Consider the following 56759-nt stretch of genomic DNA (forward strand, 5'->3'; position numbering starts at 1 on the left):
CGAGCAGCGGTTCGCGGACGACCGCGACGCGCATGCGCTCGGGCAGCGCCGCTATGGGCACCCACTGTGCTGCGACGACGTGGTCGTGGCTGGAGGGAACGCTCGGCTCGCCGGTCGTCTCGAGGAGAAACGTTAGATTCATCACATGCGTCGCGCCGTCGTAGCTTTCGCTCACATACGCGAAGTCGACGACGCGACCTTGCAATCCCGTCTCTTCCCGCAGCTCGCGGACGACGGTCTCACGAGCAAGCTCTGCGCCTTCCTGGCGACCGCCCGGCAGGGTCCAGAGTGGCTCCGGGTGATTAGCGTACGTGGAGGCGACGAGGAGCACGCAGTCGCCCCGGCGTGCGATGCCGGTAGCGATGCGGACGTTCATTGCAGGATGCCTTCGAAGACGTCGAGCGTTGCGGCGGCGGTTCTCTCCCAGGTCATCGTCGCCGCGCGTGCCAGGCCGCGGCGGCGCAGCTCGGCCGCGTACGCGGCATCATCGACGACGCGCCGGATGCCTTCGGCGAGCGCCTGCGGATCCTCCGGCTCCACGTAGTGCGCCGCATCGCCGCCCGCTTCCGGGAGCGAAGACGCTGTGCAGGTGACGACCGGCGTCCCGTAACTCATCGCCTCCAAGATCGGAAGGCCGAAACCTTCGTACCGTGACGGAAAGGCGAAGAGCGCGCAGGCCCGGTAGAGCGCGGCTAGCGTTTGCTCGTCGACGTATCCCAACGCGCGCACGGCGACCGCTATCCCCTCGATGCTTTTCGGGTCGGATTCGCCGGCGACGACGAGCGTGAGATCGGGACGCTCCCGCTGGACGAGCGACATCGCGCGAGCGAGCACGTCGATGCCCTTACGCCGCTCCATCGTGCCGACGAAGAGCACGAAACGCCCGAGTGAAGCGACGCCGGCGTCTTCGCGTGGCGGCAGCGGCGCAGAGACGCCAAGCGGTATCGGAACGAGCCGCTCCGGTGGAATTCGTAGCTCGCGAGCGAGCTCGGTTTGCGAGAAGCGCGAGAGCGTGAGGAGCGCAGCACATCGCGCCGCAGCGTCGCGAAAGATACGCTGCGCTTCGGGCGCATAACCCGGGACGACGAAGTTCGACGCGTCGCAGAGCGTCGCGACGGCCGGCAGGGAGAACCTGGTCCAGCTGCAGCCGTTGAACGGAAACCAGAGTGCATCGAGGCCGGCGCGGCCGTGAAAGCGCCGCGAGACGACGGGATACGAGCGATCGACCTCGCGCCGGTAACGTTGCGCGACGGTCCAGGCGTGCCATTCGGGAACGACGAGCGTGACGTCGACGCGGTCGCGAAACCGCTCACTCCACGCGCGCAGAACGGCGCGAAGGTAGCGCCCGATGCCGCGACGATCGCCGGGGAGATTCCACGCGTCGACGCCGATGCGGATCATCGCGCAGCAGCGTCGCGAAAGACGGCGACGTGCTGCTCGGCACTGCGATTCCATTGAAATGCTGCCGCGCGTTCGAAACCGCGCGCGATCAGTCGCGCGCGCTCGTCGCCGTCTTCTGTGATGCGACGCAGCGCCGCGCTCCAGGCCGCAACGTCGCGCGGCGGCGCGAAGAGTACCGCGTCGTCCCCGATCTCCGGTAAGGAGCTTGCCGCCGACGCGAGGACAGGTGTCCCGCACGCCATCGCTTCGACGAGCGGCATGCCGAACGTTTCGTGATAAGAGGGCACGACGACTGCCAGCGCTCCGCGATAGAGGTTGCGCAAACCGGCGCTCGTCTCGGAGGCAAGGTCGTCGGCGAAGTGTCCGGCGTGGACGACGCCTTCGCGCTGCGGCGCGTGTGTGCCGGCAACCGCGATGGGTGGTCCGTCTCCCTGCGGCCATGCGGCGCGGTGCGCTTCGTACAGCAGATCGAAGTTTTTGCGCGGCTCGGCCTGCGGATCGCCGACGAAGAGCAGGTACCCGCCGATTTCGAGCGGAGCGTGCGGCAGCGCTTCACCCGGCGTGAACGAGGGTGAGACGCCGTGATAGATGACGGCGATGCGCTCGCGCGGCACCCCGAAGACCGCATGAATCTCGTCCGCGCCGAAACGGGAGACGGCGATGACCCGTACGGCTCGCTCGACCGATCGAAGAAACGGCAGTTGATCGCGGCGCCGGTGGCGGCGGTCTTCGTGCGGAAAGCGGAACGGTACCGCGTCGTGAATCGTCGCGACCGACGGACCGCGCCAGCGGAGAAAGGTGCCGTTCGCGGGATTCCAGAGCACGTCGGCGTTACGCGGCACGCGCGCGCAGACGCGGAAGCGATGGCTCCCGACGGCGCGCTCGAGCGCCACGCGCATGCCCCAGCGCGATAAGCCCCCAACGACGAGCGTGAGGGCGACGTCGTCGCGCGGAGCGAGACGGCGCAGAATGGCGCGCAGGTAGCGCCCGATGCCGCGCGTGTCCTCGACTGCGGCGCGTGCGTCGACGGCGACGTGAAGAGCCACGAGGCGCTTTTCGGAGATGGAGCTGCCGAATACTCTGCGAAGGACCGAGGATGGGCGTAGCCGCGCATCTCATCCTCGGCGCACGCGAGGAGCCGTTCTTGCCGGCATTGCTCGCGTCGCTCGACGGCGTTGCCGGTATGCTTCTCGTAAACGACAACGCGCCGGGTGCGTCACCGCACGCGGAGGCGCTTTCGCAGAGTGCCTTCGGACGGATGGGGAAGCTGGTCGTCGATCGCACCGCATTCTCCGGCTTTGCCGACGCGAGAAACGTCTGTCTGCGTCTGCACGCACGGGCCGCGGCGGGCGACTGGGTCGCGTTCGTCGACGCCGACGAGGTACACGGCGAAGCTGCGTCTCGTATCGCCTCGCACCTCGACGACGTGCCGCCGGAGATCGCGTTCGTCGACGGCTACACGTGGCATTTCTTCCAATCGTTCGCGTGGTACACGGCGATCGAGCGGCGGATGATGTTCTTCCGCTTCCGCCCGGGGGCGCGGTGGGAGGGGCTCGTCCACGAGCGGCTGGTCGGCCTGGACGGCGGCCGGATCGCTCTTCCGTACGTTTACGCGCATTACGGCCACACGCTCGAGCCACGCCGCCACGCCGAGAAGGGCCGTCACTACTCCGCGCTCGGGGCGCCGGGGAACGTGCTCGGCGAGGAGGAGCTGCTTAGCTTCGACGTCACGCGGTACTTCGCGCCCGTCTACCACCTGCTGATGCGTTTCCACGGCAAGCATCCGGCCGCCGCCGCCCCGACCCTCGCACGGCTGCGCGCGCCTCTCGAGCCCTTTCATACCGTAACGGAGGGGGTGGCTCGGCGTCAGTCGCCCGTCGTCAAGGCCCTCAATGCAGTCCGGCGTCTAAACTACGAGCTGCGCTGGCGCGGGCGGGCACTGAACCCGCTCGCTCGGCGTTTGCTCCAGGGGCCGAGGGCCCCCAAGCGGCGAAACTGAGAGCGGGGCCCGCTGCCCTAATGGAGGACCCATGATTCATATTTTCCGGTTCATCGTCGGCGCGGTCGTGCTGTACTGCATCGCGCGGTTCGGCTCGGCTCTCGGCTTCGATCCGGGCGTCACGGTACGGGACGCGGCCATCGTCGCGTTGATCTTCGGAGTGGTCAACGCACTGATCGGCCCCGTGCTGCGACTCATCGCCTGGCCGATCAACTTCCTGACCCACGGGCTGTTCAGCATCGTCATCAACTACGTGCTCTTCATCATCACCGTAGACGTGGCGCCGCACTTCGCGCCGACGTTCCGGCTTTCAGGGACGGTCAACTGGTGGCTCGCCGACCTCTGGGGTGCGCTCATCCTGATGGTCGTGGGCACCCTCGTCCAGCAGCTCTGGCGCCATCCCTCGGAGCGAGGGGCAACGCAAGCTACCCCCTAGCCTCGTTTCGAGTCCCCGTTGCAGTGGACGCAGGGCGGTGATACAATACCGCTCTGTGCCCCGCGCGGCCGTTCTCAGTGCGTAGTTGCCCTGAGCCGAGTCGAAGGGGCCCTGCCGAGGCGACGGTGGGACCGCTTACGTGACCACGTGAGTCGTGCTCCCTGCGTAGGTGAAGGCAGGTGACCCGCTCGGGGAAGCCCTTGAATCTGATCGACGTCAACAACTTCGACGCCATGCGCATCGGCCTCGCGTCGCCGGAACAAATTCGCGCGTGGTCTTTTGGCGAAGTAAAGAAACCCGAAACGATCAACTACCGCACGCTCAAGCCCGAGCGCGACGGTCTTTTCTGTGAAAAGATCTTCGGCCCGACCAAAGACTGGGAATGCCATTGCGGCAAGTATAAACGGATTCGGTTCAAGGGAATGATCTGCGATCGCTGCGGCGTCGAGATCACGCGGGCGAAGGTTCGCCGCGAGCGCATGGGCCACATCGAGCTCGCCACGCCGGTAAGCCACATCTGGTACCTCAAAGGCGTTCCGAGCCGCATCGGTATCTTGCTCGACATGTCGCCGCGCCAGCTCGAGAAGGTGATCTACTTCGCGTCCTACGTCGTCATCGATCCGGGCGATACGACGCTGGCAAAGCGCGAGGTGCTCTCCGAGCAGAAGTATCGCGAAGCGCGCGACAAGTTCGGCAATCGTTTCAAGGCCGGCATGGGAGCCGAAGCAATTCGCGAGCTCCTACGCGACCTGAACCTGAAACGGCTTCAGGAAGACCTGCGCAAAGATTTCAAGGAAACGTCGGGTCAAAAGCGGCTCAAGGTCATCAAGCGGCTCGAGGTGGTCGAGGCGTTTCTCGCGAGCGGAAACCGTCCCGAGTGGATGGTTCTCGCCGCCGTTCCGGTTATCGCACCGGAGCTGCGCCCGATGGTGCAGCTCGACGGCGGGCGCTTTGCGACGTCGGACCTCAACGATCTGTACCGGCGCGTCATCAACCGCAACAACCGCCTGAAGCGGCTGCTCGAACTCAACGCACCCGAGATCATCATCAAGAACGAAAAGCGCATGCTGCAGGAGGCCGTCGATGCGCTGATCGACAACGGCCGCCGCGGGCGCCCGGTGACCGGGCCGAACAATCGTCCGCTCAAGTCGCTCTCGGATATTCTCAAAGGTAAGCAGGGACGCTTCCGGCAGAACCTGCTGGGCAAGCGCGTCGACTACTCGGGCCGGTCAGTCATCGTCGTCGGTCCGACGCTCAAGCTGCATCAGTGCGGCCTGCCCAAAGAGATGGCGCTCGAGCTTTTCAAGCCGTTCGTGATGAAGAAGCTCGTCGACCGCACGCTCGCGCACAACATCAAGAGCGCGAAGCGCATGGTCGAGCGCGTGCGCCCCGAGGTGTGGGACGTACTCGAAGAGGTCATCAAGGAGCATCCGGTGTTGCTCAACCGCGCGCCGACGCTCCATCGCTTGGGCATCCAGGCCTTTGAGCCCGTGCTCGTCGAGGGCAAGGCGATCCACCTGCACCCGCTCGTGTGCACGCCATACAATGCCGACTTCGACGGCGACCAGATGGCCGTGCATCTGCCGCTCTCCGCGGGCGCGCAGGCGGAGGCGCGCATTCTGATGCTCTCGAGCAACAATATCTTGCTTCCCGCATACGGCAACCCCGTGTCGATTCCGACGCAAGACATGGTGCTCGGGCTCTACTACCTGACCTTCCAGCGCGAGGAGTACAGGGGACCGGCGAAGGCCGCGGTCTCCGAGGACTTCGACGGCGTCGCGCGCGACGGTGCGATGCCGGCGTTCTCGGATTCCAAGGAGGCGGTGCTCGCCTATGAGACGCACGGAATCAAGCTGCAAGAGTGGATCAACGTTCGGCGCAACGGCGAGCTCGTCAAGACCACGGTTGGGCGCGTGATCTTCAATCAGGCGTTTCCCGAAGCGTGGAACCATCGATTCGTCAATGGCATCGTCGACAAGGGCGAGCTGAAGAAGATCATCACGGACTGCTATCGTACGTACGGCAATGCAGAGACGGCAGGCTTCCTGGACGCGATCAAGGATCTCGGCTTCCACTACGCGACGCTCTCGGGGACGACGGTTTCGATTAGCGACATCATCGTGCCGGAGAAGAAGCACGAGATCGTCGCGGACGCCCAAAAAGAAGTCGACGATCTGCACCGGCTCTTCGAGCAAGGCTTCATTTCGGACGACGAGCAGTACAACAAGACGATCGAGATCTGGTCGCGAGCGAGCGAAGAGGTGACGAGCGCGATGCAAGCCGCGCAGAATCCGCTCAACCCGGTCTTCATGATGGCGACGTCCGGCGCCCGCGGCTCCATCGCGCAGGTCAAGCAGCTCGGCGGCATGCGCGGCTTGATGTCGGATCCCTCCGGTCGCATCTTGGAGATTCCGGTCAAAGCGTCACTCAAAGAGGGCCTGACGGTTCTCGAGTACTTCATCTCGACGCACGGCGCGCGCAAAGGCCTCGCCGACACGGCGCTGCGTACGGCGGACTCCGGCTATCTCACGCGCCGGCTCGTGGACGTCGCGCAAGACGTCATCGTGCGCGAAGAGGATTGCGGAACGACGAGTGGCATCACGGTGCACGACATCCGCTCAGGCAAGGAGATCATCGAGCCGCTCGGCGACCGAATCGTTGGGCGGCGCGCGGCCGAAGAGCTGCGCACCGACCCGCGCCGGCCCACGACGGCGATCGTCAAGCGCAACGACGAGATCACCGAAGAGAAGGCGAAGGCCATCGTCGAGGCCGGCATCGAGGACGTGAAGATCCGCTCGGTGCTGACGTGCCGCTCGAAGTACGGCGTGTGTGCGGTGTGCTACGGTCGCGATCTCGCGACCAGCGGCCGGGCCGACATCGGCACGGCGGTCGGCATTATCGCCGCGCAATCGATCGGCGAGCCGGGCACCCAGCTCACGCTGCGAACGTTCCACACCGGCGGCGTCGCAACCGAGGACATCATCACCGGTCTGCCGCGCGTGGAGGAGATCTTCGAGGCGCGTAAACCCAAGGGTCAAGCAATCGTTACGGAACAGTCGGGAACCGTTCGTCTCGCCGAAGAGAAGAATCGGCGCGTCGTCTACGTGACTGACGAGGCCGGCGAAGAGCACGAGTACGACGTTCCGTACGGCATGCACCTCACGGTGCGCGACGGCGACCGGGCCGAGGCGGGCGATCCGCTCAACGAAGGCTCGCTCAACCCGCACGACATCCTGCGCATCAAGGGGCAGACCGCACTACAAAACTACCTCGTCGAAGAAGTACAGAAGGTCTATCGCTCGCAAGGCGTCGACATCAACGACAAGCACATCGAGGTGATCGTTCGCTCGATGCTGCGCAAGGTGAAGATCGTCGACGGCGGCGATACGAACTTCCTCCCCGGGCAGCTCGTGGAGTCGGCGAACTTCAACGAGACGAACGAACGCATCACGCAAGGCGGCGGCGCGGCGGCGACGGCGTCGCCGGTGCTGCTCGGCGTGACGAAGGCCTCGCTTGCGACCGACTCGTTCCTCTCGGCAGCATCGTTCCAAGAGACGACGCGCGTCCTAACGGATGCGGCGATCAAGGGCAAGTACGATCCGTTGCTCGGCCTCAAGGAGAACGTGATCATCGGTAAGCTCATCCCGGCGGGAACGGGCATGACCCGCTACCGGCAGATCGAAATCGTACCCCAGGGTCAAGACGTCGACGAGGAAGGGCGCTCGCGTACGCAAATCGACTTCAGCTTCGGCGGCATGACCGCGGACGAAGCCGCATTCGCCGAAGTCATGGGCGGCGCGGGAGACGGCGTCAGCCGGTTGATGAGCGCGTACGAGCGCAACCGCGAGCCTCAGACGGTGCAGTACGAAGGCGAATACGAAGACCACGCCAACGTGCAAGCGCCGCCGAAGAAGACGCAGTACGACCGCATAAAGGGCATCAACCCCGAGGAACTGTAAAGAGCCCGCGCACATGTCGCCCGCTCGGCTCCTAAGCCTGATCGAAGCTGCGCGCTCTTCAGATTTCCAATGCCCGATAGAGTTCGAACTTTAGCCACGGGACTGCAGGGTGCGAGAACTCCTCGCACCCTGCGTATTTTCTGAGCCCTTCGGGAGCGTGCGCGACGATACTGCGCGATGCTGGAGCGACGTCGAGCACGAGCACGCTGCCGTGGCTGAGATAGAGCGCGATCTTCTCCAGAATATCTCGTTCGCGATCTCCCGGTGAGCGAATATCAACGGCAACGTGTCTCCCTTGCAGGCCATCTTGGCCGGAAACCCACAATTCTCATTGGACTAGATTCCGGGGCTCAAACCCCGGGTAGTCGCGGCGTACGAAGCCACAAGACGCTGTGCTGTGAGTTCAGGGAAAGGGTTCGGAGGTGACCTCTGCGGAGGGCCCTACGAGATTGCCGAAGCCACTTCTGCATATCTGCAAAGCAGGTTTACGAGCGCCATCTGTTCCGGCGTAGAACAGCGCGTGTCGAGTAGACGCGGCGAGCAAACCAATACGCTCATGCATTGTGCGCGCGAGATCGCAACGTTGAAGCGGTTCTTTTCGAAGAGAAAGCCGATGTCACGTGGGATATCGTCGCCGCTGGAAGTCGCCATCGAGTAGAAGACGACCGGCGCCTCCTGGCCCTGAAACTTGTCGACGGTTCCGACCGCTACGCCGTGCAGTCCGGCGTCGGTCAAACGCTGCGCTATGAGCCGGCGCTGCGCGTTGTACGGTGAGACGACGAGCACGTCGCGCGGCGTGAAGGCTCTTGGCTTCGGCGTCGGATCGTCGGGCGCCGCGACCGTAACGGTTCCGTCGAGGAGCCGCGTTATCTGGCCGACGACGGCGTCGGCTTCCTCCCGCGATTCGCGGCGATTACCTTCGTGCTCGACGGCGAGATACCGCAGCCCGCTGCCGGTAAGGCCTTGTGATTCGACGCGGTTGGCGTACGTCGCTTCACTCGCCTGCAGGCGGCCTGCGTAGACGCTCTCCGAGATGAACGCGCAAATCTGCGGATGCATCCGGTGCGAACGGTCGAGAAAGACGCCGCGCTCGGGCGGAACGGTCGCATCGTCGCCGAGCAGATGCGCGAGCACCGAGAGCTCGACGCCGGGCGGATGCGCGCCCTGCGAGACCTGTGCGAGCTGCAGCGGGTCGCCCAAGAGAATGATGTTGTGCGCGCAGGGAGCGCACGCGATCGCGTTGGCGAGCGAGACCTGCCCCGCCTCGTCGATGACGAGATAGTCGTACGCGCCGGCAAGCTCCTCGCGCGAGAGAGCCCAGGCGGTGCCTGCTGCAAGGTCGTGCGGCTCGGACAACGCGTCGGCTGCAAACGAGGGCGTGACGAACGATTCTGCCAGCTTCGACTCGAAGCGAGAACCCTCGGTCGTGTTGCTGCAGCGCTGGATGCCGCGAAAGCTCTGCCCGCGACGCACCGCCTGCTCCTCGATCTTGTGGAGCAGGTTGTGGATGACCTTATGTGAGTTGGCGAGAACCGCGACGCGTTTGCCCGCGCGAAGCAAATCGAGCACGACGCCGGCACCCGTCGTACTCTTGCCGCTGCCCGGCGGCCCTTGAACGAAGAGATAACTCTCGTCGAGACGCTGCGCGATCTCGGCGATCGACTCCGCATCGGGAACCTCGGGCTGCAGGCTCTGCCCGAGCGTTCCGCCGAGCAGTCGTGGTAAGCGCCGAAGGAGCACGTCGGCGAGGGCGCGATGGCGAACTTCGAAGGTGCCGTCGAGATACGATTCGGCGACGCGCTGCAGCGCCGCGCGAATGGTCTCGGATGGGATCGCCGGGACCGGCGCGAGCGCGTCCAGATCCGCAGGCTCAACGCCCCCACGAAGCTTTACGTGGATTTCGAGCACGTCGTCGTCGACGGCGACGATCGTTCCCGCTTCGTGTGGGCGTGCCGCATCGAGCACGTAAGCGCCGTCACCGGCTTGAAATCCGTGGAGCTGGTCGGGAAAAGCGAAGACGTAGACGGGGTTCTGCCTGGGCGTCTGCCGGTACGGCGGGACGTCGCTGCGATGGCGAAGGCCCCCGATTGCTTTGCGATCGAACTCGACGAGCTCGTCGCGGTTTTCGCAGCGGTAGAAGTACGCCCACCAAGCCGGCTTGTCGTCGCGACGGTGATAGTCGAGCAGGTGGCCGAGAAGCCAGCGCGCGCGAAATCGCTCGTCGGCGTCGCGCAGGGCGATGGCGCTTTGGGGCGCGTCGAGCCCCGCGAGGAGCGCGTCGCGAAGCTGCGCGCGCTCGTCGTTTGCGTCCTGCGCGGTCTCTGCGCGCGGCTCGGGCGCTGGCTTCCATGGGAAATCGCCGTCGCGCCCAACGAGCTCGGCTCTGCGCGCGAGGAGCCAGTCGCGCAGCCGGAGCGTCGAGATGCAGTCATCGCGATTGTAGTTCTCGATGTCGACGAGAATGTTGTCATCGCCGTCGATCAGCCACGACTCGAACATGAGAATGGAGTCGTCGCCGCGTTGGGTCTTGGTCTCGCGGGCGAAGCCGTAAAACGGCTCGAGCTTCTTGATCGAGTACGACGGCTGCGAGATGCGCAGGCCTTGCCGGACCACGGCGTACAGGTCGACGAAGGACTGCGCTCGGAGCAGGGTGTCGAGTTCCTCCTCGCGCGTTGCGTAGAAACCTGCGAGCCGTTTGAGCGCCGCCGTCTCGTACGGTGCGTAGTGGTAGACGTGCATGCCGGGATACTCGTCATGGCGGCGCGCGAGGAGATCGACGAGGGCCTCGAGGGCAGAACGCTCGTCGCGTCCGCTCTTGGCCCAGTACGCGACGTAACGCCTCTCCTTCGCAAAATAGACGCCGAAGAGATACTCGAGCCCGCGCTGCGGCGTGTAGAGCGGATCGCCTTCCATATCGAAGAAAACATCGCCCTCGTCCGGAGGCGGAAGCAGTGCGAAACCGCGCGACGGCTGCGCGGGAAGCAGTTCGTACGTCAGTACTCCCGTCGTGCGCTGGCCGTGCTGCAGCCGCGCTTGGTCGCACAAGCGCTCGAAGGTCTCGGGCGTCATGCCGTTGGGGCGTCGCTCTTCACCGGCAGTCGCGAGCTGCGCGATCGTCGTAATGCTCGCGCTGCCGAGCCGGCGAATATCGTCGCGGCGCATCAGCGCGACGAGCCCGAGGTAGTCGTCGGCATCGCGGCGCGCGTCGCAGACGGGGTTCCAGCGGCAGACGCGGCAGTGCGATACCTCGTGCGGGTAGGCGCCGTTGCGCCCTCCGTCGACGTGCGCGAGAAATCCCGCCTTGAGGTGGCGGTAGTATGCGAGATAGCTTGCGAGTTCGTAGGGCGCTTCGACGTTGCTGCCCGGAACGACGACGATCCGCCGCGGCATGCCGCCCTGCAGGCGCGCGACGTGCTCGCTGTAGTTGCACAGTTGCACGAGAAAGTACGTCTTCGTCGCGAGCGCGAGCTTCGTGTCGAGCACCTCGTAGCTCCACGGCCAGCGGGCGCTCGGGGTATCGACGCGCCGCAGGAAGTCGGCGTGGCCCATGAACGTTCCGTCGAAGAACGTCGCTTGGTAGATGATCTCCGCCCCGCGCTCCATCGCCGCGAGCGTCGCGTGCTCGGCCTCGTAGAGGCCCTGCGCATCGTGCCGATCTCCGGCGGGAATCTCGCAGACCCCGAGACCCCGCGATCGCAGGATCTCCAGATAGCGGCGCTCGTGCTCGTCGCCTTTGCGCGCGAGCAGTTGCGCCGTTTCGTCCGGCTCGGGCCGTAGGCGCTGCCGCTCCGTCGCCTCGCGCTCGAGCTGCGTCAGGGCTGCGCACTCGAGAAACCCGTTTAGGTCGGACGCCGAGAAGACGAGACGACCGTCGATGCGCTGCATGAGCCAATCGTATGCGCTTTCGATGCCATACGCCTGGCGCGATGCGCTCGAGTAGCTATACGATTTCCTTACGTTTCCCTCGCCGTTTCCTTACGGACCGGCCCTATGCCGTGCGTGACGCCTGGCGTAGGTTGGAAGTATGTTCACTTTCTTCCTCAGTCTTCTCATGGGCTTCGCGGGCGTGCACGGGATGGATACGGGCGTCGGCCCGACCGGGGCCGCCGTCCGCTCGACCTCGATCCAGCCTCCCCATCACGCTCGCATCATGGACGTGGGCACGCTTCCGACCGGCTAAGGACTGCCGGCCCCAGGAGGGTGCCGCGCGCAGCGACAAGCCTTCGCACATGGCTGCGAAGGCCTCGACCCTGGGTCTGAGGATAGCACGCGAGGCGTTCCTACGCGCGGACTATGACGCGTGCGTCGAGATCCTTTGCGGGCGTCGCGGCGCCGAAAGAGACTTTCTCCTAGCCAGAACCTACCTTCGTATGCGGCGTCACGACGACGCGGAACGCGTTCTGCGCGCATCGCGAGCGAAGAAGCGCTCCACCTGGGCGGCGCTTGCGGGCGCAGCGATCGGGCGCCAAGGCGACACCGACGGCGCCAGGGCGCTCATCGAGGTCGCACTCGCAACGGCGAGAACGCTAGAAGAGCGCGCAGAGGCCCGCTATCAGCGGGCTTTGCTGCACTGGATGCTCCACGAGACCGACGCTGCGAGCGCGATCTTGGAGAACGAGGACTTCGGCACGTTCTCGGCAGTTGCCGAAGAGCTTCGCGCCTGGCTTGCCGTCGAGCGCGCGGATTACGCAAGCGCGATCAGGCGCTTCGAGCAGGCGGCGACCCTCGCGGGCGCAGATCTCATGGTGGTCACGGCATCGCTCTCGAATGCAGCGATCTACGCGCGCGAGATGTACATCCCGGCGGTGATGTCGGGCGTCCTGCATCGCGTGGAGAGCGTCGCTCGAACGCCGTATCTCGAGCTCACGCTCTACCAAATCACGCGCGCTGCAGCATGGTTTGCGGCAATCGACGGCGATTTCGTTCGAGCGATGCAGCAGTTCAGCGCGCTGGAGTCGTTCCGCGTGGAGCGATCGTGGCACGTCTTCGCCCTTTGCGATCGCGCATATCTCTCGCTCGCGCTAGGTGAAGACGTCAACGGATGGCTCGTCGCCGATCAAGCCCTCGCGCTTGCGGACCAGCTCGAATGGGAGACGTTCAAGGGCAGCGAGCGCGTTGCGCTGCTCTATCTCGCAAACGTCTTCGCGCTGCATCGTCCTCTGCAGGCGCAGCGGTGCTGGCGCCGCTACAAAGCCGTTCCCGAACCAGGCCCATTCTCCGCGGCGTTTCGGCATGAGCCGCACGTGGAAGCGTGGGAACATTTTACGGCCGGCTTGGTGGAAAAGGGATTGGGCAACCCGCCGGCTGCAGCGGCGCACTTCAATCGCGCCTACTCGATTTACCGGCGACTCGGCTTCGAATGGCGTGCGGTGCTGACGCTCGTCGCGCAGCGCGGCGTCATTCCCGACGACCGCACCTACGACGAGTACATCGACACGGTGCTGCGCCGCTTCCCCAACTCGTGGCTCGGCCTCATCGTGGACCGGGAGCGCCGCCACGCACGCGCGCCGGTGACGAGTATCGCATGATCGCAGCTCTCGCGTCGGCTTCGGCGACGGCGCCGCTCGTGCGTGGGTACGACGTGCTGATCTCCGCCGGGCACGAGGGGCGGCCGCAGAGTTGCGCGCGCTTTCCGGAGCGTCACTGCTATCTTGGCACGGCGGGCGAGCGGGAATGGACGCCGATCGTCGCGGACGCGGCGACGCATGTCTTGCGCGATTACGGCATTCGCGTCGTACGTCTTCCGGCAGATTATCCCGACGACTATGCCGTTCGTGTAGCCGTATTCATCCATTTCGACGGCTCGGCGGTGCCGTGCAGAAGTGGCGCATCGGTCGGCTACCCGAGCGCTAAGGACCGCTTCACGGCGGCGCTCTGGAAACGGCTCTACGGCAGGTTCTTTCGCTTCGGCTTTCGACCCGACAACTTCAGCATCGGTCTGCGCGAGTACTACGGCTACGACCAGGCGCGCACGGCCGACGGCGCGTACGTGCTGGAGCTGGGCGAGATGACGTGCCCCGCGCAGCGAGGGTGGCTCGCGCCGCGCTTGCGCTGGATCGGGGCGCTCGTCGCATTCTGGATCGGCCGCGTCATCGATCGTGACGTTCCGTTCCCACGCCGGCAAGCGGGTGATCCGAGATGATCCGCCCGGTCCGCCCCGACGGCCGCATCGAAACCGGCGGGACGTTCAAGCCGATCCCGCGGCCGCGCGTGGTAGATCGCATCGCGGCTGCCGCCACGCAGCGCATCGCATTGATCGTCGCTCCTGCCGGATACGGGAAATCGGTTGCGCTGTCGCAGTTCTTGCGAGAGCTCGACGAATCGTGGCTGCGCTTCGACTTGCGTCCCGAGCACGACACGCTGCCCGGTGTATTGCGCGGCTTCGCCGAGGCGATTGAGGAGGCCGCGCCCGAAGCTCGGCGCACCCTCGCGGGCGCATACGAACGCAACCGCGCATCGCCCACCGCCGGCTCCGATCTCGCACTCTGGATGTACCAGCATCTGAAGGCGTGGCGTGGAACGATCGCCGTCGACGACCTGCACGTCGCTGAGAAGGACCCCGAGGTCGTCCGCTTCTTCGTCGCGCTCATCGAGCGAACGAAGACGCACATTCGCTGGATCGTCTCGACGCGCAGCGCCGCCGGGCTCCCGGTCGGGACGTGGCTCGCGTACGGCGATTGCGACCTCATGATCGACGAGCGCGATCTCTGCTTCACGACCGAGGAGGCGAAACAAGCTGCTGCGGCGTTCAAGCTGGGCGTACGTGAAGAAGAGCTGCGCTCGCTGCTGGATCTCACCGAAGGATGGCCGACGGCGCTGAGCTTCGCGCTGCGCACGTCGACGCGCTCGGTGGATCTGCGATCGATCACGACGATGACGCGCGAGATGATCTATCAGTACCTCGCGGAGCAGGTGTACCGTTCCCTCAGTGCTGAGGAGCGTGAGTTTCTCGAGGCGATCTCGCTGCTCTCGGAGATCGACGTCGACGTGATGGTGGCGATCGGCTTCGACCGCGCGAGGAAGCTCATCAGCGATCTGCGCGAGCGCGTTGCTTTTCTCTATGAGGTGCGACCGGGCGTCTATCGCTGTCACGACCTCTTCCGCGACTTCGTCCTGCACCAGTTGTCGCTGGAGGGAGAAGCGGCGACGAACCGTTTGCGCTGCGTGATTGCGGGCGCGATGGAGACGCTCTCGCGACCGAACGTCGCGCTTCGGCTGTACGCCGATGCCGGAGCGGAGGCATCGGTACTGCGCTTGGTCGAAGCGCACGGCTTCGATCTCCTCGCAACCGGTCATACGGACCTCGCGCTCACCGCAATTGCGGCGCTCACCGAGCAGCACCGCCGCGAGCATCCCGTCGTGCTCGCCCTGCGCGGCGTGCTCGAGTCATCGATCGGCCGCTTCGCGGAAGCGGAGCCGCTGCTGATGCGCAGCCTCGAGCTCGGCCAAGACGCGGGGCTGCGTGCGGCTACTGGGATGCGCCTCGCGCTGCTCTACGTCAATCAGGGTAGGGACGCTACCGGCGTGCTGGATCCGCTGACGGCGGACGATCGCATTCCGGCTCCGCTGCTGGCCGAGGCGCTCGCGCTGCGCGCCGTGGTCGCCGCACGGGCCGGTGAGGCGGAACGCGCGACGGAGCTTCTCGACCGGGTCGAAGCGGTCGTGCAGATGTTCGAGGAGAGCGATTCGCTCGCGCGCACGCTGCAGCGCGTCGGCGTTGCAGCCTGGGAGCTGCGCCAGGATCAGCGGGCGCGGTTCGCGCTCGCGCGCAGCGCGGAGATGGCAAACCGCCTCTCGCTCCACAGCCTCGCCTGTCTTGCGTTGGACACGCTTGCTCTGGAGGCATGGTATTGCGAGAACGACGTGCCGTACGCGTTATGGTACGCGCAGCAGGCCGCATCGGCGGCGGCGAAGTCGGGCGACATCTTCAGCATGCAGACGACGGCGCTGCGCCTGCTCGCGATCGAAACATGGCGCGGAAACGTCGAGCGCATGGTGGCACTCGAGCGCCAAGCCGGCGAGCTGCGCACGAGCGACGCCTCCCGCGGCGTGTACTTGGTCGGGAGCCATGCGTACCGTCACGCGTGGGAGGGGCGCTTTGCCGAAGCGCACAGCGCGCTCGCTACCGTGCTCGACCGCGTGACGCACGGCTTCGACAGGATCATGGCGCGAGCGGTCTACACGCTCTGCCTCTCCCTGGACGGCAAGTTCAAAGAGTCGAAGGATGAGACGGCGGCTCTGATGGAGGCCATCGACGCCGAGAAGCCGCAGCGCGACGGTTTCGCGTCGCTCGGCCTCGAGATCGCGCAACTCCTAGGCATCCTGGCCGAGGTCGTCGCCGGCCGCAGGACGGTGGCGGCGAACCTGCTGAAGCGCCGGCCCGCGCTCTCGGGCCGCCCCAGCGCCGAAGCGCTGAGGGAAGGCGTCACCAAGCTCTTGCGCAGCGTTGAGCGCCAGCCGTACCGTCCGGCGGAGATCGAGGACGCGCTCGGGCAAGCCTCGGAGCACGCGCTCGGCGGATTCGCCCGGCTCCTCGCGGTCGCCCAGGAGCACCTAAAGAGGAGCGGCGGCGAGGAGAGCGAGCGCGAGCGGCTGACCGAGGCGGAGATCAAAGTGATCCGGCTTCTGGCCGAGGGGCTGAGCCCGAAGGAGATCGCCGCGCAGACCGAGCGCTCGGTCTTGACCGTCCAGACGCACATCAAGCACGCCATCGCCAAGCTCAACTGCAGCGGAACGGCCGAGCTGGTCACCGCCATCCACCATCGGGGGCTCGAGGCGCTGCTCGGATAGAGTGCCTGAAAACAGGCATACCCAAATTTGGGTAGAGACAGTAGCCGAGCCGCTCGGCTATTCTGATGGCGAGAACCTCTCTACCCAGGAGAACCAACAACATGTTAACTGCCATGCTCGCCCTCGCCGGGTTCGCAATGCACATCCTCGGAGGAGTCGCCGCGCTCCCCGGCCTCGTCGTGGAGATCTCACCGCCGGCTGGCGTGGGCTAAAGCCACCTCGAAGAGTTCGCGGCATGAGAGAAAGGGACGTCTCTGGTGCCGGATCCAGAAATTACAATTACCACGCTCGGCGAGGTCCTGGGACGGGACCTCGGAACGCTGAAACGCAGCGCGATCGAGCAACTAACGCTCCCTGAGCTGAGCGGCGATACCGCGACCGACGCGGCGCTGGAGACGCTCTTGGATCGGATGTGCCTCTCGCTCGCACTCGCGAAGCCGATCGGGTTGGTGACGTGGGCGGAGCGTGAGGCGCGCCGGGTCGGGCGCGCGGGGGTGAGCGATATGCTCTCCGCCGCAGCGCATGCGATCTCGGTTGCTGCAGGATCGTACTCGATAGATCGCCCGCGGGTCGTGGCCTCTCTCGACCTTCTTGCAGCCGAGGCGCAGCGCGCCGTGTTCGGGACGCCCTCCGAGGCGACGACGCAGACGGAGGTGGACCGAGCGGCGGACGTGCTGATGGCAATGCTTGCCGAGCGCGATGCGGCGACGAGTTGTCACTCGAAGGCTACCGCGGTGTGGGCGCGCCGTCTCGCGACGGCACTTGGATTGGATGCCGACGGCGTTGAGTTCGTCGAGCTGTGCGGTCTCTTGGCCGACGTCGGCAAGATCGCAACGCCTGACGCGATCCTGAACAAGCCCGGACCTCTGAGTCCGGACGAGTGGACCGTGATACAGGCGCACTCCGCGGGCGGAGCGCGGATCCTCGAGCAGATTCCTTCGCTGCGCCGCTGTGCGTTCGTCGTTCGTTCCCACCACGAGCGGTTCGACGGAAAGGGCTATCCCGACCGGCTGAACGGCAATGCGATCCCGTTCGAGGCGCGGATCGTCGCGGTGGCCGATTCCTTCCACGCGATGGTGACCGAGCGTCCGTATCGCAACGCCATCTCACCTCGAGCTGCGATGAAAATCCTCGAAGAGGGGCGCGGCACCCAGTGGGATCCGAAGATCGTGGACGCCTTCCTCGCCCTCTTCGAGCGCAAGGAGCCTGTCGCCAAGCCGCGGATGCTGCACGCCGCCGTCTAGGAGCCTCCTAGGGCCTTTCTGGCCGCGACTCAGGCCGGGCACAGGGTTCGGCAGCAGGATGCAGCGTAGATGAATGGGGTGACGCACGCGCGTGTCGCGGTGGTCGACGACGACCGCATGATTCGGGAGATGCTCGAGCTTGGGCTCTCTCGCGAAGGCTTCGAGGTTGCCACGGCTGCAGACGGGCAGGCGGCGCTCGAACTCGTGCGGCGCTTCGACCCCGAGGTCATCATCCTAGATATCATGATGCCGAAGATCGACGGCTTGGCGCTCTTGCCCATGCTGCGCGAGATCAGCCACGTCCCGATCGTGATGCTGACAGCGAAGGGCGCTCTCGAAGACAAAGTGCGCAGCCTGGGTGCCGGCGCCGACGATTATCTCGTCAAGCCGTTCATCTTCGAAGAGTTGATCGCGCGCATTCAGGCAAAGCTGCGCAGGCCGCAGTTGATCGAGGAGCAAGTGCTGCACTGGCACGACCTCTCCCTCAACACCGACACGCGCGAGGTTCGCCGGGGCAAGGATCCGATCGAGCTCACGCACCGAGAGTTCGATCTTCTCTCCGTCTTCATGCGCGAGCCGCGCCGCGTGTTCAGCAAAGACCACCTTCTCGAGCTCGTCTGGGGGCACGACTTCGAAGGTGGACCGAACATCGTAGAGACGTACATCTCGTACCTGAGAGCGAAGATCGATCGAGCGGGCGAACCCGGTTCCTTCATTCGCACGGTGCGCAGCGTCGGCTACGGCCTCTCGCAATAGTGTTCCAGCGCTCCGTCGCGTCGCGACTCGCGTTGCTGTACGCGACGATCTTCGGCGTGACGATCCTGCTCGTCGTGCTCGCATCGGCGATTGCGCTCATCGCCGAGCTCAGTCACTTCGAGCTCGAGCTCATGATCGGCAAACAACAGCAGGCGCGATTCATCGCGCAAGGGTACGAGGACGCAGGCCTCTCGCTGCGGCAAGCTGCGCCCGCGATCGTCAACGAGCTGAGCAACCTCGGAACGCGCGTTGCGGTCTTCGATCAGGAAGGCGCATATGTCGCGGGCGACCGCACACTCCATCCGCCCGGGTTGGACCGGATGCTCGCGCTGCGCATTCATCAATTGGAAGCGTTGAACCCGGTGACGCGCTTTCCGCGCGTCTTCGTCATGCCGCCGGGACAGACCGGACCGCCGCTGCCCATCGGGCACGGGCCTCCGACGCGCAGCGTCACCGCGGTTGCCGGCGGATTCGTCGGGATTGAGACGTCGCTCTGGCTCTTGCTCGGGTCGCTCATGCCGTACTGGTTCGTCGTTCTCGGGCTCGCGCTCGGAGCGACCGTGCTCTCGTGGTTCGGCGGCCGGCTCGTCGCCGCGCAGGCGCTGCGGCCGCTCAACGACGTGACGGATTCGTTGCTGGCTCTCGCGGACGGCGATTACACGCAACGCCGGTTCGTCATGGCCGGTGGTGACGAGATCGCGACGCTGACGGGCGCGTACAACGATGCGGCGGCCTCTGTCGCTTCGGCGATGGAGCAGCGCCGCGCGACGGAAGAGCGGATGCGGCTCTTCGTCGCCGATGCGGGGCACGAGCTGCGCACGCCGCTCACGGTGATCGGAGGGTACATCGACGTCCTGCGGCGCGGTGCCGTGGAAGAGGTTCGGGTCGCGCGGCAGATTCTGTCGACGATGGCGCTCGAGAAAGAGCACATGCGCGGCTTGATCGATCGGCTCATGCGCTTGGCCCGTCTCGATGCGGAGGCTGGGCCGAATGCCGAGCCCATCAACGTCGTCGATCTATTGCGCTCGCAGTGCGACGCGGCGCGCAGATATGACGAGCAGCGCACGATCGATTACAGCGTCGATGGTGCGACCGAGATAGTCGCAGACCGCGCCGAACTCGGAGAGGCAATCTGGAACATCCTCGAAAACGCGCTGAAGTACGCGCCGGAGAGTCCCATTCATCTCTCCGCGTTGCGCAGCAACGGCCACACGACGATCTCCGTTCGCGACGAGGGCCCGGGTATGTCCGAGCCCGAGCGGCTTCACGCCTTCGAGCGTTTCTACCGGGGCGATCAGCGTGGGGAGATCGCCGGAAGCGGCCTGGGCCTCTCGATCGCCAAACGCGCCGTCGAGCGCGCGGGTGGAGCGATCGGCATCGAGAGCGCTCCGGGACGCGGGACCACGGTAAGCATTACGCTGGAGAGTCCGGCCTAGGGCTTCCCTAACTCTCAGCCTGCATCCAGAGAATATCGAGACAATCGCGAGCGATGGTACGCCGGCTCGTTCTCCATGCGATGACGGCGCTCGCGATCGTCGTGGCGCCGCTTCCAAGCCTCGCACAGCAGAGCGACTCCGGCCGAATCCGCATCGTCGTCGTCGACGCTTCGTCGAAGGCGCCGGTGGCGCTTGCGCGCGTCCTGCTTACGGGCCCCGTGATCGCAAGCGAGGTGACGCGCGAGAACGGGCAAGTGCTCTTCACCGACGTCCCGGATGGCATCTACCGTGCGCGCGTCGTCAAGAACGGCTACGAAGCCGCGACGTCGCCGCAGTTCGAAATCATCGAAGGGCGCGCCGTCGAGGTGAGCGTGAGCTTGGCGGCAACGTCGGGACTACGCGTGATCGGCAGGGTGACCGTGCACTCTTCGACCCTGGTATCCGCCGATACGCTCAACCAAGACTCGGCGCAGCGGCGGCTCTCGAGCGATCTCGCGGACGCGCTCAACAAGCTTTCGGGGGTCTCGGTCTCGACGTCGAGTGACGACAGCGACGCGACGCAGACCGTCTCGCTCGAAGGCCACGACGCGAGCCAGACGCAGCTCACCCTCGACGGAATCCCTCTCAACGCTCCCGGCGCAGCCGGTAATCTCGGCATGTTCGCGACCGATCTGTTCACGGGCGCGTCGGTGCGCATGGGACCGCAGCTCGGCGGACTCGGCGGCGGTGTCAACTTCTCGACGCTCGAGCCGACGCTGAGCTGGCTCTCCTATCTCACATTCTCGGCGGGCTCGTACGGGCGCTACAACTATTCGCTGGCAGAGACGGGCTCCGACGGCAAGCTGGGCGTGGCGCTCCAGACGACGGACCGCTTCACACCGAGTTTGGTAGACGGAGAGCGCTACCTCGACGCGAGCGGTCTCGACTACATCCACGAGGGGAACACGTCCATCGGCGGAGAGCTCGTGAAGCTGCATTACGCCTTCAGCGATACGCAGACGCTGGTCGGCACGTTCATGAACTCGACGCGGGAGAGTGGGCTCGTCTGTCTGCGTATCGACGGTACGTTGCCGTGTGGATACGGCCCTAACAACGGCATGCAGAGCAACTTCGACATGTACTCGCTGACCGACGACGCACTCCTAGGCGCAACGACCGTCCAAGCATCGATCTACGGCATGGACGCCAAGAGCGTGCGCGACGAGCTCAACCGGTTCGTCGGCGGCATCGCCGATCCCAACGGCTTCGCGACGAACGCCGCGAGCCGAGGGTTTTCCATCAACGCGATGCTGCCGTCCCGGGAGCGCCATACCATCGCGCTCTCGGCCTACGGCACGACGACGCAAGTGACGAGCACGCCGCTCGTGACGCAGGCGATTCCGTACTACCTGGGCGCGGCGCAGTCGTCCTATGACGCATTCCAGGCTACGGATACGATCCATTCCAACGACAAGCTGACGTTGACCGATTCCCTCGGCATCAGCCACGCCTCGCACGCGCCTTCGACGCTTCTGGCGAGCGCCGGGATGACATGGAGGCCGACCGCGCGCGACACGTACGCGCTCTCGTACGCTCTCGGAGGCGTCGCCGCCGGTGGGACGCGGCAGACCACGCTGACCGATCCGGCTTCGCTGCAGTTCGACTGCTACGGCAACGTTGCGTACGGGAGCGCCCCCGGCGACCAGCCCGGCGCGAGCTCGTCCAGCTCGCTGCGCGCCGCCTACACGCGCGCGCTGCCGGGTGGCAGCATTTCGTTGCAGCTCTATCGCCAAGTCGAGAACGGCGTCGTGCTTCCGGTCGACGTGAACGGCTCGGTGCTCACCTCCACGGGCGTCGTACCCGTGACGTACCCCTCGCTCGTGCAACCGATCTGGGACTCCCCTGCAGGTTGCGATCGGCCGCCGGGAACGCCTTTCTCGGCGACGCAGCTGTACTTCATGACGCCGATAGGCGGCACGCAACGCGTCTATCAAGGCGTGGAGCTTTCGTCATACCTGACGTTCGGTGATTTGGTCGTGCAGCCGTTCTACAATCTCACCTCGGCGACGGTCTTCTCGGTCGATCCGCGTATCGAGAACCCGTATTCGATCGTCATCCCCGGCAGGCAGATCCCGAACGTTCCGCTGAACCGCGCGGGAATCACGTTCGACTACAAGGCGTCCGGCTCGCCGCTCGAGTATTTGCTCGACGCACAGTACACCGCCAGCAACAACTGGAGTCATCTGCCGGCCTACCTGACGATGGATGCAGGCGTGGGAGCACAGCTCGAGCACGGGACGTTGACGGCGATCGCGAGCAACGTCACGAACGCGTACGGCGGCGTCTTTACCAGCTCGCAGTGGGAAGTCCCGTACGTCACGCTCGGCGGCATGCAGATCGCGAACCTTGCGCGGCCGTTACAACCGCGCATGTATTCGGTGACGTACACGGTGAAGTTCGGCGCCGGAGCGCAGCAAGTGACGACGCAGACGGCGCTGCAGAACGAGTCGCACCGTGGCCCAGTGGGCTTTTTCGGCGGGCGCCGCGGTCCCGGTCCGGCGCGCGGAGGATTCCGCAATCTGTTTTCGCCTTTGCCGGCGGCACCGCCGGTGCAGCCGTTTGCGCTCCGCACGGGCGCGCAGCTCTGCGCCGCCGGCGACGCGGCCTATGCTCGCGAGCTCGGGGAGACGCTCGCCGCATTCGTGGTCCGAATCGAAACGGCGAAAACCACGGCAGGGTACCCGGCGACGATGCCGGTGCCGAGTCTCCCCGACGCGACGGTCGCATACCACGGTCTGGGCGCCACGTACGCGCTGACCGTCACGCCACGGTCGTTCGAACGCATGCGTCCGATCATCGGGTGCCTGAGCGTCCATCGCGCGACGCCGGACGACGTTACGGCACACCATCTCTACCGGCCGCAGACGCAACTCTTCATGGTGCCGCAGCTCGAGTTCATGCCGGCGGTTGGGTTGTATTTCGCGCCACAGCCGCCGCAGCCGGGCCAGGAGAACTTCCGCGTCTACGTCCTGCCTTCGGCGCCGCCTGCCAACCCGTTCGAGGTGCGTGCCGGTGGATCGTGCGCGGGCCCCGAGCGCAACACCGCGGTGGAGCTGATCGGCGAGCTGCGCGCACATTTCACGAAAGGCGTGGCGGCCCCGAGCTTCACGATCACGCCGCACGCCGCGCGAGCCGGCACCTGGTACGAGCTGAATCCCGGCGATCCGGCAACGCTCGGTGCGCTCCTGCGCTGCGGACGCGTTGCCGGTGCCACCGCACAGGAGCTGCAGCAGCGCGGCTGGGACGGCAGGAGCGTTCCGGAGCTGAACTACGCGCCGGCACTCGGAATCTATATGATTCGCCCGGAGTTCCGGCCTAACGGCGGCGTGTTGATTCACGGCGGCCGGCCGGCGCCTTCTGCCAGCGTCTCGCCGTTGCCGTCGCCCTCTCCGCCGTAATCTCGTCCTCCGCAGTCCGTTTCCACTGCTCCTTCGCGACGAGGGAATTAGGGCCGTTCGGAAGAGCGGCCCTGTTTTCGCGCGAGCTCGACCATCTCGAGCATGCGCGGATGACTGCCGGGAATCGTCGTCACCCACGCCTCGAATCGCGGCACCGGCTCCCCGACGCGAAAGAGAAAGTACCATGCATTCATCTCGCCCATGAAGGCGAAGCGTCTCTTGAGGGCCTTCGCCGTGGCTGCGTAGTCGGCGAAACCGCGTAGGTAGTCGCGGAAGGTTCCGTGCTCGCGATCGAGCTCGAGCAACGTGCGCGCGTTACGAATCGTGGCTTGAACCTTGCGTGGCGAACGCAGGACGCCGTCGGTCTCGAGAACGCGTGCGGTATCAGCATCTGCGAACGCCGCGACGCGCGCGACGTCGAATCCGTCGAATGCGCTGCGGTACGCGTCCCAATGCGCCGCGATCTGCTTCCAGCTCACGCCCGCTTGAAAAACGGCGCGCGTCATGATCTCGAGGTAGTCGTCGAGCGAGCTTGGCATGACGACCTGCGGAATCGTCGCCGTCACGGTGCGTTGCGAGCCGCGTCGAGAGCCAGCGCGGTCATCATCGCAACGCCGGCCGGCAGTGCGGATTCGTCGATGTCGAAGAGGCTGGAATGGTGCGGGTGCGAGGTCGCCGGGCCGCCGCGCGCGCCGAGCGTGTAGAAACACGCGGGAACGCGCTGCGCGAAGAACGAGAAGTCTTCGGCACCCATGAGGCGATCGGCCTCGATGGCGCGTTCGTCGCCGACCAGGCGTGCCGCGAGGGCGCGCGCATAGGCGGTCTGATCCGGATCGTTTGCCGTTACCGGGTAGCGCCAGAGGTAATCGAAGGCGTATTTCGCGCCCGCCGCGTCGCAGCACGAGCGGAGCACGCGCTCGATGCGCTCCGGCATGGCATTGCGAACGTCGGCGGAGAATGCGCGGACGGTCCCCAACATGCGACACGTACGCGGAATGACGTTGTGGATCGTTCCGGCGTGAATGGACGCAATGGTAATGACGGCGGGCTCGAGCGGATCGATTGCGCGTGAAGCGATCTGCTGCACGGACGTGACGAAGTTCGCGGCGACCACGATGGGATCGACGGTTTCATGTGGCGCCGCACCGTGTCCGCCGACGCCCAGCACGTCGATCTCTATGGAGTCGCTGGATGCGTACATCGGGCCGGCGCGGAAGGCCAGCGTCCCGGTGGGATATTTGGACGACAGATGCAGCCCGTACGCACGCTCGATCCCGAAGCGCTCGATGAGGCCTTCGTCGACCATCGCCTTCGCGCCGCCCTTGCCTTCCTCTGCGGGCTGGAAGACGAGGCAAAGCGTTCCTGCGAGCTCGTGGCGCGCGCTTGCGACGAGCGTCGCTACTCCGAGCAGGATCGCGACGTGACCGTCATGGCCGCAAGCATGCATCGTACCGTCGATGCGCGAGCGGTAGGCGTGTTCGGTTTCCTCGAGGATCGGCAGCGCATCCATATCCGCGCGCAGCATGATCGTGCGACCCGGCAGCGCTCCGCGGATGACGCCGACGACACCCGTCATCGCGATTCGTTCGTGCACTTCGAAGCCGAGCGATCGGAGCCGTTGCGCGACGAACGCGGCAGTGCGCTGCTCCTCGAACCCGAGCTCCGGCTGCATGTGGAGATGGCGTCGCACTGCGACGACATCGTCGACCAGCTCTGAAGGGACCGCGAGCGTGGACACGCCGGTAACTTCGGCGGCGAGGCTTCGGAGGCCCACGCGGCAGGGACTTTTGTCGCTGGGGTCGCAGAAGCCGCGGGATACTTCAGGAACGAAACGTCACATGACCAAGGCTCGGCTCTTCGGCGAATACGCGTCGTATCACAACGACCCGCGTAATCGCATCTGTCACGCGTTCGGAATCCCGCTCATCATCCTCGGTCTCTTGGGGCTCACCGCGCAGGTGCGCCTCGGCCCCGTGACCCTTGCCATGGTTCTCGCAGTTCTCACGCTCGCGTACTACGTCACGATCGATTTACGCGGCACGCTGGTATCGTTGCTGATCTTCGCCGCACTCTACGTCATCGGCACGAGGCTCGCGTGGGAGTTCGATGCGGGCGCATTCGTTCTCGGCTGGATCTTCCAGCTCGTCGGGCATCGGTTCGAGGGAACGAAACCGAAGTTCCTCGAGAATCTGATCTATCTCTTGATCGGCCCGCTCTATATATTCGAAGAGGGAGTCGATGCTTTGGCCCGTTGCTTTTAGGAGTCATTGTCCGTGTACGTAGACGAGATGCTCAACTGTGTGGATTGCGGCCGCCAGTTCGTATTTAGTGCCGGGGAGCAGCGCTTTTACGAACAGAAGGGTTTCCAGAACAAACCGAACCGGTGCCAGGATTGCCGGCAAGCGCGTAAGGCGATGCGCACGCAGAGCGGCCAACCGAGCGGCGCAGGCGGTGCGCCGCGGGTGCGCGAGACGTTCACGGCGACGTGCAGCAACTGCGGTGCGGTAGCGGAGCTGCCGTTCAATCCGCGCGGCGATAAGCCCGTGTACTGTCGAGACTGCTTTTCGTCACGATAGAGACCGCGACCAGCAGCACTACGTTCACGAGCAAGCCGAGAAACCCGGGGTTCACGCCCCAGGGAGCAGGTGTCGCGGTCAAGCAGATCACGGTCGCAATTCCGCCTGCCACGCCTGCGCCGACGCCCCATGCCGTCGCGCGGCGCCAGACGAACGCGCTGACCACGCCCGGTGCGGCCTGCGTAATGCCGTTGTATACGATCAACAGCAGCCCGACCAGCGTCTGTTTTTCGAAGAGCCATAGGGCGAGCGCGAGTACGGCAATGACGAGAACGAAGGCGCGCGTCGCGAGCACGCGGGCGCTGTCGCTGCGTGCGAGCCCGAGCCCGTCGCCCAGAACGTTCTTCGCTGCGACGCTCGCCGTTCCGAGCAGGAGCGCCGAGGCGGGCACGAGTGCGGCGAGCGCTCCGGCTGCCGCGACGAGCCCCATGACCCACGGCGGGTAGAAGCGTTGGACGACGAGGAGGAACGATTCGTCGACCTTCGCTCCCTTCAGGCCCGGAACGATGAGCAGCGCGCTAAAGCCGGCGAAGAACACGAGCAAGAGCACGACTTGATAGAGCGGCAGAAAGACGGCGTTCCGGCGCAGAACGCTCTCGCTGCGCGCACTGTACGTCGCGGCGAAGGATTGCGGCCCCATGAAGAAGCCGATGCCGGTCAGCAGCACCGTTGAGACGTACCAGACCGTGCCGTTCGGCGCTCCCGCCGGAGCGAGCGTCAGCATCGCCGCGTGTGCCGCGCGCAGGTGCGCGAACATCCCGGGTATCGAACCAAAGAAGTGCAGGGGAAGGGCGATGCCGGCAAAGACGACCGCAGCGAGCACCAATGCGTCCTTGATGACGCTGGCCCACGCGGTGCCGCGCAACCCAGCAGAGAAGACGAAGAGCGCGATCAGCAGGAAGGCGACGCCGACGGCAGCCGTCGCGTCGAAGGTGCCGTACCCGGCGAGCGCGAGCAGTGTCTGCAAGCCGCTCAGCTGGAGAGTTACGTATGGGATCATGAAGACGAGTTGCACGAGCGCGATGCCCACGCCGAGCGTCCGGCTTCCGTAGCGATCGATGAAGAAATCGGGGCCCGTCAGCAGCCCGCGCTCCTTGCCGACCCGCCAGATCGCGGGCAGCAAGAAGTACCCGATGACGTAGCCGCACGTTCCGTACGCGAGGATGTAGTATGCGGGCGCGCCACGGCCGTATGCCAAGCCTGCCGCGCCCAGAAAGGTGAAACTCGTGTAGACTTCGCCGGCGAGCAAGAGCCAGAGGAAGACGGTGCCGAAGGAGCGGCCGCCGACGATGAACTCTACAGGACTCGTGTGAACGTGCCACGAGCTCCAGAGCGCAAAGAGAATCGTCGCCACGATGACGAGCGCGACGATCCCGAGCGCGAGGCCGGCAGCACTCACCAGCGTCCCTCCACGCGGCCGACGAGCCAGAGGCAGGCGGGCGTCGCGAAGACCCACGCTACGACCCAGAACAGAACGAACGGAAGCCCGAAGACCGTCGGATCGAGATGGTTGACGAACGGCACGGCGATCGTCAGCGCGAGGATCGGAACGAGTACGAGCGTCGCGCGCAGCACTTTCATGGACCAGGCTCCTTAGGGGGCCCTACGTGCGCGCCGGTCGCGGCGATATCCTTGGAGGGCCGGTCGCGAAGCCGCGAGGCGTCAGTGGCGCGCAGTCAGTTGAACGTCGCGCCTCCGTGCGAGGTGTTCACGACGCGCGGAACGCCGTGATCCCCGCTGAAGAAGCACGCGATCGTTACGCTGACCCACGACACGGTTTGCGTGCCCGGCTCGGTGCGCGTCCAAACCGTTCCGTCGAACGTTCCGAGCGCCGGCAGCGGCGGATTCCACGTGACGCTCGTGTCGGTTTCACTGCCGCCTGAGCCGCCGCCGGTGCAGTCGAGGCTCCCGGTGGTTCCAGCATTGGGAATCGTCACGGTGCAGCCCGTTCCAATCGCGACGGTCATCGACGATCCTTGACACGAATCGACGACGGCGTCGACCGTTTGCGCGCCTGCGTTGCGTATGGTCTGATCCGCTGAGGCTACGGCAAACGCGCAGCCGGGAGTGGCGCCCGCCGGCGTTGCAGTTGCGTCGCCGTTGAACGGCCAGTTCAATGGATCGAACGAGACCTTGCCGGAACAGGTCCCAGGCGAAAGTGAAAACGCTCCGGTGTAGTTCGATTCGGTCGCCCATAAGCGGACCATGTGGTCGGTCACGCAGCCGTTGGCGTCGGTGGCGTTGGAGGCGTCGGTATGGTTCGGCGCGTTCGTATCGAGGCTTCCGTTGCGCAGATAGAGTTGCGCGTACGAACAAGCGCCGCCGTTGCCGGGGCTCATCCAAAATACGATCTTGCCTAGCGTCGAGAGCGGCCCGGTGGCGGGCGCGAGCGAGGCCGTAAATGCGACGCCCTCAGAGCTTTCCGACACGGAATCGGACGGCGCGCGTGGGTCGGCATAGTGGTTGTAGATGATGCCGGTGCAGTCGAGTGCCGAGGGAGGCACGAGCGTTACCGTGAGCGCGATTGCGGCGGTGGCGGGCGTCGGCGACGGCGTTGCCGGTGCGGTTCCGGGCACCGTCACGACCGCGAGGTCGCTCGTGCAAGCGGCAGCACTGCTGCCGGTAAACGCGATGCGCGGCGCGAGGGATGCCGCATCGAACGTCTTGGTGAGTGAGATTGTTACGCTGCTTCCTGCGCGCGGAAGGGCGCTTGCGGGGATCGCGATCGCGCCGTTCGCGTGCGTCGCCTGAGCTGAGCCGTATGCGGCGGTGAGCCAGCCCATGACGGCGACCGATGTCGAAGCGCTCTGGCCGTACGCGTCGCGCACGGACGCGCTGCAAAGCCCGGCGCTCTGCGGCTGCAAAGGAAATGTAGCGGGCGCGTCGTTCGTGCTTGCGCCGTTTGCGTTGGGATATGAGTACGGTACAGCCGGCGGCGGCGAGGGCGAGCGCGCCGCTTCGGCAGGTGAGTAGGCGGGCGAGTATGGTGAGGGAAGGACGTCGGGGAACGCAGCGACGCCGTTTCCGCACGTGAAGCCGGGAGCGGCAAACCAATGCACATATCCCCACTCGGTCGCGACGAACTGCTCTCGCTCGCCTTGAGGCCAGTGAAAGAGGAGCGCGGGCGGCGTGACGAGCGGTACGTTCGGCGTCGGGGAAGGGTTTGGACCGCCGGGAACGCTAAGCGCGACGCGGCATGCAAGCGAGCGCGTCGAACTCACTCCCGATCGCGGATTGGTGAACGTCAACAAGAACCCGCCCGGGGGACAGGCCGGTTCTTGTGCGATCACCGCAAAACGCGCGTTGCCGTTTGCATCGAGCGCCGGATACGACGCCTCTGCGCTCGCATCTCCGGCGCTGTCCACGAAGAGCGAGAACGGCGGCGTCCCGAGCGTGCGCTCGCGGACGTTCGCGTCGGCAATCACGGGCATCGCCGACGTCGGGTTAACGGCGCCCGGCGCATTGGGACGTCCGCTGTAGATGCGTAGCGCGAACCCTGCGAGGCGACTCCCGCGACCATTGCCGCGTGGCGCGAAGACGAGCGTTGCGCCGTTGCCGCTCGACGCCGCGATCGCGCGCGCCGAGGCGAGAGCGGCATCGACGTCGTCGGTTGCGGCGACGAGGGCGTTTGGATGGAGCGAGAAGCTCCAAGCGCCGGCGGCGAGCAGCAATGTGAGGATCCCAACCGTGACGAGAACCTCGATCAGCGTGAAGCCTCGTTGCCGCGCGCCCATGTGATGACGAGTGCCCGTGGCGCGCACTCGCGGGACACCGAGCTCGGCCCAATCTCTACGCGCCGTACCAGCGCAGGTGCGGCCAGATGACCGAGAGCGGCGCGACTGGATCTACGCAGAGGTAAATCGGCGCCGGTCCCTCGACGATCCAGCGGTACGGGTCGAACGACGTCGACACGAGACGCACGCGCCGGTAGTACCGTTTAAGGCGATCGATGCGCGTGGCGCCGACGGCGATCAACGTTCGTCCGGTCTCTCCGTGCGTTCCCCAAAGATAGTACGCGTTCTGCGACGAGATCGCCGGCGGCAGGCCGTATCGCGGCCCGAAGAAGTCGAGCGCGCCGGCGTCGGCGTACGTGTCGGCGTAGAGCGCGGTCTGCACGCGCACGTGAGGCGGAAGAGCGCGGTAGACCCGGGCGACGTCTCGCGCGAGACGGTCCCAACCGAACTCTTCGGCGAAGAGCGGCTGGACGAGATGCGGCGTGGTGCCGTTGTTCCCGGGAATGTGGAACGCACGGCTGTACGCGATGAGGCCTCGCACGCTCAGCACCGGAAGGGCAAGCGGCATGGCAACGAGAGCTGCCACGATCGCGGCAGCCGCATAGATCGAGCGCGCGCGCGGGGCGAGCGATTCGAGCCAAACGCAGCCGACGGCGAGCAACGATGCGTAGATGCCGACGACGTAGTAGCCCTTTGCGCCGAGCGCGAGCGCGGAGGCGAAAGCCAAGAGGGCCGCAACGGCCACGAAGCGTACGTCGCGAAGCCGCTCGATACGAAACGGCGCTACGATACCAGCGATCCAGAGCGGTGCCGACAACGGCCCCGCATAGAGGATCTGCTCGACGACGAACGAGAGCGCGTTCTGGAGCAACGCCCGGTGCTCCAGCGCGACGCCGCTCTGAAACGGCGGCCGATGCTCGGCGTCGCCGCGGAGCACTTCGACGATCGGCCAACCGTGCGAGGCTTGCCAGGCGAGGTTGGGGGCGACGAGCGCGGCGCAGATCGCAACGGCAACCGGAAAGCCCAGCGAGCGCAGCACGCGCCGCTCGGGCGTCGCGAGCAGCCCGGCGATGAGCGCGAAAGCGAGAAGCGCGATCGAGTACTTCCCGTAGAGGCCGAAGGCGAAGACGAAGCTTAGAGCGATCCACCAACGCCACGCGCCGTTGCTGCGCACGAGCCGCACGGTGCAGTAGACGGCGAGCGCCCACGTGAGCGGCTCGAACGAGGTCGTCGTCAACGTGTTGCCGAGCAAGAGATATGCGGGAAGCAACAGCGTGAAGATGCCCGCGGTCCAGCGCGCGAAGGAGCCGCCGCCGAGCTCGCGCGCGAGCGCGACCGCGCACGTGACCGTGAGCGCGCTTGCCAGCAATGGAAGAGCGCGCAGCGCGACGAGCGCATATCCGAATGGTGCGGCGAGCCACGCGGCGACGGCAACGAGCGGCGGCTGATCGACGTATCCCCACGCGAGATGATGCGCGCACGCGATGAAGTACAGCTCGTCACGGAAGTACCCATAACGGCCGGCCGTCGCTGCGTGTACTGCTACGGCCACGACCGCGAGGAGAAGTGCGGCGCGCGGAATGGTGCTTACCTCCGCGCGAGGCCGATGAAGCTGAGGCCGAATCCTGCAACGCCCGTCCAGCACCACGCACCGAGCGCGACGTTCCAATCCCACCAGAGTCCCGACGTGACGTCGGTGCCGATCAGAAACGTCGCAGCGTAGATCATCGGCACGAGCGCTGCAAACCACCGATACGCGCAGGGGCGCGACGGCTGGGGATCGAGCCGAGCGACCATGACATCAGCCGCTACCCCGGTGACGAGCGACGCGACCAGCGTTACGGCGAGCAGAGGAGTCGAGTTCGTGAAAGGAGCGGCAGCCATTGCGTTCGCGCACGGGTAGAGAATGGTAAAGACGCCGGGTCGCAGACGCAGCGACGACGTGGCCCAGAGCGCAAATCCCGCGGTCAGGGCGGCTTGGAAGATGAGCACGAGCACGCCGATCGCGACTTTGTAGTACGCGAGGGCGAGCGCCGTCATGTAGTTCGGCGAGAAGGTGATCGACGGCGGAGCATCCGCGCGCGCGGCTCCGGGAATGAACGCGTATGCCGTACCGAAGTGGACGAGCCCGTACCAAGCGACGAGTCCGAAGACGAACGGAAGTTGTCGCCAAAGGGTCGTGCTCGTCGCGCGGTTAGCGAGCGTGGAGCGGATCGGCCCGCTCGCGAGAAAGAACATTCCCAGCCCGAGCGCTTGATGCGTCGGGCTAAGCAGCGCGTCGACGCCGACTTCGATCCCGAGCAGCATGTGCCACAGAAGATCGCCGATGCCGGCAAGCACGAAGATCGGGAAGCCGAGGATCGCGAGCCGGTAAGGAGCCGGGACGCTCTGCGCCCACGACAGGCCGCGGGCACGGTTGCGGACTGCGTACCCGGCGATGATGCAGAACAGCACCAACATGCCGGAGTAGAAGACGGCGTGATACGGCGTGAAAAACGTCTCGATCGGGACGTGGCCGTGCGCCCACGCATCGAGGAAGAAACCGGCGACGACCCACACGCAGCAGATGCTCACGGCGTAGTCGAAGGCAAGCGACCGCATTACCGATTCGTTACGCCCTTCTGCAGGAATATCCGCCCGAAGCCGTGAGGTAAAACGCGTGAGTAGGACGGCGTTGTTCATTCTCGCGGCCGCTGCGACGGTCGCGGCATGTGCCTCGACGCCGACGCCGCTTCCGGCGAATGCGAGCGTCGGGCACATGCCTCGCGCGTGGCCGTCGCCGCGCGTCGCTACGCCGATCGCTCAGCCGCAGATCGTGGCGATGTATTTTTCTGCCTTATCGGTGCCGCGCGGAACGACGTGGCGTGCCGCTTTCGTCACGACGACGAACGTCGCGAGCATGGAGGTGCGGACGAATCTCTTCGCGATCGACGTTCCGAAGGTCGGCGCCGGCCGCTTCGCGTTCTCCCTCGAGGTCTACGACACGCCGCCGATTTTTCTGCGGAAGTACCGCCTGCGGATCATCGCCCGTAATGCGGAAGGGGAACTCGTGGAAGAAGATGCTCCGTTCGAGATACGCTAGCTAGGCGTCTTAGGCGTACGCCGCGGGCGTCGTGCCGTCGCTTCCGGGGTTCGCGCCGAAGAGCCGGAGCAGCAGCGATACGCCGACGGCCAGCACGAGGTTGATCGCCAAGCCGTACAGAGCGATGAAGACGGTGACGCCGTGACCGAAGAGCGGTAACGTGACGTTCACCGAGATGCCCTTACCGGCGAGGGCCGAGCTCGCCGCCATCGTGGTCGATGCGGTCATAGCGACGAGCCAGCCGAGCAAAAGGCCGAGCGGGTGGAGCTTGCGCGTGTAGAGCCCGAGGACGAACGCGGGCACGATCTGCACCATCCAGATGCCGCCTAGCAGCTGAAAGTTGATCGCGTACGCCGTCGGAACGAAGATCACGAAACCGAGCGCGAACGCACAGAGCGCGAGGGTCAAGAGTCTGGAAAGATGAGCGTCCGCGTGCAGACGTCCGGGCTTGAACTCACCGAAGATGTTGCTCGCAAAGAGGTTCGCCGACCCGATCGCCATGATCGCCGCCGGAACGAGCGCACCGATGACGATGGCTGCGAGCGCCGCGCCGGAAAGCCAGCCGGGAAAATACCTATCCAGCAACGTCGGCACCACGCTGCTCGTATCCGTCGTCGTGATCCCGGCGGCGATGGCACAGTATCCGAGCAACGCGAGAAAGCCGAGCATCAGCGAGTAGATCGGCAGAAGCGCCATGTTGCGCTGCACCACCGCCTTGCTCTTCGCCGCGAGCACCGACGTGATCGAGTGGGGGTACACGAAGAGCGCGAGACACGAGCCCAAGGCCATCGTGGCGTACGCTACCTGGAGGTTTCCGGACAAAAGCAACGCCCCGGGTTTAGGGCGCGCCGCCAGCGTTTCGGCGGAGAGGCTGAAGACGTGTGCCCAGCCGCCCAGCTTGGCCGGGATGATGACGATCGCGGCAACGACGGTGGCGTAGATCAGCGTGTCCTTGACGAACGCGATCATCGCGGGCGCGCGCAGGCCGCTCGTGAACGTGTACGCGGCGAGCAGCAGAAAGGCGATGCTCAAGGCCAGCTCGCCGTTACCGATCGCGAAGGCTCCCCCGAGATGCGTGAGCACCGCTTTCATGCCGACGACTTGAAGCGCGATGTACGGCAGCGTAGCGAGGACCCCGGTCAGGGCGACGGCAACCTCGAGCGGCCGGCTGCCGAAGCGGTCGCGCACGAAGTCGGCGGCGGTAACGTATCCACGCGCCTTCGCGATCGACCAAAAGCGAGCGAGAAAAATAAAACCGAACGGATAGGCGATCGCCGCATAGGGAACCGCATAGAAGCCGAGAGCGCCGACGCCGTAGACCAGCGCCGGCACGGCGATGAACGTGTACGCCGTGTAGATGTCTCCCCCGATGAGAAACCAAGAGACGAGCGTCCCGAAGCGCCGGCCGCCGAGCGCCCACTCGTCGAGCCGATGCAGGTCGGCTGCGCGCCAGCGCGCGGCGACGAAGCCCATCAGCGTCACGAGGACGACGAGCCCGACGAAGACCTCGTCGCGGACCGAGAGCATCATCGCTCCAGCCGCCCAAGGAAGAGCACGACGCCCAGGATGACCGAGGTCGCGGCGACCCCAAGGAGTTGATACCAATAGAAGAACGGGAAGCCGAAAAGCCGCGGCTCGACCCGGTCGTAAAGCGCGGGGTCGAGATACGCGATGAAGGGCAGCAGGAGGAGCAAATACCTCGCGCGAGCCATCGGGCCGCGCTTCGCCGAGGAGTAGCAAGCGCCTTCCCGAAAGGAGTCTGCCAAAGTTCGCGCGCTCTTGCGCACTTGCTACTACGGAGAGGGAACTGCATACAATGGTCAGTCAACCTCAAAAGGATACGCCGTTCGGGCTCGAGCCGAACGTCGCCGCGGGCCTTGCGTATCTGCTCACCTGGCTGGGCGGCATCATCATGCTCGTCGGAGGCGGAACGAACAAGTTCGTGCGCTGGGCGGCTGCGCAATCGATCACGCTCTGGGTCTCGTGGTGGGTCATCGACGTCGCGGTATTCTGGTTTATCTTTCCGATGCTCCATATGTGGCTGCTCGCCGTGCCGCTCTCCATGGTTTGGGGCGTGCTCGCACTGATCGTGTGGCTATGGACCTTCATCACGGCGTTCCAAGGCAAGGAAGTGCGCATTCCGGTGGTCGCGGGTCTCACCGAGAGCATCTTCAAGTCGATGCTCTGAAGCCGGCGCCGTTCGGGCTTCGCCCGAACGTTGCCGCGGGGCTAGCGGCGCTCTTCTCGCTTGTGGGAGCCGTCGCGATATTGGCGGCCGGCGCGACGGATGCGCTCGTACGCTGGTCTGCAGGGCAAGCGATCGTTCTCTGGTGCGTGTGGCTCGCCGCGTGGATCGTCATCACGCTCGCGAGCTCCGCAGCCGGGCTTCGTCCGGGAGATGTGTGGATCTACCGCGCGCTCGATCTTGCTTTCGTCGCGCTGTGGGCGTACTCGACGGTGGCCGCGTTCCGCGGCAAGAAGGCACGGCTCCCCGGCATCGCTTCGCTTACAGAGCGTATGTTCACGGGGACCATCCGCTAGCGCTCGGAGCCGCAGGCGACATGCCGCTCCAGACGTTCGCGGGCATCGTAGCGCCGCTGACGGCATCCTGGTAGACGACCTGAATGAGGCCGGCGGTGTCACCGGCGCCGCTCTCCGAATCGTCAAGCGTCCCGTCGAGCGCGCCCGACGCTACGGCGTACGGGGGTGCGCGCAGCGTTCGAAAGAGGACCGAGCCGTCGCGTGCGGCAATCGGCGCGCCCGAACGGAGCGCGATCGTCGTTGCAATCGACGCGACGATGCGTCCCTCGTCGACCGCGTCGTTCTCCTGTAGGTACGTGTTGCAGCCCGCGCTCGGACACGGCGTCGGAACGGGCGTCGCGAGCGTCACGCGCGTCCGTGCGCTCATCGTGCATCCTGCGGCATCGCTCGTCACGCAGGTTTGCGTCGGCGGCAGCGATGCAGGCGGGGTCGCCCCGGCGGCCATCGCCGCGGCTATGGTTGCTTGCGCGAGTTGCTCCGCGTCGGCGAACGCGTGCGCAGCGGCGGTGGCCCCGCGATGCTGAAGTGCGGAGACCGCGAGGGACGCGGCGGCTTGCAGCAGCGTCTCACCGAGCACAACGACGGCGCCGCAGAGAAAGAGGACGCGTAAGAGCACGCCGGTTCCTTACGGAGCGCCGGTTGGAGCCGGTGCGAATCCCGGCAGCGTGACGGAGGATCCGGGAAGCGGTGCCGGCGGAGGAAGCGTGCTCGAAAGCGAGCGATGCTCCGTTGCGCCGCGCCACGTTGCGGTCGCCGAAATCGTCAGCGCCATGCCGCCTCCGGGCAGCTGCGTCACCTGTAGCTCGAGGTTTGCCGGAAGCGGCGATGCATCGGCGAGGGGAGCCGTCGTTTGAATGGATGCCGGCGTTATCGTCGCGCCCTGATACTTTACGAGGTTGCGTGCGATGCTCATCTCGCGCGCCAGCGCGTCGTCGAGCGCCGCGCGCGCGGGATCCGGACCGAAGTGCGCGGCGGACGCGATCGTGCCGGCGAGGACCGCGCCGGCGACGATCGTGAGGATCGCGACCGCGACGATCGTTTCGATCAGCGTTTGACCGCGTTGCGCCACGCTCCGGAAAGTGCCCCGGAACGCGGTGGATCGGGCAGGCGCAGCAACGGCCGCTCGAAGAGATACGTGATGAGGGCTGCGAGCGCGATCGACGCCGCGAACGCGACCAGCGTGTAGAGCACCTGCCAGTGCGGGTCGGCGTGGGGACTCCCGGCGTACCCCGGTACGCGCTTCCAGAGCAGCTCGCGGGCCAGCATCTGATGGTAAAGGTAGAGATTGTAGGAGATCGCGCCGAGGAAGACCAGCGGCCGGTTCGCGAGCAGCGCGTACCAGCCTCGCGGGCTCCACAGCGCCCCGAGCGCGATGGCGGCGAACGCAACGCCGAACAACTCGCGCCTCCATATTTGCCAAACCGACGCCCATTGGTCCTCGTGGCGGTACGCGTAGAGTCCGTGCAAAAGCACGACGAGCGCGACGGTGCCCGCGAACAGGAGCAGCGGCGCGAGGTAGCGGTGCGATTGCACGACGCGCCCACCGTAACGGCAGAAGATCCACGCGGCGAGCATCCCGCAGGCAAAGATGCCGAGATAGCCCGGGAGATTCTCGCTGTACGGCGCGAACAGCGTGCTGTAGCAACACGCGGCGAATCCCGCGCGCCAGAGCATCGAAACGACGATCATACCGGCTGCGGTAACCCACGGAGCCCGCGTGAAGCACCACCACGCGAGCGGGAAGAGGACGTAGAACTCGACCTCGATGGCGAGCGTCCATAGAACGCCGTTGATCGACCCGTACGTGGCGGGAAACCACGTATGCACGAAGAGGAGATGGGTTGCAATCGCTTGCCACGCGGGGGTCGAATCCTGACGCTGCGCGTAGCCGATCGCGTACGCGAGCGCGATCGAAAGAACGTATGAAGGCACGATCTTGATGAAGCGCCGCCACGCGAAATGCCGCCACGACGGCGCGTTCGCACTACGCAGGCGTGCGCGAATAAAAGGATACGTGATGACGAAGCCGCTCAGGAAGAAGAAGAGATGGACGCCGATGAAGCCCGTTTCGGGAACGAACTCAAGCCAAGGATAGGGCGCCGGCAGCCATGATATCTCCCAAACGTGGTACCAAAGGACGAGGAGCACGGCGACACCGCGCAGCCCATCCAGCACGGTGAGGCGCGTCTCTTCGTATCGGGTACCGCTCGCAGCCACCCGTGCACTATTGGGGACCCGCGCGGCGAAGTCCGCGTTGTGCCGCGCTATTTCAAAGAGGGCATGACCTGCCGCTTCCGTATTAACGAGTAATCGTGGGCATCGCGGTCTATCAGGGAGTCGACGGAGCGTACTCGCAGCTCGTTCTCGAGCATTTCATGCGGGAGCGCGGCATCTCTGCAAATACCCTCGGCGTGCCCAGCTATCGCGAGCTCGTGACCGCGCTCTCGAGCTTGCGCGCCGACCTGGGCGTGATTCCCATCGAGAACGCCATCGGTGGAACGGTGCGCGAAGCCTATGATTTACTCGGCGCGTTCGACGTGGCGCCGGTGGCGGAGGTCCTGTGGCGCACGGATCATCGGCTGCTCGGCGTGCGCGGCGCGACGCTGCGCGACGTGCGCGAAGTGCTCGCGCACCCGCTCGTGATCGCCGAATGCGGGAAGTTCTTGAGCGGTTTGCAGCAAGCGCGCGTCATACCGTGCGAGGACACCGGCGTTGCGGCGCGTGAGGTCGCGCGCGGCGGCAGTCCGGAAGTCGCGGCGCTCGCGCCGGCATCGGCGGCTGCGATCTACGATTTAGTGGAGCTCGCGGCGCACTGCGCCGATCACCCGGCGACGTACTCGCGGTTTCTTATCGTTCGGCCGCGCCACGGGTCGGACGAAGAGATCGGTGGCGCACGCGCTGCTCGGCGCAAGACGTCGATCAGTTTCGCGGTCGAAGAACGCACGGGATCGCTCGCGCGCGCTCTAGGAATTCTTGCCGACGCCGGAATCAACGGCGACAAACTGGAGTCTAAGCCGTATCTCGGTCACGGCGCCGAACGCATCTTCTACGTCGATTTCGACGGCGACGTGCGCGACGAGAACGTGGGACGCGCGCTCGTCGCACTGCGCAGCGCGTGCAAGACGCTCTCCGTCCTGGGCAGCTACGACGCGCACCTCGGCGAGCCCGTGGGCGCGAGCGACGCGGCCGTGCGGCCTTCTCTCGAGCGCGTTCCCGAGCGTCGCTCGGTCGAGCCCATCACACCTCTGGTAGAGTCGCCGTTCCCGCGCGTCGCGCGACCGACCAAGCCCGATGGGACCGTGCTGCGCGTCGGCAACGTGCGCATCGGCGACGGCGAGTTCGTCATCATCGCGGGGCCGTGCTCGATCGAGTCGCGCGAGCAGATCCTCCAAACGGCGCGCGAAGTTCAGGCGCGCGGCGCCGTCATGCTGCGCGGCGGCGCGTTCAAGCCGCGGACGAGCCCGTACGCCTTTCAGGGCTTGGGCTGGGAAGGCGTAACGCTGCTTGCGGAGGCAGGCCGCGCGAGCGGGCTCCCGACCGTGAGCGAGGTGATGACGACCGATCAGGTGGCGCGGATGGCCGAGCACGTCGACGTGCTGCAAATCGGTGCTCGTAACATGCAAAACTTCGATCTGCTCAAGGCGGTCGGCCGGGCGGGTCGCCCGGTGCTCCTGAAGCGCGGGCTCTCGGCAACGCTCGACGAGCTGCTCGCTGCGGCGGAGTACATTCTCGCGGAAGGCAATCCCAACGTGATGCTCTGCGAGCGCGGCATTCGCACGTTCGAGCCGACGACGCGTAATACGCTCGACCTTTCCGCGGTGCCCGTCTTGCGCGAGCGCTCGCACCTGCCGGTGCTCGTCGATCCGAGTCATGGCGTGGGCGTTCGCCGCTGGATTCGGCCGCTATGCCGTGCGGCGAAAGCCGTCGGCGCGCACGGATTGCTCGTCGAGGTCCATCCGAACCCGGCGGAAGCAAAGAGCGACAAGGAACAGGCTCTGACCTTCGATGATTTCAGCGCGATCGTTTCGGATCTGGAGCGGATTCCGATTCCGGACATCACGTTCGCGTGATCCGCGGGATCCGCGGGGCGATTACCGTAGACGCGGACGATCGCAGCGCGATCCTCGCCGCGACGAAACGCTTGTTGCGCGAGATGGCCGAGCGTAACGGCGTGAGGATCGACGCGATTGCGTCGATCTTGTTCAGCCTCACGCCCGATCTGCGCGCCGCGTTTCCCGCGTTGGGTGCGCGCGAGCTCGGCTGGGTGCAGGTGCCGATGCTTCATTTCAGTGAAATCGACGTTCCCGGTGCGATGCCGCGCGTGATCCGCGTGTTGATGCACGTGAACACCGCTCGCGCGCAGACCGACGTGGAACACGTGTATCTGGAAGGCGCAGTCGGGCTTCGCCCAGATCTCGCGCGGTGAGCCGCCTCGGCATTCTGGGAACCGGTTTGATCGGGGCGTCGATCGGAATGCGCGCGCGCCGCGACGGCGTCTACGTGCTCGGCTGCGATGCCCAGGAGCAGATCGCGAACGAGGCCCGCGAGCTCGGCGCGCTTGATGAATGCGCGAGCCGCGACGATCTCTACGCGCGCTGCAGCACGATCGTAATCGCGGCGCCGCTGGAAGCAACGTGCGCGGAGCTGACCGCGCTGCGCGGGCGGAAAACTTCCTGGGATTTGCTGCTCGACGTTGCGTCGGTAAAGGGGCCCGTCGCCCAGGCTGCGCGCGGCGTGGGCTCTTTCGTGGGGACGCATCCGCTCGCGGGGAATCAGGGCAGCGGTCCCGCTGCCGCTACCGGCGACCTCTTCGAAGAGCGAAGCTGGGCGTACGTGCCCAGCGGTAACCGCGACCTCGACGAGCGCGCGTCGGACTTCATCAGAAGGATGGGGGCGCAGCCGTTTGCCTGCGATGCCGAGCGGCACGACCGCATCGTAGCGGCAACGTCGCATCTCCCGCAGCTCCTGGCGTGGCTGCTGGCCAAGCGCATGCGCGAGGTCGACGACCAGTACGAGCGCTATTGCGGGCCGGCGGCGCGCGAGGTGCTGCGCTTGAGCCAGTCGCCGGCATCTCTCTGGGACGAGATCATGCGAGCAAATGCCCTGCCCGTCCAGGCCGAAGCATCCGCGCTCACCCGAGCACTGGCGTCGGCTTGCGAGCGGCTGGTTTCCGATGAGAAACGAGCGGACGAGGGCGTACGCGCTCGGACGCGGGCCCGCCCGCGTGAGTAGGTCGAGTCGCCCTAGCCTCCTTCGGCGACGTTGACGGGCGCAATAGCCCTTGATATACTGCCGAGGTTCTAGGGCCCGCGCAGGTGCGGCCCTACTCCTGTGTGAGCTATTTTGCCGACGATTAATCAATTAGTCCGAGTCGGTCGTGAGAAGACCGAGCGAAAGGTCAAGACTCGTGCGTTTCGGATGGTCCTCACCGGGCCGAAGCCGGGTCATCCGGATTTGCCGACGCGCACTTTCGAGGTGAGGGGCAACCCGCAGCGTCGCGGCGTGTGTACGCAAGTGAAGACGGTGACGCCGAAAAAGCCGAACTCGGCGCTTCGTAAGGTCGCGCGCGTCCGGCTCACCAACGGGGAAGAGGTCACGGCGTACATTCCGGGCATCGGTCACAACCTGCAGGAGCACTCGGTCGTGCTCGTTCGTGGAGGCCGCGTCAAGGATCTACCGGGGGTGCGCTATCATATCATCCGCGGTACGCTCGACACCGCCGGTACCGCCAACCGCAAGCAAGGCCGTTCGAAATACGGCGCTAAGCGCGAGAAGAAGAAATAGTGCCGCGTAAGGGTCCCGCTCCCAAGCGTCAGATTCTCCCCGATCCGCGATATAATTCGCGGATTCTGGCGCGTTTTATCAATAAGGTAATGCTGTGCGGCAAGAAGTCGACCGCAGAGCGCATTACCTATGGTGCGCTCGCGATCGTCGCCGAGAAAACCGGCCGCGACCCGTACGAGGTCTTCCAGCAGGCGCTCTCCAACGCGATGCCGCTGGTCGAGGTCCGTCCGCGCCGCGTCGGCGGCGCCACCTATCAAGTGCCTATGGAAGTGCGGCCGGACCGCCGGCCCGCGATGGCGATGCGCTGGTTGATCGGCTACGCGCGTGCCCGCAACGGCCGTTCGATGGAAGAGAAGCTCGCAAGCGAGCTGCTCGACGCTGCCAACAACATGGGCGCGACCATCAAGAAGCGTGACGACACGCACAAGATGGCCGAAGCCAACAAAGCCTTCGCGCACTACCGCTGGTAGTCGCGAACTCCTAGAGCATCATGGCTACACGGGATTTCCCGCTCGAGCGCACGCGCAACATCGGCATCGCCGCACATATCGATGCCGGCAAGACGACGTGCACCGAGCGCATTCTCTTCTATACGGGGCGCGTCCACAAGCTGGGCGAGGTACACGACGGTGCCGCCACGATGGACTGGATGGTCCAAGAGCAAGAGCGGGGCATCACGATCACATCGGCGGCGACCGCGTGCGTCTGGCGCGATACGCGCGTCAATATCATCGACACGCCGGGACACGTGGATTTCACGGTCGAGGTGGAGCGCTCGCTGCGCGTCCTCGACGGCTTGGTCGCGATCTTCGACTCCGTTGCCGCCGTGCAGCCACAGTCCGAAACCGTTTGGCGGCAGGCGAACAAGTATCGCGTTCCGCGCATCGTCTTCGTGAACAAGATGGATCGCATGGGCGCCGATTTCTTCAACGTCGTTGCGAAGATTCGCGAGCGCCTCGGCGCGCGTGCCGTTCCGGTGCAAGTGCCGATCGGCGCAGAGGACGCGTTCACGGGCGTCGTGGACCTCTTCACGATGAAGAAGATCGTTTATTCGGACGACCTCGGTACCATGACCGCGGAAACCGACGTCGAGCCCGGGGAGCTGCGCGACATCGCCGAGACGTGCCGGCGCGAACTGGTCGAGGCGATTGCCGAGCAGGATGACGAGCTGCTCGAGATGTTCTTCGAGGGTAAGGAGCTGCCGGTCGATCGCATGAAGGCGGCTCTGCGCCGCGCGACGATCGAGGGCACGGTCCTTCCCATGCTGTGCGGTGCCGCCTTCAAGAACAAAGGCGTCCAACCGCTGCTCGATGCGATCGTCGAGTACTTGCCCTCGCCGCTCGACGCGCGTCCAATCGTCGGGACGAATCCGAGAACCGGCGCGGACGTCGCGCGCAAGCCCGACGACAGCGATCCCTTCGCGGCGCTCGCGTTCAAGATCGCGACGGATCCGTACGGGAATCTGACGTACTTTCGCGTCTACTCTGGATCGTTGAACAAGGGCAGCTACGTCTTGAACTCGCGCACCGGACGCAAAGAGCGCATCGGGCGCATCTTGCGCATGCACGCGAACCATCGCGAGGACATCGATTCGATCGGTGCAGGCGACATTGCCGCAGCCGTCGGCCTGAGCGACACGCGCACAGGCGACACGCTCTGCGACGAGAAGGCGCCGATCGCGCTCGAGTCGATCACGTTTCCGGAGCCGGTCATCTCGCAGGCGATCGAGCCGAAATCCAAGGCCGACCAAGACAAGCTCGGAACCGCGCTCGCGCGCCTCGCGCAGGAGGATCCGACCTTCCGCATGCGCACGGACGAGGAGACGCAACAGACGATTATCTCCGGGATGGGCGAGCTGCATCTGGAGATCATCCTGGACCGGCTGCGCCGCGAATTCAAGGTCGAAGCGAACGTCGGAAAGCCGCAGGTCGCGTACAAAGAGGCGATCACCAAGCGCGTCGAGCGGCGCGGAAAGTTCATTCGCCAGACCGGCGGCAAGGGACAGTACGGCGACGTCACGCTCGTGGTCGAGCCGTTGCAGCCGCCCGACAAGGGCTTCGTTTTCGAGTGGAAAATCGTCGGCGGCTCGATTCCCAAGGAGTACCAGAAGGCCGTGCAGGAAGGCATCGCCGAGGCCGCGCAGAGCGGAGTGCTCGCCGGCTATCCGGTGCTCGATTTCAAGGCGTCGGCGATCGACGGGTCGTACCACGAGGTCGACTCCTCTGAGATTGCCTACAAGATTGCGGCGTCCATGGCGTTCAAGGAGGCCAATCGCGCCGCGGGGCCGGTACTGCTCGAGCCGATCATGAAGGTCGAAGTGACGACGCCAAAGGATTTCATGGGCAATATCACGGGCGATCTCAACCGCCGTCGTGGGATAATCCAAACGACGGAGGACGCCCCGGGAGGGGCCCAAGTGATTACGGCGCACGTTCCGCTTTCGGAGATGTTCGGCTACGCAACCGACATGCGCTCGGCGACGCAAGGCAGGGCGACGTACACGATGGAGTTTTCGCACTACGAGCAGGCACCGAAGTCCGTGACCGAGGAGATCATCGCGAAGTCCGGGCAGCACAAGAGCAGCTCAGCAGCATAAGGAACGAGAAAGGACATTCATGGCGAAGGCAAAGTTCGAACGGACGAAACCGCACGTCAACATCGGCACCACGGGTCACATCGATCACGGCAAAACCACGTTGACGGCGGCGATCACGCACTGCCTTGCGACCGAAGGGCTCGCTACCGCGCGCGGCGTCGACGAGATCGACAACGCGCCGGAAGAAAAAGAGCGCGGCATTACGATTGCGATCTCGCATCAAGAGTACGAGACCGCGAAGCGTCACTACGCGCACGTAGACTGCCCCGGCCATGCCGACTACATCAAGAACATGATTACGGGCGCTGCGCAAATGGATGGAGCGATCCTCGTGGTCGCCGCCACCGACGGTCCGATGCCCCAGACGCGCGAGCACATTTTGCTCATGCGCCAAGTCGGCGTGCCGCGCATCGTCGTGTTCTTGAACAAAGTCGATCTCGTCGACGATGAGGAGCTGCTCGAGCTCGTCGAGCTGGAAGTGCGCGAGCTGCTGAGCAAGTACCAGTTCCCCGGCGACGAGACGCCGATCGTTCGCGGCTCGGCGCTCAAGGCGCTCAACTCGAGCGGCAAGCGCGGCGATCCGGACGCCGAACCGATCTTCACGCTGATGGACACGGTCGATTCGTACATTCCCGAGCCGCAACGTGAGATCGACAAGCCGTTCCTCATGCCGGTGGAAGACGTCTTCACGATCACCGGGCGCGGCACCGTCGGAACGGGACGCGTCGAACGCGGCCAGGTGAAGGTCGGCGAAGAAGTCGAGATCGTGGGCCTCAAGGAGGAGACGAAGAAGACCGTCGTCACCGGCATCGAAATGTTTCGCAAGCTGCTCGACTTCGGCATCGCCGGCGACAATATCGGCGTTCTCCTGCGCGGCATCGATCGCAACGAAATCGAGCGCGGCCAGGTGCTCGCGAAGCCGGGCTCCGTCAAACCGCACAAGAAGTTCACGGCCGAGGTCTACGTACTCTCGAAGGAAGAGGGCGGGCGGCACACGCCGTTTTTTGCGAACTATCGCCCGCAGTTCTATTTCCGCACGACCGACGTGACCGGAACCATCAAGCTGCCCGAAGGGGTCGAGATGGTCATGCCGGGCGACAACGTGCAGATGGCCGTCGAGCTCATCACGCCGATCGCGTGCGAAGAAGGTCTGCGGTTTGCTATTCGCGAGGGTGGCCGCACCGTCGGCGCCGGCGTGGTGACGAAGGTTCAGGATTAACGTGCACCGCTCGAAGGGAATTCGTCGTCCATGACCTCACTCCCGGTAGCAGCTCTCTGATGGCCAAGCAAAAAATCCGAATCCGGCTCAAGGCGTACGACCATCGCGTGCTCGATCAGTCGGCCGAGCGCATCGTCGAAACGGCGAAGCGCACGGGCGCGTTCGTGAGCGGCCCCGTGCCGCTGCCGACGGAAATCAACCGTTTCTGCGTTCAGCGGTCCACGAACAACGACAAGAAGTCGCGCGAGCACTTTGAAATGCGCACGCACAAGCGCTTGATCGACATCCTGCAAGCCTCGCCCAAGACGATGGACGCGCTGATGCACTTGGATTTGCCGGCTGGCGTGGATATCGAGCTAAAGGCCTAAAAGACTGCCGCGCCCGAGGGGCGAACCGGCAGCCTATGCCCATCGAGTTGCGCGAGTCGAGAGCTCGGACGTTCACCGGCACGAAGCGCCGCATTTTCCATCTGTTGGAAGAGATGGGCACGTCGGGCGACCAGATCTGGCCGTTCGCGTCTCAGCCCTTCATGCGCTCGCCGGGGCCCATGTCGGTGGGAAAGACGGAAGAATGGCATCTCGGCATCCACAGCGTGCTCGCGGAGATCGTACCGGAGGAGCGGATCGTCTGGCGCATTCTCAACGAAGGCGTCGACGGCCGCCACGGCTTCTATCTCTCGTCCGAAGGCAAGACGACGACCGTTGAGTACCGCATCGAGGGAACGCTCTCCGACACGGACGGGCGTCTGCTTTGGCGGCGCTTCGAGGATCAGTTCGAGCGGTCGATCGAGGCGCTGTTCGACAAGCTGAACCGCGTCTTACGCAGGTAGGGGGTCTGGAAGCCATGCAGTACCGACAGCTAGGCGCCGCCGGGCCGACCGTCTCAGCGCTCGGACTGGGCTGCATGGGAATGTCGGAGTTCTATGGGCCGGGAGACGAAGCCGAATCGGTGAGCACGATTCAACGCGCGGTGGACCTCGGCGTCACGCTGCTCGATACGGCCGACATGTACGGCAACGGCAAGAACGAACGCCTCGTCGGCAAAGCTATTCGATCGATGCGCGATCGCGTCGTGGTGGCGACGAAGTTCGGCATCGTTCGGGCTGCCGACCGTCCGGGGGAGCGCCGGATCAGCGGTAGGCCGGAGTACGTGCGCTCGGCCTGCGAAGCGTCGCTGGAGCGTCTGGGCGTCGACTACATCGATCTCTACTACCAGCATCGCGTCGACACCAGCGTCCCAATCGAAGAGACCGTCGGGACCATGGCGGAGCTGGTCTCCGCGGGCAAAGTGCGCTTTCTCGGGCTTTCGGAGGCGAGTGCGCAGAACGTGCGACGCGCGTACGCCGTACATCCTATCGCCGCCGTGCAGAACGAATGGTCGTTGTGGTCGCGCGATCTCGAGACGAACGGCCAGTTAGCGGCCGCACGTGAGCTCGGAATCGGTGTCGTCGCGTACAGCCCGCTCGGACGCGGATTCCTCACCGGGGCCATTTCCAGTCCGAGTGACTTCGCAGATGACGATTTCCGCGCACATTCGCCGCGCTTCCAGGGAGAGAACTTCGCCAAGAATCTGGCGCTCGTGCGCGAGGTGCAACGAATCGCACAACACCTCGGATGCACGCCATCACAGCTGGCACTCGCGTGGCTGCTCGCGCAAGGCGAGGACATCGTTCCGATTCCGGGCACTAAGCGCGTGAAATATCTCGAAGAGAACCTCGGCGCACTCGACGTGGTATTGAGCGTTGCCGACCGTGAAGCACTCGAAGCCGTGTTCCCACCCGACGCCGCCAGCGGCGCGCGATACGCCGACATGAGCTTCGTGAACCGATAAGTGCCGCCGCCCGATCCGCTTGATTTCCTGGCGATCGACGCGCTGTTGTCTGACGACGAGCGTCTCATACGTGCAGAGGTTGCAAAGTTCGTCGCGGATCGCGTGTTGCCGTACGTTGCGGAATGGTTCGAAGCCGGGATCTTTCCACGCGAGCTGGCCAAAGAGCTCGGCACGCTCGGCGTTTTGGGCATGCATCTGCGCGGTTACGATTGCGCGGGCGCAAGCGCCGTCGCCTATGGACTAGCATGCCTCGAACTGGAAGCCGGCGACACCGGAGTCCGCAGCTTCGTCTCCGTGCAAGGCTCCCTTGCGATGCACGCAATCGCGCGCTGGGGAAGCGAGGCGCAGCGTGTCCGCTGGCTCGCACCGATGGCGCGCGGCGAGGTCATCGGCTGCTTCGGCTTGACGGAACCGGATTTTGGGAGCAACCCCGCGGGAATGCGGACTTTCGCGCGGCGCGACGGCGGCGACTGGATCCTGCGGGGAACGAAGATGTGGATCAGCAACGGCTCCATCGCGGACGTTGCGATCGTTTGGGCGCGCAGCGACGACGGAATCCGCGGGTTCCTCGTTCCGACGGATACCATGGGCTTTTCGGCTCGGGACGTCGCGCGCAAGCTTTCGCTGCGCGCGAGCGTCACGAGCGAACTCGTATTGGACGATTGCCGGCTGCCTGAGGAAGCGGTGCTGCCGGAGGCAGTCGGCATGCGAGCGCCTCTGACGACGCTAGACGAGGCCCGCTACGGCATCATCTGGGGAGCGATGGGTGCCGCGCGTGCCTGCTACGCGACTGCGCTCGAGTACGCCAAGACACGCATCCAGTTCGATCGTCCGATCGGCGGCTTCCAACTGATTCAAGAGCGCTTGGTCGAGATGCTGATCGAGCTCGAAAAAGGAACGCTGCTTGCCTTGCATCTCGGCCGAATGAAGGACGCGGGCAGGCTCCTATCTCCTCACGTCAGCTTCGGCAAGCTCAACAACGTGCGCGCCGCGCTGCAGATCGCGCGCTGCGCCCGCGGCGTACTCGGCGCTAACGGCGTCACGCTCGAGTATCCGGTGATCCGGCACATGAACAACTTGGAGTCCGTGTATACCTACGAGGGCACGAACGAGATTCACACGCTCGTCTTGGGTGAAGCGATAACGGGCCTCTCCGCGTTCACCTAGCCTGCTAGCTCGAAGGGAATGGCCAGAGTCGCAACGTAGAGGCCGAGAGCCCGCTTGCTACTGCGGTCAATGAAAGGTGCAATTATGCTGAAGAAGACTGTGCTTGCTCTCTCGATGGCGTTGACGACCGTGCTGCTCAGCACGGCGCCGACACTCGCCGCGCACAACCTGCGCATCGTGAATGCTGGTTCTCACGCGGTGGAAACCATCAACGTCTCGGGCATTAACCGGCGCATGTGGGGGCCGGACTTGCTCGGTAACAACTTTCTCTTCCCCGGTCAGTCGGCGAACTTCACGATCCGTGAGGGCTGCCTCGAAGACGTCCGGGTCATCTATCGCAACGGACACACGCTGACGCGCGGCTCCTTCAACACGTGTCAATACGATCTGAGACTGAACTACTAGCTCTTTAGAGTGCCGGCGACAAGCTCTAGGGGCCCCGGCGCTTGACGCGCCGGGGCCGCCTTGCTATAGTGCCGAGGTTGTGGTCCGGGCAACGTGAGCAGTACGCCAGGATCAGTGTGTATCACGGCGCCTCAAGTCGAGGGAGATTCATGAAGAGCATCCTTGGCCGCAAGGTGGGGATGACCAGCTACTTCACCGAGGACGGAAGGTTCGTTCCGGTGACGGTGATCGAGGCTGGTCCCTGCACGGTCCTGGAACGGAGAACGAAGGAGCGGAACGGCTATGAGGCCGTTGCCCTTGGATTCGGCGCGATCAAACGTCGCCGCCTCACCAAAGCGCTCGCAGGCCATTATAAGAAGCAGGGCGTCGAGCCGGCGCGGGTCGTCCACGAGTTTCGCGAGGACATCGAGGGTCTCGAGGTCGGTCAAACGGTAACCGTCTCAGCGTTCGAGCCGGGCGATCGCGTAGACGTCGTCGGCGTCTCGAAGGGCCATGGCTTCGCCGGAGCCATCAAGCGCCACAACTTCAGCGGCGGCGGTGCCAGTCACGGATCGATGATTCATCGCCAGCCCGCCTCGAACGGCGATACGAACGCGGGACGCACGACGCGCGGCAGCCGTCGCCCCGGGCACTTCGGCGTCGACCAAACGACGCATCAGAATCTCGAGGTCGTGCGTGCCGATGCCGAACGCAACGTGCTGCTCGTACGTGGACCGGTTCCCGGTGCGAAGAACGGGTTCGTCGTCGTGCGCCTGAGCGTCAAGACCAAGGCCGGAGCGAAGGCGTAATGCCCAACGTCATCGACGGCACTGGCGCCGTGCTCAGAGAAGTCGCCGTCCACGATCTGTTCACGAGCGCCGCCACGCCGGAGCACGCGCTCTTTCGCGCGGTGCATCGCGAGTTTGCCAACGCGCGCGCGGGAACGGCGTCGACGAAGAAACGCGACGAAGTCTCCGGCGGCGGCAAGAAGCCGTGGCGGCAAAAGGGCACCGGCCGTGCCCGTCAAGGTTCGATTCGTTCCCCGCAGTGGCGGCATGGCGGCGTCGTCTTCGGACCGCAGCCCCGTAGCTACGCGGAGGATCTCAACAAGAAGGAGCGGCGCGCCGCGTTCGTCGCCGCACTCGCCGATCGCTTTCGCAACGGCGCCGTAACGCTGCTCGACGCCGAGACGTTCGCGCCGTCGAAGACGGCGCAGTGCGTCGCGTTGCTCTTCGGGGACCGCAAGAGCGCCGCACGCGGCGCCACTATTCTGATCGTTCACGCGCGCGGAGAGGAAAACGCCGCATCCATCGCACGCGCGGTGCGGAACCTGCAGCGCGTTCGCATTACCGACGACGGCGCGCTGGACGTCAAGGACGTGTTGCGATTCGAGCGTCTCGTCTTCACGACGGCCGCATACGATGCGGTGGTCGAGCGCCTCGCGAGGAGCCGGTAATGGAGGCACAGGACGTGATTCTTTCGCCGCGCATCACCGAGAAGGCGATGTCGAAGGCCTTGGAGACCCAGTACACGTTCACGGTTCGCCCCGATGCGACGAAGACGCAGATTCGGCAGGCTGTGGAGCAAATCTTCAAGGTTAACGTCGTGCGAGTGAATACCGTCAACGTTCGCGGCAAGGCCCGCACGTTCGCTCGAGGCCGCGTTCGCACGAGTGGCCGGCGAAGCGATTACAAAAAAGCTGTGGTTACGCTCAAGAGCGGTCAGAAGATCGAGCTGGGTGGCGTCAATTACTTCGAGCAATAGATGCCAGTAAAGAAATATCGTCCTACCAGCCCCGGGCGCCGATTCGTGACGACGATCGACTTTTCGGATCTCAGCAAGGTCGAGCCAGAGCGCTCGCTCCTGGAGGTTCGCAAAAAGCATGCGGGGAGAAACTTCAACGGTCACATCACCGTGCGGCACAAGGGTGGCGGGACGCGCAAGCTCTACCGGCTCATCGACTTCAAACGCTCGAAGGACGGCATCCCGGCGAAGGTCGCGACGATCGAATACGATCCGAACCGGTCGGCGCGCATCGCGCTCGTGCACTATCGCGACGGAGAGAAGCGCTACATCCTCGCACCGCTCGGCTTGCAAGTCGGCGACGTCATCGAATCGGGCACGGCGGCCGACATCAAGATCGGAAACGCGTTGCCGATCAAGAGCATTCCGGTGGGTACCGTGATCCACAACATCGAGCTTCGCGCGGGACAGGGAGGCCGGCTCGTGCGCTCCGCCGGCGTCGGCGCGCAGCTGATGGCCAAGGAAAGCGAGTACTCGCAGGTGCGCATGCCATCGGGCGAGGTGCGCAAGATTCACATCGAGTGCCGCGCCACGATCGGTCAGCTGGGCAACATCGACCATGAGAATCAGATCATCGGCACGGCGGGGCGGATGCGCCATATGGGCAAACGTCCGAGCGTCCGCGGCATCGCAATGAACCCCGTCGATCACCCGCACGGCGGCGGAGAGGCGCGCTCCACGTCGGGTAGGCCGCCGACGACACCGTGGGGCCAGATGACGATGGGCAAAAAGACGCGGCGCAACAAGCGCACCGCGCAGATGATCGTTCGCAAGCGGAAGTCGTGAGGAGATTCTCTGAGTGAGTAGATCGCTCAAGAAGGGCCCGTACGTCGCGGAGCACCTGTTGAAGAAAGTGGAAAAGCTGAACGAAACGCGCGAGCGGCGCGTCATTCGCACGTGGAGCCGCGCGTCGACGATCGTGCCGGCGATGGTCGGTCACACGATCGGCGTTCATAACGGAAAGGCGCACGTCCCGGTCTACGTCACCGAGAACATGGTCGGGCACAAGCTGGGCGAGTTTGCGCCCACGAGAACCTTCCGCGGGCACGGCGGCGAGAAGGCCGCCGTGAAGCCGGCGACGACGCCGTGACGGCTGAAAACGCGCAGCCCGCGCAGCAGGCGGTCGCGCATCTGCGCTTCGTACGGATGGGTCCGCGAAAGCTTCGCCGGATTGCTGACGCAATTCGCGGGAAGAGCGTTCGCGAGGCGCTCGTGCTGTTGAAGTTCTCGGGCGTGTATGCGTCCGAGCCGATGGAACGCCTCGTGCGCAGTGCGGCGGCGAATGCGGGCGCGAACCACAACATGAACGTGGACGAGCTCTACGTCGCTCGCATCACGGTCGACGGCGGCCCGGGCGGCCGCTTCACGAAGCGGCTCGACCCGCGTGCGCAAGGACGTGCGTACTTTAAGCGCAAGCGGATGTCGCACGTGACCGTCGTCGTGACGGAGCAGGCTCCGAAACAGATTCGTCGCAGCAGGCCGGGCGCGGCCGTTGCCGCGACGGCGCAACCCAAACGCGCAACCGCACGCCGCCGCCAGCGCGCTGCCGCCGCAGGCGCAGCGTCATAGAGGACGTTCATGGGACATAAGATTCATCCGGTCGGCATGCGCCTGGGCATCACGCGAACCTGGGACAGCCGCTGGTTCGAGAAGAAGCACTACATCGATTGGCTGCACGAAGACGCGGCCATCCGAAAGTTCTTCAATCGCTGGATGCGGTCGGCTGCGATCAGCAGGATCGAGATCGAGCGGCGCGCCAATCAGGCGCGCGTCATCGTGAACACCGCCAAGCCGGGCATCATCATCGGCAAACGCGGGGTGGGGATCGAGGATATTCGCAAGAGCCTCGAGCAGCTGACCCGCAAAAACGTTCAGGTCAACGTTATGGAGATCAAGCACCCGGAGCTCGATGCGCGGCTCGTTGGCCAGAACATCGTCGATCAGCTGGAGAAGCGGATTGCGTTCCGTCGCGCCATGAAGCAGGCGATTTCGCGTTCGATGAAGGCCGGTGCGCGCGGCGTGAAGGTCCAAGTCTCCGGAAGGCTCGGCGGCGCCGAGATCGCGCGGACCGAGCGCAACGCCGACGGCAAGGTTCCGCTGCATACGCTGCGGGCCGACATCGACTATGCAACCGTCGAAGCGTTTACGACGTTCGGTCGCATCGGCGTGAAAGTGTGGATCTATCGCGGCGAAGTGCTTCCGGAGCAGCCGCGCGGCGAAGGCCGAACGGAGCGCTCGGAGCGCCGCCGCGAACGCGGCGGCCGCGGGCGGCGTCCGCAAGACGGAACCTCGCGCGAATCCGCGCCGGTGGAAGTGGCGTTGCCGCCGATCCCCGTCGAGGTCGCATTGGAGCCCGCGCCGGTCGAGGCTGCATTGGAGCCCGCGCCGGTCGAGGTTGCATTGGAGCCCGCGCCGGTCGAGGCTGCATTGGAGCCCGCGCCGGTCGAGGCTGCATTGGAGCCCGCGCCGGTCGAGGTTGCGTTGGAGCCCGCGCCGGTCGAGGTTGCATTGGAGCCCGCGCCGGTCGAGGTTGCATTGGAGCCCGCGCCGGTGGAAGTGCCGCCCGTTGCTCCGCCGGACGGGAGCGCTGAATAATGTTGACACCCAAACGTGTGAAGTGGCGCAAAGCGCAACGCGGTCGCATGCGCGGCGCGGCGACGCGCGGCAGCACGCTGACGTTCGGCGAGTTCGGTTTGCAGGCGATGGAGCCGTGTTGGATGACCAATCGGCAGATCGAAGCGGCGCGAATCGCCATGACGCGGCACATCAAACGCGGCGGCAAGGTGTGGATCAAGGTCTTTCCCGACAAACCGGTGAGCAAGAAGCCTGCCGAGGTCCGAATGGGCTCGGGAAAGGGCAACCCGGAGTTCTGGGTCGCGGTCGTGCGGCCGGGCCGCGTGCTCTTCGAGTTGGCCGGCGTCGAGCCGGTGACGGCGCGCGAGGCGCTGCAGCGCGCCGCTTCGAAGCTGCCGATCGGGACGAGAATCATCACTCGCGAGGAGGCGCGCACGTGAAACACAACGCGCTTGGGGAGCTTCGAAGCTTGAGTGTTCCGGAGCTCGAACGCAAGGCAAAGGAGACGAAGGAGGAGCTCTTCACCCTGCGCTTTGCCCTTCGAACCGGGCATCTCACGGACTTTAGTAAAGTGCGTGAGACGCGCCGTTCCTACGCGCAAATCCAGACGGTCATTTGCGAAAAGAAGATAACGGAGCGCGATGGAGCAGCGTAAGGACCGCGGACGCCGCCGGATCAAGGTCGGCCGCGTCGCGTCGGACAAGATGGACAAGACGATCGTCGTCGTTTCCGAGACGCGCGTTCCGCACGGCGTCTACGGAAAGATCGTTCGCAAGTCAGCGCGCTTCAAAGCGCACGACGAGCGCAACGAGGCGCATACGGGCGACGTCGTTCGCATCGTGGAGTGCCGGCCGCTCTCACGCGACAAGCGGTGGAGGCTGGTCGAGGTCGTGGAGCGGGCGAAGTGATACAGCAGGAAACGCGGCTGAAGGTTGCCGACAATTCCGGCGCGCGAGAGCTGTTGGTGATTCATATTCAAGGAGGCGGGCGCCATCAGTACGCACACGTCGGCGACGTGATCGTGGGAACGGTGAAGGCCGCTATCCCTGGCGCCGCCGTGAAAAAAGGGCAGGTCGTCAAAGCGGTCGTCGTACGGACGACTGCGCCGATTCGCCGCACGGACGGATCAGTGGTTCGCTGCGACGACAACGCGTGCGTGATCATCAAGGGAGAGAAAGACAACCTCGACCCGCGCGGCACCCGCGTCTTCGGTCCAGTCATGCGCGAACTGCGCGACCGCGGCTTCTTGAAGATCGCATCGCTCGCGCCGGAGGTCCTGTGAAAGCGCAGCTCCTCAAGGGTGATACCGTCGTCGTGCTTCGGGGCAAAGAAAAGGGCAAACGCGGCATCGTCAAGGCGGTCTTTCCGAATACCGGCAATGCAACGGTCGAAGGCGTGAATGTCGTGAAGCGCCACACGAAGCCGCAACAGCAGACGTCGAACATGGGATCGGCAAGCCGCAGCGGCGGCATCGTGGAGAAGGAAGCACCGCTGCCGTTCTCGGCGCTTCAATACGTCTGCGAAGCGTGTAAGGCGCCGACCCGGCTGCGCCGCGGCGAAACCAAGGAGCATCGGATGGCTCGCATTTGCGCGCGGTGCGGCGAGCCAGCGCGCGAATCGGCGAAGGGAGCGTAGGGTCGTGGCGTCGCGATTGAAAGAACGATACCTCGAGCAGGTCGCTAAGCAGCTGCAAGAGCGCTTCGGCTACGGGAACGTCAACGAGATTCCGAAGCTCGAAAAGGTCGTCGTGAACATGAGCGTCGGCGAGGCGCTCGTCAACCCGAAGGCGCTCGATAATGCCGTCGCCGAGCTGACGGCGATCACCGGCCAGAAGCCCGTGGTGGCCAAGGCGAAGAAATCGATTGCCGCTTTCAAGCTGCGCCAGGGCGTAAACATCGCGGCGAAGGTGACGCTGCGCGGCGACCGGATGTACGTATTCTTGGACAAGCTATTCAATATCGTGCTGCCTCGCATTCGCGATTTCCGCGGCCTTCCGCAGAGATCGTTCGACGGGCGCGGAAACTACAATCTCGGGCTGCGCGAGCAACTCGTCTTTCCGGAGATCAACTACGACAAGGTCGATAAGACGCGCGGTATGGACATTACGATCGTGACGACGGCGAAGACCGACGAAGAGGCGTCGGAGTTTCTCGTCGCCATGGGACTGCCGCTGCAAGCGCAGCGCGCGAGGGGCTAGGAATCTTGGCAAAAACGAGCATGATCGTCAAGTCGAAACGGACGCCGAAGTTTTCGGTACGCAAGCATAACCGCTGCCGAACCTGCGGCCGGCCGCGGGGATTCCTGCGGCGTTTCGCGATGTGTCGAATTTGTTTTCGCGAGGGCGCGCACGCCGGCACGGTCCCGGGCGTGACGAAGGCGTCGTGGTGAGAGGGGAAGCAGTATGGCTGTAACCGATCCGATCGCCGACATGCTCACGCGGATTCGCAACGCGAACACCGCGAATCACGCAACCGTCGACGTTCCCGCCTCGCGCGTGAAGCAAGCGATCGCGCAGATCCTCAAGGACGAAGGCTTTATCGACGGTTTCGAGCGCGTAAGCCAAGGTCCGCAGGGACTCTTGCGCATCGTGTTGCGCTATGGCCCCGAGAAGGAGAAAGTCATTACCGGCCTTCGCCGCATCTCGCGACCGGGTCTGCGCGTATACACGCCGAGGACGTCTATTCCGCGCGTGCTCGGCGGTCTGGGACTCGTCATCATCTCTACGCCGCAAGGCATCATGTCGGGCAAGCGTGCGCGCAAGCTCGGTGTCGGCGGCGAAGTCGTGGCTTACGTCTGGTAACGCGCATGTCACGTATAGGAAAGATGCCCGTCCCCGTGCCCACGGGCGTGAACGTTACCGTTGGAGGCACCGAGGTACGCGTCAAGGGGCCGAAGGGCGAGCTGTGCCAGCAGATCCTCGGCGACGTCGTCGAGGTGCGCGTCGATGACGCGAGCGTCGTCGTCGAGCGCCGCGGCAACGCGCGCACGCACCGGGCAGCGCACGGTTTGACGCGCACGTTGATCGCGAACATGATTGAGGGAGTGAGCAAGGGATTCCGCAAGAGCCTCGAGCTGCAAGGTGTCGGTTATCGCGCCGCAAAGTCGGGCGAACGGTTGAACTTGAGCCTCGGGTATTCGCACCCGGTCGTCTTCTCGCCGCCGCAGGGCATCGCGCTCTCGGTCGAGGGTCAGAACAAGATTCACGTCGATGGCATCGACAAACAGCGCGTCGGGCAGGTCGCGGCCGAGATCCGCTCGTTGCGGCCGCCCGAGCCCTATAAGGGGAAAGGCATTCGCTACGAGGGCGAGCACGTTCGGCGCAAGCTCGGCAAAGCGGCGAAGGCCGGTAAGAAGTAATGGCACGAGTATCAAAGAACGTCGCGCGGCGCTCGCGTCACGAGCGGGTGCGCCGGAAGGTTGCCGGTACGGCAGAGCGCCCGCGTTTGTTCGTGCGGCGCACGCTGCACCACATCTATGCCGCAGTTGTGGACGACGCCAAAGGGCATACGCTCGTTGCAGCGTCGACGCGTGAGAAGGAGCTCGGGGCGGCGTCTGCGTCGCACACGAATCTCGGCGCGGCCAAGGCCGTCGGGACGGCGATTGCGCAAAAAGCGAAGGCTGCGGGCGTGACCCACGTCGTCTTCGATCGCGCCGGCTACAAGTATCACGGTCGCGTTCGGGCGCTTGCCGATGCCGCGCGCGAAGCCGGATTGGAGTTTTAGGAGTTTCAATGCAGTATCGTGGAGGTCGCGAGCGCGACGGCAGTGGGTTTGACGAGACGGTCGTTCGCGTGAACCGCGTGGCGAAGGTCGTGAAGGGAGGCAAGCGTTTCAGCTTCAGCGCGCTCGTCGTGGTCGGCGATCGCAACGGGCGCGTTGGCTTTGCGATCGGCAAGGCAGGCGAAGTTCCGGAAGCGATTCGCAAGGGCGTGGAGCGAGCGCGTAAGGCGATCATCACCGTTCCAATGGTCGAGAAGACGATTCCTCATGCGGTGACGCACCAAGCCGGTGC

Annotated in this window: 62 protein-coding genes and 1 pseudogene (2 of these 63 running past the window's edge); 46 read left to right on the top strand and 17 right to left on the bottom strand. The window is 65.1% G+C overall.

What is annotated here, in order from left to right:
* The 3 genes in view from VMV82_01740 to VMV82_01750 are tightly spaced (each overlapping or abutting the next) and all read right to left on the bottom strand, a layout consistent with a single transcriptional unit that may run on beyond the window.
* Positions 1-376, bottom strand: partial view of an NUDIX hydrolase gene (locus VMV82_01740; GenBank protein ID HUY40274.1) — the 5' portion only. The gene continues 74 nt to the left of window position 1, outside the view; 376 of the gene's 450 nt are visible here — the first part of the coding sequence; it begins with the start codon at positions 374-376; its stop codon lies off the left edge, out of view.
* Positions 373-1401, bottom strand: a complete 1029-nt coding sequence (locus VMV82_01745) for a glycosyltransferase family 1 protein (GenBank protein HUY40275.1) — start codon at positions 1399-1401, stop codon at positions 373-375. The genes VMV82_01740 and VMV82_01745 overlap by 4 nt, the downstream gene beginning before the upstream one ends.
* Entirely contained in the window at positions 1398-2447 is a 1050-nt protein-coding gene (locus VMV82_01750; protein ID HUY40276.1) for a glycosyltransferase family 1 protein, read from the bottom strand. The genes VMV82_01745 and VMV82_01750 overlap by 4 nt, the downstream gene beginning before the upstream one ends.
* A gap of 50 nt (positions 2448-2497) precedes the next feature.
* Here VMV82_01750 and VMV82_01755 point away from each other — a divergent pair, with 50 nt between their 5' ends.
* The 3 genes from VMV82_01755 to rpoC all read left to right on the top strand — a co-directional run bounded on the left by VMV82_01755 (position 2498) and on the right by rpoC (position 7795).
* Positions 2498-3400: a hypothetical protein gene (locus VMV82_01755; protein HUY40277.1), complete on the top strand. Its 903-nt coding sequence runs from the start codon at positions 2498-2500 to the stop codon at positions 3398-3400.
* A gap of 31 nt (positions 3401-3431) precedes the next feature.
* On the top strand, positions 3432-3836 hold the full coding sequence (locus VMV82_01760) for a phage holin family protein (GenBank protein HUY40278.1): 405 nt from the start codon (positions 3432-3434) through the stop codon (positions 3834-3836).
* 206 nt (positions 3837-4042) lie between these two features.
* Positions 4043-7795: a DNA-directed RNA polymerase subunit beta' gene (gene rpoC / locus VMV82_01765; GenBank protein HUY40279.1), complete on the top strand. Its 3753-nt coding sequence runs from the start codon at positions 4043-4045 to the stop codon at positions 7793-7795.
* 58 nt (positions 7796-7853) lie between these two features.
* Here the strand turns inward: rpoC and VMV82_01770 are convergent, their stop codons facing one another.
* Both VMV82_01770 and VMV82_01775 read right to left on the bottom strand, forming a co-directional pair.
* On the bottom strand, positions 7854-8120 hold the full coding sequence (locus VMV82_01770; GenBank protein HUY40280.1) for a hypothetical protein: 267 nt from the start codon (positions 8118-8120) through the stop codon (positions 7854-7856).
* A 116-nt stretch (positions 8121-8236) separates the two neighbouring features.
* On the bottom strand, positions 8237-11680 hold the full coding sequence (locus VMV82_01775) for a TM0106 family RecB-like putative nuclease (GenBank protein ID HUY40281.1): 3444 nt from the start codon (positions 11678-11680) through the stop codon (positions 8237-8239).
* Between the two features lie 139 nt (positions 11681-11819).
* Here VMV82_01775 and VMV82_01780 point away from each other — a divergent pair, with 139 nt between their 5' ends.
* The 8 genes from VMV82_01780 to VMV82_01815 all read left to right on the top strand — a co-directional run bounded on the left by VMV82_01780 (position 11820) and on the right by VMV82_01815 (position 23458).
* Entirely contained in the window at positions 11820-11975 is a 156-nt protein-coding gene (locus tag VMV82_01780) for a hypothetical protein (protein ID HUY40282.1), read from the top strand.
* Between the two features lie 190 nt (positions 11976-12165).
* Complete coding sequence (locus VMV82_01785; GenBank protein HUY40283.1) at positions 12166-13323, top strand: hypothetical protein; 1158 nt, start codon at positions 12166-12168, stop codon at positions 13321-13323.
* The gene (locus VMV82_01790) at positions 13320-13937 is read left to right on the top strand and encodes a hypothetical protein (GenBank protein HUY40284.1); all 618 of its coding nucleotides are present in this window, start codon (positions 13320-13322) and stop codon (positions 13935-13937) included. The genes VMV82_01785 and VMV82_01790 overlap by 4 nt, the downstream gene beginning before the upstream one ends.
* Complete coding sequence (locus VMV82_01795; protein HUY40285.1) at positions 13934-16585, top strand: LuxR C-terminal-related transcriptional regulator; 2652 nt, start codon at positions 13934-13936, stop codon at positions 16583-16585. Before VMV82_01790 ends, VMV82_01795 begins: the two co-directional genes overlap by 4 nt.
* Positions 16586-16842: 257 nt before the next feature.
* Positions 16843-17829: an HD-GYP domain-containing protein gene (locus VMV82_01800; protein ID HUY40286.1), complete on the top strand. Its 987-nt coding sequence runs from the start codon at positions 16843-16845 to the stop codon at positions 17827-17829.
* A 78-nt stretch (positions 17830-17907) separates the two neighbouring features.
* Positions 17908-18585 carry a response regulator transcription factor gene (locus VMV82_01805; GenBank protein HUY40287.1) on the top strand — a complete coding sequence of 226 codons (678 nt, stop codon included), beginning with the start codon at positions 17908-17910 and terminating at the stop codon, positions 18583-18585.
* Positions 18585-20021 carry a HAMP domain-containing sensor histidine kinase gene (locus VMV82_01810; GenBank protein HUY40288.1) on the top strand — a complete coding sequence of 479 codons (1437 nt, stop codon included), beginning with the start codon at positions 18585-18587 and terminating at the stop codon, positions 20019-20021. Before VMV82_01805 ends, VMV82_01810 begins: the two co-directional genes overlap by 1 nt.
* Before the next feature lie 53 nt (positions 20022-20074).
* Positions 20075-23458: a TonB-dependent receptor gene (locus VMV82_01815; protein HUY40289.1), complete on the top strand. Its 3384-nt coding sequence runs from the start codon at positions 20075-20077 to the stop codon at positions 23456-23458.
* Positions 23459-23505: 47 nt separating this feature from the next.
* On the opposite strand, the gene VMV82_01820 is transcribed toward VMV82_01815, so the two are convergent.
* Positions 23506-24024: a DNA-3-methyladenine glycosylase I gene (locus VMV82_01820; protein HUY40290.1), complete on the bottom strand. Its 519-nt coding sequence runs from the start codon at positions 24022-24024 to the stop codon at positions 23506-23508.
* Positions 24021-25196 (bottom strand): amidohydrolase, encoded by a 1176-nt coding sequence (locus VMV82_01825; GenBank protein HUY40291.1) that lies wholly within the window; start codon positions 25194-25196, stop codon positions 24021-24023. The genes VMV82_01820 and VMV82_01825 overlap by 4 nt, the downstream gene beginning before the upstream one ends.
* A 100-nt stretch (positions 25197-25296) precedes the next feature.
* On the opposite strand from VMV82_01825, the gene VMV82_01830 reads away from it, so the two are divergent.
* Together VMV82_01830 and VMV82_01835 are read left to right on the top strand one after the other, a co-directional pair.
* Positions 25297-25719: an Mpo1-like protein gene (locus VMV82_01830; GenBank protein HUY40292.1), complete on the top strand. Its 423-nt coding sequence runs from the start codon at positions 25297-25299 to the stop codon at positions 25717-25719.
* Positions 25720-25746: 27 nt separating this feature from the next.
* Complete coding sequence (locus VMV82_01835; protein ID HUY40293.1) at positions 25747-26034, top strand: zinc-ribbon domain containing protein; 288 nt, start codon at positions 25747-25749, stop codon at positions 26032-26034.
* Here VMV82_01835 and VMV82_01840 read toward each other — a convergent pair.
* The 5 genes from VMV82_01840 to VMV82_01860 all read right to left on the bottom strand — a co-directional run bounded on the left by VMV82_01840 (position 25979) and on the right by VMV82_01860 (position 32369).
* Entirely contained in the window at positions 25979-27433 is a 1455-nt protein-coding gene (locus VMV82_01840) for a sodium:solute symporter family protein (GenBank protein ID HUY40294.1), read from the bottom strand. The genes VMV82_01835 and VMV82_01840 overlap by 56 nt on opposite strands.
* Positions 27430-27615: a DUF3311 domain-containing protein gene (locus tag VMV82_01845; GenBank protein ID HUY40295.1), complete on the bottom strand. Its 186-nt coding sequence runs from the start codon at positions 27613-27615 to the stop codon at positions 27430-27432. The genes VMV82_01840 and VMV82_01845 overlap by 4 nt, the downstream gene beginning before the upstream one ends.
* A gap of 95 nt (positions 27616-27710) precedes the next feature.
* Positions 27711-29768, bottom strand: coding sequence for a prepilin-type N-terminal cleavage/methylation domain-containing protein (locus tag VMV82_01850; protein ID HUY40296.1), 2058 nt, complete (start codon positions 29766-29768; stop codon positions 27711-27713).
* A 55-nt stretch (positions 29769-29823) separates the two neighbouring features.
* Positions 29824-31320 (bottom strand): glycosyltransferase family 39 protein, encoded by a 1497-nt coding sequence (locus VMV82_01855; GenBank protein ID HUY40297.1) that lies wholly within the window; start codon positions 31318-31320, stop codon positions 29824-29826.
* A 35-nt stretch (positions 31321-31355) separates the two neighbouring features.
* Positions 31356-32369, bottom strand: a complete 1014-nt coding sequence (locus VMV82_01860; protein ID HUY40298.1) for a hypothetical protein — start codon at positions 32367-32369, stop codon at positions 31356-31358.
* A 58-nt stretch (positions 32370-32427) separates the two neighbouring features.
* Between VMV82_01860 and VMV82_01865 the strand changes: the two genes are divergently transcribed.
* Complete coding sequence (locus VMV82_01865) at positions 32428-32850, top strand: hypothetical protein (protein HUY40299.1); 423 nt, start codon at positions 32428-32430, stop codon at positions 32848-32850.
* 9 nt (positions 32851-32859) lie between these two features.
* Here VMV82_01865 and VMV82_01870 read toward each other — a convergent pair whose 3' ends face one another.
* Positions 32860-34377, bottom strand: coding sequence for a sodium:solute symporter (locus tag VMV82_01870; protein HUY40300.1), 1518 nt, complete (start codon positions 34375-34377; stop codon positions 32860-32862).
* Positions 34377-34562, bottom strand: a complete 186-nt coding sequence (locus VMV82_01875) for a DUF3311 domain-containing protein (GenBank protein HUY40301.1) — start codon at positions 34560-34562, stop codon at positions 34377-34379. Before VMV82_01875 ends, VMV82_01870 begins: the two co-directional genes overlap by 1 nt.
* A 104-nt stretch (positions 34563-34666) precedes the next feature.
* Here VMV82_01875 and VMV82_01880 point away from each other — a divergent pair, with 104 nt between their 5' ends.
* Complete coding sequence (locus VMV82_01880; GenBank protein HUY40302.1) at positions 34667-35038, top strand: hypothetical protein; 372 nt, start codon at positions 34667-34669, stop codon at positions 35036-35038.
* A 62-nt stretch (positions 35039-35100) separates the two neighbouring features.
* On the top strand, positions 35101-35391 hold the full coding sequence (locus VMV82_01885) for a hypothetical protein (GenBank protein HUY40303.1): 291 nt from the start codon (positions 35101-35103) through the stop codon (positions 35389-35391).
* On the opposite strand, the gene VMV82_01890 is transcribed toward VMV82_01885, so the two are convergent.
* Genes VMV82_01890 through VMV82_01900 form a run of 3 tightly spaced genes read right to left on the bottom strand, consistent with a single transcriptional unit; the run spans position 35372 to position 37608 of the window.
* Positions 35372-36007 (bottom strand): hypothetical protein, encoded by a 636-nt coding sequence (locus tag VMV82_01890; protein HUY40304.1) that lies wholly within the window; start codon positions 36005-36007, stop codon positions 35372-35374. The two genes, VMV82_01885 and VMV82_01890, sit on opposite strands and share 20 nt — an antisense overlap.
* A 9-nt stretch (positions 36008-36016) precedes the next feature.
* Positions 36017-36460 carry a prepilin-type N-terminal cleavage/methylation domain-containing protein gene (locus VMV82_01895; GenBank protein ID HUY40305.1) on the bottom strand — a complete coding sequence of 148 codons (444 nt, stop codon included), beginning with the start codon at positions 36458-36460 and terminating at the stop codon, positions 36017-36019.
* A complete protein-coding gene (locus tag VMV82_01900; GenBank protein HUY40306.1) occupies positions 36436-37608 on the bottom strand; it encodes an acyltransferase in 1173 nt (390 codons plus the stop codon). The genes VMV82_01895 and VMV82_01900 overlap by 25 nt, the downstream gene beginning before the upstream one ends.
* 95 nt (positions 37609-37703) lie before the next feature.
* On the opposite strand from VMV82_01900, the gene aroF reads away from it, so the two are divergent.
* The 30 genes and pseudogenes from aroF to rpsE all read left to right on the top strand — a co-directional run.
* Positions 37704-39461, top strand: a complete 1758-nt coding sequence (gene aroF / locus VMV82_01905) for a 3-deoxy-7-phosphoheptulonate synthase (protein ID HUY40307.1) — start codon at positions 37704-37706, stop codon at positions 39459-39461.
* Positions 39458-39817 (top strand): chorismate mutase, encoded by a 360-nt coding sequence (gene aroH, locus VMV82_01910; GenBank protein ID HUY40308.1) that lies wholly within the window; start codon positions 39458-39460, stop codon positions 39815-39817. Before aroF ends, aroH begins: the two co-directional genes overlap by 4 nt.
* The gene (locus VMV82_01915; protein HUY40309.1) at positions 39814-40623 is read left to right on the top strand and encodes a prephenate dehydrogenase/arogenate dehydrogenase family protein; all 810 of its coding nucleotides are present in this window, start codon (positions 39814-39816) and stop codon (positions 40621-40623) included. Before aroH ends, VMV82_01915 begins: the two co-directional genes overlap by 4 nt.
* Before the next feature lie 111 nt (positions 40624-40734).
* A complete protein-coding gene (rpsL, locus tag VMV82_01920) occupies positions 40735-41175 on the top strand; it encodes a 30S ribosomal protein S12 (protein ID HUY40310.1) in 441 nt (146 codons plus the stop codon).
* On the top strand, positions 41175-41645 hold the full coding sequence (gene rpsG / locus VMV82_01925) for a 30S ribosomal protein S7 (protein HUY40311.1): 471 nt from the start codon (positions 41175-41177) through the stop codon (positions 41643-41645). Before rpsL ends, rpsG begins: the two co-directional genes overlap by 1 nt.
* A gap of 20 nt (positions 41646-41665) precedes the next feature.
* Positions 41666-43771, top strand: a complete 2106-nt coding sequence (gene fusA / locus VMV82_01930) for an elongation factor G (GenBank protein HUY40312.1) — start codon at positions 41666-41668, stop codon at positions 43769-43771.
* A 19-nt stretch (positions 43772-43790) separates the two neighbouring features.
* Positions 43791-44990 carry an elongation factor Tu gene (tuf, locus tag VMV82_01935; GenBank protein HUY40313.1) on the top strand — a complete coding sequence of 400 codons (1200 nt, stop codon included), beginning with the start codon at positions 43791-43793 and terminating at the stop codon, positions 44988-44990.
* Positions 44991-45049: 59 nt separating this feature from the next.
* Positions 45050-45358 (top strand): 30S ribosomal protein S10, encoded by a 309-nt coding sequence (gene rpsJ / locus VMV82_01940; protein HUY40314.1) that lies wholly within the window; start codon positions 45050-45052, stop codon positions 45356-45358.
* Between the two features lie 35 nt (positions 45359-45393).
* Positions 45394-45819 carry a hypothetical protein gene (locus VMV82_01945; GenBank protein ID HUY40315.1) on the top strand — a complete coding sequence of 142 codons (426 nt, stop codon included), beginning with the start codon at positions 45394-45396 and terminating at the stop codon, positions 45817-45819.
* Positions 45820-45833: 14 nt separating this feature from the next.
* Positions 45834-46820 carry an aldo/keto reductase gene (locus VMV82_01950; GenBank protein HUY40316.1) on the top strand — a complete coding sequence of 329 codons (987 nt, stop codon included), beginning with the start codon at positions 45834-45836 and terminating at the stop codon, positions 46818-46820.
* The gene (locus tag VMV82_01955; protein ID HUY40317.1) at positions 46821-47987 is read left to right on the top strand and encodes an acyl-CoA dehydrogenase family protein; all 1167 of its coding nucleotides are present in this window, start codon (positions 46821-46823) and stop codon (positions 47985-47987) included.
* A gap of 84 nt (positions 47988-48071) precedes the next feature.
* Entirely contained in the window at positions 48072-48392 is a 321-nt protein-coding gene (locus VMV82_01960; protein HUY40318.1) for a hypothetical protein, read from the top strand.
* A gap of 149 nt (positions 48393-48541) precedes the next feature.
* Positions 48542-49180, top strand: coding sequence for a 50S ribosomal protein L3 (gene rplC / locus VMV82_01965; protein HUY40319.1), 639 nt, complete (start codon positions 48542-48544; stop codon positions 49178-49180).
* Positions 49180-49827 (top strand): 50S ribosomal protein L4, encoded by a 648-nt coding sequence (rplD, locus tag VMV82_01970; GenBank protein ID HUY40320.1) that lies wholly within the window; start codon positions 49180-49182, stop codon positions 49825-49827. The genes rplC and rplD overlap by 1 nt, the downstream gene beginning before the upstream one ends.
* The gene (gene rplW / locus VMV82_01975) at positions 49827-50135 is read left to right on the top strand and encodes a 50S ribosomal protein L23 (GenBank protein HUY40321.1); all 309 of its coding nucleotides are present in this window, start codon (positions 49827-49829) and stop codon (positions 50133-50135) included. Before rplD ends, rplW begins: the two co-directional genes overlap by 1 nt.
* A complete protein-coding gene (gene rplB / locus VMV82_01980) occupies positions 50136-50960 on the top strand; it encodes a 50S ribosomal protein L2 (GenBank protein HUY40322.1) in 825 nt (274 codons plus the stop codon).
* Positions 50961-50973: 13 nt separating this feature from the next.
* Complete coding sequence (rpsS, locus tag VMV82_01985; protein HUY40323.1) at positions 50974-51264, top strand: 30S ribosomal protein S19; 291 nt, start codon at positions 50974-50976, stop codon at positions 51262-51264.
* Entirely contained in the window at positions 51261-51743 is a 483-nt protein-coding gene (rplV, locus tag VMV82_01990) for a 50S ribosomal protein L22 (GenBank protein ID HUY40324.1), read from the top strand. The genes rpsS and rplV overlap by 4 nt, the downstream gene beginning before the upstream one ends.
* A gap of 9 nt (positions 51744-51752) precedes the next feature.
* Positions 51753-52382 (top strand): annotated as a pseudogene (rpsC, locus tag VMV82_01995) (30S ribosomal protein S3).
* 386 nt (positions 52383-52768) lie between these two features.
* Positions 52769-53188: a 50S ribosomal protein L16 gene (gene rplP / locus VMV82_02000; protein ID HUY40325.1), complete on the top strand. Its 420-nt coding sequence runs from the start codon at positions 52769-52771 to the stop codon at positions 53186-53188.
* A complete protein-coding gene (rpmC, locus tag VMV82_02005) occupies positions 53185-53403 on the top strand; it encodes a 50S ribosomal protein L29 (protein ID HUY40326.1) in 219 nt (72 codons plus the stop codon). The genes rplP and rpmC overlap by 4 nt, the downstream gene beginning before the upstream one ends.
* Complete coding sequence (rpsQ, locus tag VMV82_02010) at positions 53390-53656, top strand: 30S ribosomal protein S17 (protein HUY40327.1); 267 nt, start codon at positions 53390-53392, stop codon at positions 53654-53656. The genes rpmC and rpsQ overlap by 14 nt, the downstream gene beginning before the upstream one ends.
* The gene (rplN, locus tag VMV82_02015) at positions 53653-54030 is read left to right on the top strand and encodes a 50S ribosomal protein L14 (GenBank protein HUY40328.1); all 378 of its coding nucleotides are present in this window, start codon (positions 53653-53655) and stop codon (positions 54028-54030) included. Before rpsQ ends, rplN begins: the two co-directional genes overlap by 4 nt.
* Positions 54027-54383, top strand: a complete 357-nt coding sequence (gene rplX / locus VMV82_02020; GenBank protein HUY40329.1) for a 50S ribosomal protein L24 — start codon at positions 54027-54029, stop codon at positions 54381-54383. Before rplN ends, rplX begins: the two co-directional genes overlap by 4 nt.
* Positions 54384-54387: 4 nt before the next feature.
* Positions 54388-54945, top strand: a complete 558-nt coding sequence (rplE, locus tag VMV82_02025; protein HUY40330.1) for a 50S ribosomal protein L5 — start codon at positions 54388-54390, stop codon at positions 54943-54945.
* 5 nt (positions 54946-54950) lie between these two features.
* Positions 54951-55136, top strand: a complete 186-nt coding sequence (locus VMV82_02030) for a type Z 30S ribosomal protein S14 (protein HUY40331.1) — start codon at positions 54951-54953, stop codon at positions 55134-55136.
* A gap of 13 nt (positions 55137-55149) precedes the next feature.
* Positions 55150-55548, top strand: a complete 399-nt coding sequence (rpsH, locus tag VMV82_02035) for a 30S ribosomal protein S8 (GenBank protein ID HUY40332.1) — start codon at positions 55150-55152, stop codon at positions 55546-55548.
* Positions 55549-55553: 5 nt separating this feature from the next.
* Positions 55554-56105 (top strand): 50S ribosomal protein L6, encoded by a 552-nt coding sequence (rplF, locus tag VMV82_02040; protein HUY40333.1) that lies wholly within the window; start codon positions 55554-55556, stop codon positions 56103-56105.
* Entirely contained in the window at positions 56105-56470 is a 366-nt protein-coding gene (gene rplR / locus VMV82_02045; GenBank protein HUY40334.1) for a 50S ribosomal protein L18, read from the top strand. The genes rplF and rplR overlap by 1 nt, the downstream gene beginning before the upstream one ends.
* Before the next feature lie 8 nt (positions 56471-56478).
* On the top strand, positions 56479-56759 hold the 5' portion of the coding sequence (gene rpsE / locus VMV82_02050; protein ID HUY40335.1) for a 30S ribosomal protein S5. It continues 232 nt past the right edge of the window; only the first 281 of its 513 coding nucleotides appear in the window; the start codon lies at positions 56479-56481; its stop codon lies off the right edge, out of view.

The sequence above is a fragment of the Candidatus Dormiibacterota bacterium genome (assembly GCA_035532035.1).
Lineage (GTDB): Bacteria > Vulcanimicrobiota > Vulcanimicrobiia > Vulcanimicrobiales > Vulcanimicrobiaceae > Tyrphobacter.

Bases quoted from the DNA above. Each gene is read 5' to 3' on its own strand.
- VMV82_01745 (HUY40275.1), bottom strand. From the start codon at position 1,401: ATGATCCGCATCGGCGTCGACGCGTGGAATCTCCCCGGCGATCGTCGC.
- VMV82_01755 (HUY40277.1), top strand. From the start codon at position 2,498: ATGGGCGTAGCCGCGCATCTCATCCTCGGCGCACGCGAGGAGCCGTTC.
- VMV82_01760 (HUY40278.1), top strand. From the start codon at position 3,432: ATGATTCATATTTTCCGGTTCATCGTCGGCGCGGTCGTGCTGTACTGC.
- VMV82_01775 (HUY40281.1), bottom strand. From the start codon at position 11,680: ATGCAGCGCATCGACGGTCGTCTCGTCTTCTCGGCGTCCGACCTAAAC.
- VMV82_01780 (HUY40282.1), top strand. From the start codon at position 11,820: ATGTTCACTTTCTTCCTCAGTCTTCTCATGGGCTTCGCGGGCGTGCAC.
- VMV82_01785 (HUY40283.1), top strand. From the start codon at position 12,166: ATGCGGCGTCACGACGACGCGGAACGCGTTCTGCGCGCATCGCGAGCG.
- VMV82_01790 (HUY40284.1), top strand. From the start codon at position 13,320: ATGATCGCAGCTCTCGCGTCGGCTTCGGCGACGGCGCCGCTCGTGCGT.
- VMV82_01795 (HUY40285.1), top strand. From the start codon at position 13,934: ATGATCCGCCCGGTCCGCCCCGACGGCCGCATCGAAACCGGCGGGACG.
- VMV82_01815 (HUY40289.1), top strand. From the start codon at position 20,075: ATGGTACGCCGGCTCGTTCTCCATGCGATGACGGCGCTCGCGATCGTC.
- VMV82_01830 (HUY40292.1), top strand. From the start codon at position 25,297: ATGACCAAGGCTCGGCTCTTCGGCGAATACGCGTCGTATCACAACGAC.
- VMV82_01835 (HUY40293.1), top strand. From the start codon at position 25,747: ATGCTCAACTGTGTGGATTGCGGCCGCCAGTTCGTATTTAGTGCCGGG.
- VMV82_01845 (HUY40295.1), bottom strand. From the start codon at position 27,615: ATGAAAGTGCTGCGCGCGACGCTCGTACTCGTTCCGATCCTCGCGCTG.
- VMV82_01850 (HUY40296.1), bottom strand. From the start codon at position 29,768: ATGGGCGCGCGGCAACGAGGCTTCACGCTGATCGAGGTTCTCGTCACG.
- VMV82_01860 (HUY40298.1), bottom strand. From the start codon at position 32,369: ATGCGGTCGCTTGCCTTCGACTACGCCGTGAGCATCTGCTGCGTGTGG.
- VMV82_01870 (HUY40300.1), bottom strand. From the start codon at position 34,377: ATGCTCTCGGTCCGCGACGAGGTCTTCGTCGGGCTCGTCGTCCTCGTG.
- VMV82_01875 (HUY40301.1), bottom strand. From the start codon at position 34,562: ATGGCTCGCGCGAGGTATTTGCTCCTCCTGCTGCCCTTCATCGCGTAT.
- VMV82_01880 (HUY40302.1), top strand. From the start codon at position 34,667: ATGGTCAGTCAACCTCAAAAGGATACGCCGTTCGGGCTCGAGCCGAAC.
- fusA (HUY40312.1), top strand. From the start codon at position 41,666: ATGGCTACACGGGATTTCCCGCTCGAGCGCACGCGCAACATCGGCATC.
- tuf (HUY40313.1), top strand. From the start codon at position 43,791: ATGGCGAAGGCAAAGTTCGAACGGACGAAACCGCACGTCAACATCGGC.
- rpsJ (HUY40314.1), top strand. From the start codon at position 45,050: ATGGCCAAGCAAAAAATCCGAATCCGGCTCAAGGCGTACGACCATCGC.
- VMV82_01945 (HUY40315.1), top strand. From the start codon at position 45,394: ATGCCCATCGAGTTGCGCGAGTCGAGAGCTCGGACGTTCACCGGCACG.
- VMV82_01950 (HUY40316.1), top strand. From the start codon at position 45,834: ATGCAGTACCGACAGCTAGGCGCCGCCGGGCCGACCGTCTCAGCGCTC.
- VMV82_01960 (HUY40318.1), top strand. From the start codon at position 48,072: ATGCTGAAGAAGACTGTGCTTGCTCTCTCGATGGCGTTGACGACCGTG.
- rplC (HUY40319.1), top strand. From the start codon at position 48,542: ATGAAGAGCATCCTTGGCCGCAAGGTGGGGATGACCAGCTACTTCACC.
- rplD (HUY40320.1), top strand. From the start codon at position 49,180: ATGCCCAACGTCATCGACGGCACTGGCGCCGTGCTCAGAGAAGTCGCC.
- rplW (HUY40321.1), top strand. From the start codon at position 49,827: ATGGAGGCACAGGACGTGATTCTTTCGCCGCGCATCACCGAGAAGGCG.
- rplB (HUY40322.1), top strand. From the start codon at position 50,136: ATGCCAGTAAAGAAATATCGTCCTACCAGCCCCGGGCGCCGATTCGTG.
- rplP (HUY40325.1), top strand. From the start codon at position 52,769: ATGTTGACACCCAAACGTGTGAAGTGGCGCAAAGCGCAACGCGGTCGC.
- rpsQ (HUY40327.1), top strand. From the start codon at position 53,390: ATGGAGCAGCGTAAGGACCGCGGACGCCGCCGGATCAAGGTCGGCCGC.
- rpsH (HUY40332.1), top strand. From the start codon at position 55,150: ATGGCTGTAACCGATCCGATCGCCGACATGCTCACGCGGATTCGCAAC.
- rplF (HUY40333.1), top strand. From the start codon at position 55,554: ATGTCACGTATAGGAAAGATGCCCGTCCCCGTGCCCACGGGCGTGAAC.
- rplR (HUY40334.1), top strand. From the start codon at position 56,105: ATGGCACGAGTATCAAAGAACGTCGCGCGGCGCTCGCGTCACGAGCGG.